Here is a 57,671-nt window from a genome sequence, read left to right as displayed (position 1 = left end):
TGCTATTTGTAGAGCGCTTTAGGGCATCTGGACTAAAATTTAGAACAGTGATTTCTTTGTCAGAGTCGATTAGTTGAAATAAATCGCGATCGCCAGTCAGAATCTTCACTTTATACCCAGCCGCAGTTACTCGCTGTGCTAAGGTTCCCAAAACATCATCAGCCTCAAAACCAGGGGCAGTGAAAAAGGGTAGATTGAAGCCATTCAGCAACTCATGCAGGTTTTCTAAATCGGGAATGAAATCTTCTGGGGTTGAGGGGCGATCGGCTTTATAAGTATCGTCCGCTTCGTGGCGAAAAGTTGCCTCAGCCAAATCAAAAGCGATCGCCATTGCTTGAGGCTGTTGTGTTGCCATTACCTCCAACAGGCACTTCACAAAACCAAAACATATACTGGTAGGAATCCCCGTTTTGGTACGCAGTCCTCCATCTCGCCCTTTGGCGAAAGCAAAGTATGAACGATAAGCCAAGGAGTGTCCATCTACGAGGATGAACGTGGGGCGTGTTGCGGTTGCAGAAGTAAAAGTTTCAGACATAGCCCTATTTTAGCCAGAAGCTTTGTCACATAGTTAGCAATTTCAAAGCTTTGGCTATCTTTATTGTTATTCCTTGATGTCAAGAAGCAGGTAAGCCCGCAGTTAACTGGTATCTTAAATTAAAGAACTTGAGTCAGACAACTGATTTATAGGTAGATAAGCCATCTTCGCAAGCAATCAGATCGTCAAAATAAGAGTGCTGAAATCAGTTATGTATCAATCGATCGAGTAGCAATTTATCGATAAGTTGGCGATCGCGAATGCCATTATCTTTACAATCCGAACCAGATACAGATTGGGAAACGCTCACAATTTACATAGGAGCCACATGAGTACAATCACCACTAAGGATGGTACGCAAATCTATTACAAGGACTGGGGCACAGGACAGCCTATTGTCTTCAGCCACGGCTGGCCACTGAGCGCGGATGCTTGGGAATCGCAGATGTTTTTTCTCGCCTCACACGGCTACCGCTGCATCGCCCACGATCGTCGCGGTCATGGTCGGTCGAGCCAACCGTGGCATGGTAATGACATGGATACCTACGCTGACGATCTGGCGGAGCTTTTCGAGGCGCTGGATATTAAGGATGCGGTGACGATCGGACACTCTACCGGCGGCGGTGAAGTAGCGCGTTTCATTGGACGGCACGGCACCAAGCGCGTTTCCAAGGCAGTGCTGATGGGCGCGGTGCCGCCACTCATGCTCAAGACGGAAGCGAATCCGGGTGGGCTACCCATTGAGGTCTTTGATGGATTTCGGGCGGCGTTGTTGGCTGACCGATCGCAATTCTTCCTAGATGTACCCAGTGGGCCATTCTTTGGCTTCAATCGACCTGGTGCCAAAGTCTCCCAAGGGCTAATCTATTCGTGGTGGATGCAGGGGATGATGGCTGGACATAAAAACACCTATGACTGCATTAAGGCGTTTTCGGAAACAGATTTCACCGAGGATTTGAAGAAGTTTGATGTGCCGACGTTGATTATTCATGGTGATGACGATCAGATCGTGCCGATTGGTGCTTCTGCCCTCCTGTCTGCAAAGCTCGTCAAGAATTCGACTTTGAAGATATATCCTGGGGGAGCGCACGCTCTGGGCGATACGAGCAAGGAACAGATCAACGCCGACCTGCTGGAATTTATCAAATCCTGATGTGGGCAAGGATGTGAGACATCACTGTTAAAAATCTCAATGGGTGCATCTAAAGGCATCGGGGCCGCGATCGCTAAACATCTGGTAGCTGAAGGTGTAAGCGTTGTTGTCAACTACGTAGAAAGCCTTGAAGGAGCCAATCGCGTAGTTGACGAGATTGCCAGCAAGGGCGGCAAGGCGATCGCAGTTCAGGCAAATGTTGCCAATTGAGTGTGAGAGTCTGATGAAAGCAAACTATCTCCAAGGAGTTTTGCATTGATGGAAACAGCAGATGTCATTGTCATCGGCAGTGGTCAAGGAGGCATTCCACTGGCGGCTGATTTTGCCAATGAGGGACGTAAGGTTGTCTTGTTTGAGCGGGATGCTTTAGGTGGCAGTTGCATCAACTATGGCTGCACTCCGTCCAAAGCGTTCTTAGCAGCGGCTCATGCAGCAGGGCGATCGCGTCAGGCTAAGAAGTTAGGCATCCACACAAAAGTAGAGGTGGATTTTCCCGCTGTCATGGAGCGAGTTCGGGGAATCCGCAGCAGCTTTAATCAAGGGATTCGCCAGCGATTGGAGAGTGCGGGTGTGAAAGTCATTTGTGCCGAAGCTGCTTTTGTGGGTGAACGGACGGTCAAAGGTGGGGATGTTACCCTTCAGGCTCCTCTGGTAATCATCAACACGGGTACGTCATCGCTAATTCCTGACATTCCCGGACTTGCAGGAACTCCTTACCTGACCAATCGCAACTTCTTTGACTTGAACACCTTACCACCCCGTTTATTGGCGATCGGAGGCGGCTATATTGGCTTGGAATTGGGACAAGGACTAGCGCGTTTAGGCAGTCAGACCCACTTAATTGTCCGGGGCGATCGCGTCCTCGGACAGGAAGAGTCTGATGTCAGCGAGGTCTTAGCAGAAGCATTAAAGCAGGATGGGATTAAGCTTCATTTTGGAGTTAATGTAAATCACGTTGCCCATGAAAATAATCTGTTTAGGCTGACTCTGAGCAGTGGCGAACAACTCCAAGGAGAAGCGTTGCTGGTTGCGATTGGACGGAAACCGAATACAAGTGCATTAAATACAGCCGCCAGCAAAATTGAGCTAGACGATCGAGGATTTATTAAAATTGACGACCAGTTCCATACCACCTGTTCTGGAGTCTATGCCATCGGGGATGCTGCCAAACAGCCTGCCTTTACGCATGTGTCGTGGGAGGACTATCGCCGCTTAAAAGCAATTTTGTGTGGAGAAAACCGGACACGGAGCGATCGCGTTCTTGGCTATGCGGTCTACACAGAACCCCAGGTGGGGCGAGTGGGTATGACCTTAGAACAGGCTCAGAAACAAGGTATCAACGCGCGTGCTGTCACGTTACCTATGAACCAAATTGCGCGTGCGATCGAGTGGGGGCATGACCTCGGATTTTATCGCATGGCGATCGACAGCGACACAGACAAAATTCTGGGAGCAACCCTGGTGGGCTACGAAACTGCTGAACTGGTGCATGTTTTTTTATCCCTGATAGAAGCAGGAGCCACCTGGCAATTGTTAGAGCGATCGGTTCACATCCATCCCACCTATGGTGAAGCTTTACCCAGTCTGGCACGGTTGCTGCTTGGAGATAATATGCCAGGGTGTCCGAATATGTGAAGAGGTTTTATTGATGCACAACATCAATTGGCATTAATAAGTAGATGCCTTAGCCAGGAAGACATCTTCCTGACTCGGCTACAAAACTGTTCTCTGTTTCCATTGCTCATTTACCCCTGGTACTAATGAGCTTTTTTGTGCTTTTTATACAGCTTAACGTCTACATATTTGCACCTTTAGTACGGAAGCCAAGTAGAACCAACTTTTGGCAGGTATACCAGCCCAATTAAGTACGTGAGTATAAGCATAGTAAACAGATAGTAACTAGATCCCTAACTTATTACCAGAATTCGAGGATCTATCTCCTGAGCCTTTTATGTTTAATTAGGTTGACCTAGCTTACATCTCAGGAACCAACAAAAACTAGCTTAATATTTCGACATCAGATTACCACTATCAAAACTACTTTACCTTAACAAAACTTTATATATACCGTTGAAAAAGTCCATTTGTTGAAGGAATTTAAACATAATAACTTTACATAAAGTTACGTGTATTTATCAAGACTACAAGCAAAGTTTCAGAGTTAGAAATAGGTTAGTAATCCCGTGATGATTCGTTTCAGAAAGGCATCTTTTATCCATGACAACAAAACTATTCAACACTCTAGCTGCTGCCACAACTTTGGCAGGAATTGTTGCAACATCTGGAGCAGCTAATGCAGCTTCTCTTTCCTACAGTAGTTCCACTAATTACGATTTCACAAACATCATTGATGCACCTCTGAGCGTCCAAAAATTTGACTCATCTTTGGGCACACTCAAGGGTGTAACGATAAGTTTTACTGGCGACATACTTGGAAATGCAGGTTTTGAAAACAGGAGTCCAACCCCGACTCAGGTGACAGTAAATCTTGCTAGTCAACTCAACTTAAAATTAAATAATCAGTCTCTGTTTGCACTCAATCCACAAGATATATCGAGTTATCAAGCTGCTAAATATGACGGCATCACTGATTATAGTGGCACCTCTGGAAAGACTATTTCTAATTTAACTGCCACACAATCTGCTACTCAGTCTTTCACCAATACCCAATTCTTGCAGTCTTTCACTGGTAATGGCGACATAGACTTTTTGTTCTCAGCTTTAGCTAACTCAGTAGTTACGGGTTCGGGCAACATGAGATCCTATATTGATACTTATGCCAAAGCAGGTATCAATGTAACTTATGACTACGATGAGGTGAAATCAGTACCTGAGTCTTCTGCCACACTGGGAATTGGTTTAATTGCTGGGCTTTGTTTGTTGTCACAACGCAAAAAAAGCTGGATCAAGATGTTTAATTAATAGACTTTCTTGAATAGGTAGATTTTTTCTATCCTATCTATCAAGCAAACTCTCTAATTTAAATTAAAAAACCCGATTTTTTCGAGAATCGGGTTTTTTATTGTGCCTATTAGGCTGAATTTTTCATAAGATTTAAAAAATTCTATCCTTGGCGATCGCCATAAATAATTATTCATATGAAGTGGTTGATTAGAGAACCTAATTTTTTATCTGACTCCCCACTGGTCGCCAGAGCCTGTTAACCTCTTACTGGAACTTAAAATTTAGAAAATTATGCAGAAAGCATCTACCGATCGTCAGGCTGCTGCAAAAGACATTAAACTACTAGTTTTGGATATAGATGGCACGATCGCTGGACACTCTAACACTATCAGCGAACCTGTAAAGCAAGCAATCTTTGCAGCGCAAGCACTAGGAATTCAAGTAGCGATCGCCACAGGTCGAATGTATCGTTCAGCCTTGCGCTTCCACCAAGATATCGGCTCTACCCTACCATTAATGGCCTATCAAGGAGCCTGGATTCAAGACCCGATCGCTCAAAAAATTCATCGCCATTGGGTTGTTTCCAGAGAAATCGCCCACCAGTTACTCGACTATTTTGAAAAGCCTGAGTTGCGATCGCTTCTATCTGTTCACTTTTACATCAACGATCAACTATACGTCCGTGAGTTAACCAGAGAAACCAAAATTTATGCAGAACGTTCTGGTATTACTGCGATTCCTGTGGGTGATTTGCGTCAAGCCTTAACGAATGAACCGACAAAAATTCTTGCTTTATCTGATGACACTGACGTAATCGATAAGTTATTAGGAAATTTGCGCCGCCAATACACACCCGCTGAACTTTATATGACAACCTCTGTTGCTACCTTTTTTGAAGCAACTAACGCTTCTGTAAATAAGGGAACTGCTGTACGTTACCTAGCCGAAGAATTGCTGGGATTACAATTAGCCAACGTTATGGCGATTGGTGATAACTTCAATGATGTGGAAATGCTGGAGTATGCCGGACTTGGTGTAGCTATGGGCAACGCACCAGCAGGAGTGCAAGCGATCGCTAATTGGGTAGCTCCTAGCGTAGAGGAACATGGGGCAGCAGTAGCAATTGAAAAGTTTTTGCTGTAGTGAAATGAAAGCATTTTTTCAAATCTAACCCATACAAATCAGAAAGGACACCGACGACTGGCCGTGTTTCGTCTCGGTGCCCCTGCTGGTTCGCTCCTCACACAAGAGCTAATGTATCCGAGGTGGTGCATTGAGTCAATAGCTATATAAAAAGTTTTTATTTTTACCTAAGCGACATTACCGATTTATAGCTCCAAAGGCGCAAAAACCCCCAGATTTTCCTCTAGAACAAATTTTAATACTGACTGAGTAGCCATGAGCAATCCGAGTCTAGCTTGGGCTAGCTCTGGTGAAGTAATTTTCACCTCACCCCAAATCCGGCAATTAGACCAAAACTTTTCAAAAGCTTGGCTCAAATTCAGCGCTAGTTTTTCCCATTTCACAGAATCGCTAACATCAGGGCACTCTATGTTGTCTACCACTTGTATTAATTCGCCAATTAAACGGCGCTCATCTGGGTGATTGAGTTGTAGTGTTCCGTCGCAATTAAGCCAAGGTAGAGGGTTAGGAAAAATAACATCCCAAAAAGCTGGACTAGTATTTGGAATCGGTTCTCTAAGTTTAATCAACCCCTCTCGATGAGCCAGCAGCACTAGCGAACAGCAGCGTGCATGAGCATATTCAATAGCAAACAATGAATTGGGCACTGGGCATTGGGGAGCCACTGCGGTCTTGGGGTCTCCCCAAGTGGAGCAAGTGGCGTCATTGGGCATTGGGCATTGGGCATGAGTTATTATCCTTGTTCCTTCATCTCTGTCAATGTTTTTCTTCTCTATGAGACGCTGCGCGTAGCTTGCTTCCCTGTAAGGGTACAATTTTGAATTTTGAATTTTGAATTTTGAATTGATTTCTCCCTGCTCCCCTGCTCCCCAACAACTCCCAACTACGAGACTTTGTAACCAAGTCGCTAAGGCTGAGTGAGTTAATTCAAAATTTATCCGACCTGGGGGAACTATTTGGATGCTAAAAACGTCCTCACAAATCCCTGATAAATCTGAAGCGATCGCACTGGCAAGCTCCATCGCTTTTCGATTCTGAGATTTTGATAGTCGCAGAGACACACTTGAGGTATAGAAAACTCTATTGTCATCTCTATCTTTATATAGAGGAATTTTTTCGTCTTTTATGCATTCACTTTCTGTTTTATAAGTATCAATGCTTATCGATTTTATTAGATAACTATATAATAGCTGTTTGATTGACGTATATTTGCTAACTGGTAATTTATAATGCACGTAATAATATTTAAATAGTCATGTAAGATATATTTGCTACATTTCTGTCATCTGTCTTGCGGTATAAATTTAATTTAGATGAAGAAAAATGAGAAGAGGATAAAATTTGATGAATAATCGATGAATAGTAAGTAAACTTTACTACCACCATTGTACAGTAGGAAGTATAACAAATAGTAGAGAGTAATTTGCTTTCTATTCTTTGGATTGGCTGGCGCTGTTAGGCGTTAAGCCTGCCTCGTCAACACAAAGACACTCCTTGCACCCTTTTATTTACGTCTTTGTCTTCAGCCGAACGCTCTTTGTTACCTATGCAATCTCCATCCTCCTTTTCTGAGGCATCACGGCCTTTTTTGACTTGGCAACGCATTCTTGACTGGGCTCAAGAACACTATCGCTGCCGCACCTTTAGCAAAGATGAGCGCATTCCAGCCCGGCCTGGATTGCTGTATTTGGTGCAAAGGGGTGCGATCCGTATGGTAGGAACCGCCCAAGTTAGTGCGACTGCTAGTCAGCTAACATCTCGACGAATCAACAGAACTCCAGAAGAAGCGTTCTTGGGTTTTGTGGGAGCGGGACAACCATTTGAAATTGTTGCTCAGTCACCATTCACACTCCAGGCTTACGCCCATGTCGATCAAACTGCGGTGCTGTGGATGTACTGGCATGATTTAGACAATTGGCCTCACTTCCGTCGCGAAGTTATGGATGCCTTTAGGTATCAGCACCAGCGTAAGCTGCTGTGGCTGAGTGCCTTGGGACAACGCCGCACAATTGACCGACTCTTAGGATTTCTCACATTGTTAATTGAGGAATATGGAGAGCCAGCAATGAGCGACACCGATCCTGATGTGATTCGCGGTTATTGTCTGCCTTTTCCCCTCACTCATGCCCAAATTGGTAGCGCGATTGGTTCGACTCGTGTCACCGTCACCCGCTTGATGGGTAAGCTGCGTCAACGTGGTTTAATCTTGACTCAAGGGGATAATCTCATTTGCTTGCCAGCAGAATCGATTAATAGAGCTGGTTAAGGTACAGTTCAGAGCGGCGATTTCCGCCACTCTGTCTTGAGTGCGATTCGCTCTTGTCAGCGAATTTTGACAAATCCGGCTTGGGTAATCAGTTGCTGTCCCTGCTCAGTCAGCAGTAAGTTGGCGTAAGCGACACCTGCTTGCTGCTCAGTCTGACCATTCTGTTTGACCACCACAAACAGATTGCGGGTAATCGGGTATTTTCCTGATTGAAATGCCTCAATGTTCAACTTGTTCCGTTTACCAGGACATTCAGACGGGAGGACAGAAGGTTCTTGGTATGGAGCAATGTATTGCCCTTGCGTGCGCCCCAACGGCAAGGCCTTGATTGAGCATTGAGGAATCACCTCTGGGGCAGAAGCGTAGTAGATGCTACCAGGACTATCAGCCAATTTTTGCAAGGCTTGGGTGGTTGTGGAGATAAATTCTACATTGGAGCTGAAAGCTTGACCACCCAAGATGTCTTGGACAAAAAGTTCGACAGTACCGCCATCAGTAATGCGGCGGGAATAGGGCTTGATCGGGATATTGGGGCCGCCCACCTGGCTCCAATTATTGATTTTGCCTGTGTAAATTGACTTTAACTGTTCTACTGTTAGTCCTGGAATATTCAAGTTGGGGTTAACTGCAACCGCTAAACCATCAATTGCCACAGGAATTTGTTTCAAACTGAACCCACGCTGCTGGGCACGCCTTAATTCCGGATCTAGAACTGGTCGGGAGGACTGGGCAAAAGCTAGTTGACCGTCTATCAAGGACTGAATGCCAGTACCAGAACCAGGCGATGCATTGCTGGGTTCTACATAGCGCAGCCGTAACTCTGGGCGCGCGGCTTGAATTGCCGGATCGACTACTAGTCGAATCGGTGCCCAAGATGTACTGCCTCCGTAATTGAATAATCCTGTAGGAACATCCTTTACTGAAGTAAAAGTATTGCTACTAGGTTGTTCCGATCCGGTTTGGGGCGTTTTGGTGCTACCAGAATTAATTGTATTTAGATCGACACCAGATTTTCTAGTAAACCACCAAAAACCGCCAGCTATTAGCCCGACGGTGATTAGGATGGATAATACAAGAATAGTTGTTTCATTTTTTTGGGACATCGTATAATTACCCGCGCATCCATTCAATATAAGTGCTTGACTTGACAAGTGCTTGCTACTTGAGATTGTATTTGGAGGACGGGTGTTTTACTAAAAATGCAGATAAATCCTCACTTCTGACTACTTTATAAATCAAGGTATAATAAATTTCCCCTAGATTATTCGTCTTTTTTCTCAAGACTTGAGTGTTAGTGAGGATAAGTTATTAGTTGATACTAAGATTTTTCCCCATAAAGCTCAATTTCTCATCTTGAGGATTTTACCAGGTTAACAATTGGTTAATTTTTAATTTTTAATTGCTGATTAACGCACTGGTTCAAAGTCATAACCAGTGCGAGAGCGAGAACCAGGAACAATTTTTACAAGTTGTACTGGCGCATTGCGATCGCCTGATGCTAAAAACCGAATTGTACCAGAAGCACCAGTGGCAGAAAAGTCAGAGGATAAGAGCGCTTGTTGGACTCCAGAACGTGTAGGATTGCGTTTTAATGCCTCAATCAGAGCTACAGTGGCATCATAGCTAAGGGCACTTCGCCAACTTACGTCACCGCCCCATAACTGCCGGGATTTTTGAGGAAAATCTGATTTGGGAGCGCCATCAATATGCCAAGGAACTGCCAATACCATCCCCACAGCTTGTTCTCTGCCAATTTCTAAAGTTTTAGCGGTGTAAACATCATCTCCCGCCAGCAGAGTTAACTTTTTCTGGTTAATCTGAATTACTTGCAGCGCTTTATCCAGAGTTTCAGTGTTAGCAGCTAACATCAAGACTTCTGCACCTTGCTTAGTTGCTTGGTCTAGACTTTTAACCGCACTAAAACCCACCTGAGACAAATCAAATTCGCTGGATACTTGTCCACCCTCTAGGGAAACAGATGAGACAAACTCGGACTTTAAAGACTGGCTATAGTTACTCTGAGAATTAAAGAAAACCACTGCATTTTTTTTCTGCAAAGTTCTCACCATGTAGTTGGCTAAAGTTCTAGCAGCCATAAAATCACTAGGAACCGTGCGAAAAACGTAGCGACTAAAGTTAGAAATTTTTACAGATGTACTGGTAGGGGAAATTGCTACAAGTTGTCCTGAAGTATAAATAGTACCTGCGGCTAAGGTAGAATCGCTAGTATTCGGCCCAACTACACCTAATACTTCTGAATTACTGACTAGGTTAGAAGCGATTTGCTTGGCTATTTCTGGATTGTCATCGTCGTTAGCTATCCCTACCCTTAACGGTACTCCCTTGACTCCTCCAGAGGTATTAATTTCATTTTGGGCTTGGGCGATGCCACGCAAAATTTCTAAAGCAGCATTAGGGTCAGTGCCAAATGGTACAGAAGCCATAATGGTGTAGCTCTTGGAAGAACCAATTCGGGCATTGTTCAGAAAAATTAGTGTTTCTGGATCGTTACGGTTGAGTTTTAGGGCATCTGTGAAATTAGCGATCGCTTTATCATAACTTTTAGCTGCGATCGCCTGTACTCCTTCTTTTTTCACAGCAGAAATGTCACCCGGAGTAAAAGATTTTTCTCCAAAACTAATGCGCTCTTGCAAGGATGAATTGTTGCCTGGTTGTTGATTTTGAATGTTGGTATTACCAATTTTGACCCCATTGTTAGTAAACCACCAAAAACCACCGCCAACTATGCCAACTGTCAGCAGCAGAGTCAAAGCTAAAATTTTGGTTTCATTTTTTTGTGACATGAACAAATTTGAATAAAGAAAAAATATTTATTATTTAATTATTTGGTTTTGGCTAAATCTAAGCATTTCTATCATTTAATTCTGACAAATCCAGCTTTTTCGATCAGTTCTTGACCTTGAGGTGTCAGCAGCCAATTTGCATAAGCTTCGCCAGCTTGCTGGTCTGTTTGACCATTCTGTTTAATGATTACAAATAAATTGCGAGTAATTGCATAGTCTCCACTACGAAATGCTTGACTATTCAACTGGTTACGTTTACTGGGACATTCAGATGGAGATACAACAGGTTGTTGGTAAGGAGGCACAAATTGACCGCTGATTCGCCCTAATGGTAGCGACTTAATCGTACATTGAGGTACAATCTCTGGGGCAGAAGCATAATAAATTGCGCCAGGATTCGCCGCTACTTTTCGTACTGCTTCTGTGGTAGTGCCAACATAACTAACATTTGCACCAAAATTCTCTTTATTTAAAACATTTTCGATAAAGAATTCTACTGTACCTCCAGCTTCTTTGCTGCGAGAGTAGACTTTAATTGGTAAATTTGGCCCGCCTACTTGTTGCCAATTAGTACTTTTTCCAGTGAAGATATCTTTAAGTTGGGCGACAGTTAAACCAGGGATATTGAGATTTTGGTTAACTGCGATCGCAATACCATCAATCGCCACTGGAATTTCTTTCAAACTAAATTCTTTTTGTTTGGCTTCGGCATTTTCTTCAGCTTTAACTGAGCGAGAAGATTGAGAAAAAGCTAGTTGATTATCTATCAACATCCTAATACCAGTTCCAGATCCTGCTTGACCTGAAGCAGGTTGAGTATAGCGTAAAGTAAATTGAGGACAAACGCTTTCTAGTACGGAGTCTACGTCTTTACGGATGGGTGCCCAGCTTGTACTACCACCATAGTTGAATATCCCTTCTGGGAGGTTTGGGACGTTACATCTGTTGTTGGCAAACTGGTTTATGGGATTACCTGTGTTACCATTCCCGGAAGTTTTAGGAACAGTTCCAGTTAATTGCGCCCACCGTTCCATAAGAAACCATAGACCACCAAAGATTAAACCAATAGTGATGATAACGGCTAAAAAAAGACTAAGCGTTTCGTTTTTCTGAGACATTTATGTAGCTGTTAGCACCAGAAGTTTTTTAAAGTAAGAGAGATAATAATTTATAAATAAGTCGAAATACGGCTGTAAATGAAATAGCTACTAAGCCTGCTCCAACTGCTAAAATCACCACTGACTGCACGTCAAGACCTCCCCGTAAAAAGGGGACAAAAAAAATAATTGCAAAAGTAATTGTGGGAATAATTAATAAATCAAACTTTTCAATCCACCGCCTGGTTTGGGCAAAAATTAGTATACCTAAAATCAGGGCAGAAGTAGTCAAAGTAACTATTGGTGATTTTACTAGACTGAAGAGAGCGATCGCGATCAATGCACCCTGAAATCCACTAAATGCCGCCCCACCCAATAATTCCAATGTGGAAAATGTTGGTTGAGTTGGCGGACGGCGGGGAACGACGGGATTAGAACCTTTTGACGGTTGTGGCGGAAGTGTTACAGAGGGCGAATTAATTTGTATAGGGGTTAGAGGCTGTGAGTTAAGTGCATCTATGACCTCCTGGGCTGACTGGAAACGCTGATTAGCAGCAGGTAGCAGCATTTTGTCTAATATGTCAGCAAGGCGAGGGCTGACAGTCACTTGCGATCGCCATTTCCACTGGTTGCTATAGGCATCAAATAGTTTAACTGCTTCCTGATTTGTCAACAAGGTAATAAGAGTTACAGCTAATGCGTATAAATCTGTAGATGGGAATACTTGACCCCCAGCCATCTGCTCAGGCGGTGCAAATCCCATCGAATAAATTCCTGTGGAAGAAGCGGCAGAACCCAGTGCAACATTTGTTACTTGCTTAACTGCGCCAAAATCTAGTAAAAAAAGTCTACCATCGCGACGGCGCATGATGTTAGAGGGTTTAATATCTCTGTGGATAATGCCTCTATGATGGACAAACTTTAGTACCTTCAGAATTTCTTGCAGCACCTCCAACACTTGCTGTTCAGAAAATTTGCCTTGTTGAACTAATTCTTCCTCTAAGTTTTGCCCATCAATGTATTCTTGCACCAAGTAAAAAAATTGGTCTTGCTGTCCTGGTTGCAAACTATTAACTATCACTGGAAAGAAGGCAAATAAATCAGGAATTTGCTCGTGATCGTTACCAAGTTGTGCTAAAACTTCTGCCTCTCTCTCAAACATCAACTGTGCTTGTTGCAGTTGATTTAAAGTTAAATTTCCCGATGGTTGAAACTGTTTAACCACGCATTGACGCATTCCTGGTATTCGGCGATCGCGTGCCAAAAATGCTGCTCCAAACCCGCCTCTTCCCAGCAGTTTAGTTGGCACGTATCGACCATCTAGCATCAATGGCATACCACAGGTAGTGCAATACTTTTGCTGGGTTGTTTTCAGTGTCGTAACATCATCTAAATCGGCAAAATAGTTTTGTGGGCGTGGACAACGCAAACGAGTGCAGTAAACTTCCATTTTCGTGATTAGTCATTAGTCATTAGTCATTGGTCATTGGTCATTGGTCATTGGTCATTGGTCATTGGTCATTGGTGAGCCAGCGACGGGTACATAGAGAGTTTTCCCATGAGCTACTGGCTGTCTTCGCAGCGCTAGCGAGGCACGAGCGTCACCCGAAAGGTCATTCGTATTTACAAAGAACAAAGGACAAAGGACAAATGACAAAGGACTAATTACTAGATTTTAGTCTTCACCTAATGAGGTGGGTGTTGCTACCTCCAATGTAGTTAACACTAGACTTTTTTGTGTTAATTTTAACACATCTTGATTCCATCCTGGGTTAGCAAACTGGGGCAAAATTTCTTGACTAAAGGCTTCTGCGGCCTTTGATCTATAGCGATTGGGATTACAAATCAGCCACAGCGTCCGTTTGACGACAACGCCTTCAATGGGAGTACGATGCAAAACGCCCATTTGTAACTCTTTAGCGATCGCACTAGTTGAAACAAAGGCAGCCCCTAGACCAGATTGCACAGCATTTTTAATCGCTTCAATGGAATTTAATTCCATTTCAACTTTAAAACGTCTGGTATCGATTTCACAGCGTGCTAGCACTTGGTCAATTACTTTGCGGATAGTTGATTGGGAATCTAAAGCAATAAATTGTAATTTATATAGGTCTTCTTTCTGGATTTTTTCAAGTTTGGTAAAAGGATGAAAGACAGGTAAAATTAGCGCTAGTTCATCCTCAGCGTAAGGAATCACTTCTAAAGATTCTGACAGTTCACCAGGAATTTCACCACCGATAATTGCCAGATCGACTTGTCCGTTAGCGACACTCCAAGCAGTTCGCCTAGTTGAGTGGACGTGTAATTGCACTGCCACATCTGGATATTTTTGTCGGAACATACCGATCATTCTGGGCAAAAGATAAGTGCCAGTGGTTTGAGAAGCACCGACAATTAAAGTACCACCTTGGAGATTTTGTAAATCCTCGATCGCGCGGCAGGTTTCCTGACAGAGACTGAGGATTTTTTCACCGTAATTTAAGAGTAGATGCCCAGCTTCGGTTAATTGGGCACGTCGTCCTCCACGATCGAATAAGGGGACATCGAGTTGCCGTTCGAGATTTTGGACTTGTAAACTAACGGCAGGCTGGGAGACGTAAAGACTATCAGCGGCACGCTTGAAGCTTCCTTCTTGGGCGATCGCTTTCAGGATACGTAACTGATCTAAAGTGAAAGGAAGGTCAGACATAAGGCTCAACCCACAAACTTTTAAAGGAGCAGATGCACGTAATAAATCCGGTTTGGCAGCAATCAGTTGGACACGATTTGTTGCATATTAAACTTGAAGGATTGACTCGAAAAAGACAGTAGCACAACATCTTGACTAAAGTCCCCTTTTGAATACTTTGTGGTATTGGTTGTACTGAATTCAGTTTTCTTTAAATTACTTCACCTGTGTATATGCTGCTGATTTCTTGGTTGACACCCAGTCATTTTGTCATACTGGGGTTACAAATAGTTTTTGCGATCGCTCACAGTGGAGGCGCTGCTTTACGCCCTTGGGCAGAAAAATATATTGGCCCAAGGTTTTATCGCATTCTCTTTGCATTAGTCAGCCTACCGTTGGCTGTGATATTAATTATTTACTTTTTTGGGCACCGTTATGATGGTTTGCAAATTTGGCAGGTACAAGGGGTGCCAGGAGTGCGAGAATTTGTTTGGCTGCTATCAGCAATCTCGTTTTTGTTTTTATATCCTGCTACCTTCAATCTACTAGAAATTGCTGCTATTCAAAAGCCCCAAGTTCATCTCTACGAAACAGGAATTATTCGGATTACCCGTCATCCCCAGATGGTAGGACAAATAATTTGGTGTGTTGCCCACACTCTCTGGCTGGGTACTACTTTTACCCTTGTGACTTCCATTGGATTGATATTGCATCACGTGTTTGGGGTTTGGCACGGGGATCGCCGCCTGAGCAATCGTTATGGAGAAGCTTTTGAAATTGCCAAACAGCGGACTTCAATTATTCCCTTTAAAGCAATTATCGACGGGCGTCAATCTCTCAAATGGCAGGAATTTCTCCGCCCTGCATATTTGGGAGTTGCCATTTTTATAGCTTTGCTTTGGTGGTCACACCCTCTGTTATTGGAAGCAACGAGTAGTATAGGATGGTAACTTTAGACGATCCCCAGTGTCAGCATAAAATCAGAAAGAGATGGAAATTTCACCTGATCAAGCTGATCAATTGCTCCAAATCAATGTAGGATAAATTCAAATATCTAACAGTGGGGGTGCGTTCAGTCAGCTTGAGATTTTATTATTGGTAGTCGTTGGTCAGTTGCCTTTCTTTGAAAGAAAATGGCAGATTCAATCAAATCCCCAGGCGGTCACGGCAATCAGGAGTTTAACATCCAAAAAAGCCAACGCGACTTCTAAGGTCGCTTTTCTGTCAGAGACACATTAACGCGCTCAATTTTTGCCAATGATTCTGTGTCCTGAAATTTCTGTACTGAAAGCATCGATCGGCAGTTAGTGACTTGCCAATCCTCCACTGAAGCAGTGCTGAGTCCTGAGTTCTGAGTAAAAGCAAGCAACTTAGTATTCATTGCTTGGCAAGTAATCCCAATCCCCGCTTTACTCTAAAAAAAAAGAAACGAGTTCCTCATTCAATCCCCTAACTTTTTGTTATAGACTTCTACTCAGCAACCAGAACTCGGAACTCAGCACTACTCAATTCAGTACTGATAGCTAGTTTGATATAAAACCTTATAATCCAAGAGGCGTCATGGTGTTGTCGGTTAGTGAGCGGACATTTACTCAAGAAGTTTTAGAATCTCCTATTCCTGTTTTAGTTAACTTTGAAGCACCTTGGTGTGGCTTGTGTCGAGTTATCCACCCGCTGTTGTTGCAATTTCAGTCCCAGTGCGGCGATGAAATTAAATTAGTCGGGGTTAACGCCGATCAAAATTTTAAATTGTCTACTACCTATAGGCTAAAATCACTACCCACTTTACTATTGATTGAAAATGGCACTATTCGCCATCGCTTGGAATGCTTTCGCGGCAAAGAAGATTTACGTCTAGCTTTAGAAGAGATTAAAGCCAGCTACAGCAATTACCCCAAAATCTACAAAAGTTCAAAAACAGTGGACTTAGAATGCCGATCGGCCTGATGGATATTGGGTATGGGGCATAGGGCATAGGGCATAGGGCATAGGGCATAGGGCTAATGACCAATGACCAATGACTAATGACCAATGACTAATGACCAATGACCAATGACCAAATCTAAAACCATGCTTAATACCCCACCCAATCAGTCTTGGGTGGGTTATTTTATCCTAAAGGGTGTAGTCACAATTATTAACAGTTTCGACACGCTAATCAAGAATTTTAAAAGTAGGCGTCAGTGATGGAAGTAATCTATCAGTATGCCTGGCTGATTCCGGTGTTCCCTCTTCTTGGGGCAATGCTGGTCGGTCTAGGGTTAATCTCGTTGAATCAGGTGACAAACCGCCTCCGCCAGCTTAACGCTGTGGTGATTATCTCCATGATGGGAGCAGCTATGGGGCTGTCGCTTGCCTTGTTATGGAGTCAAATTCAAGGACACCCGTCTTATATTCGCACCTTTGAGTGGGCGGCGGCAGGTAATTTCCACCTGAGCATGGGCTACACTATTGACCACCTGACAGCCCTAATGCTGGTGATTGTAACAACGGTAGCGTTGTTAGTCATGGTTTACACCGATGGCTACATGGCTCACGATCCCGGTTACGTAAGGTTTTACGCCTATCTCAGTTTGTTTGGCTCTTCAATGTTAGGTCTGGTGGTCAGCCCCAACCTAGTACAGATTTACATATTCTGGGAACTGGTCGGGATGTGTTCTTATTTGCTGGTCGGCTTTTGGTTCGATCGCAAGTCAGCAGCAGATGCCGCACAAAAAGCGTTTGTAACCAACCGCGTGGGCGACTTTGGTCTATTACTCGGCATTTTGGGGCTGTTCTGGGCAACAGGGAGCTTTGATTTTAATATCATGGGCGATCGCCTCGCCCAACTTGTCGAATCAGGTTCTATCAGCAATTTTCTCGCTGTCCTGTTTGCGATTTTAGTTTTCTTAGGCCCAGTTGCAAAATCAGCCCAATTTCCCCTCCACGTCTGGCTACCAGATGCGATGGAAGGCCCCACCCCCATTTCTGCCTTAATTCACGCGGCAACAATGGTGGCGGCTGGTGTTTTCCTGATTGCCCGGATGTACCCAGTATTTGAAGACGTTCCAGCCGCAATGAATGTCATTGCCTTTACTGGGGCGTTTACGGCGTTTTTGGGGGCAACCATTGCCATTACCCAAAACGACATCAAAAAGGGTTTGGCTTACTCCACCATTTCCCAACTTGGTTACATGGTGATGGCAATGGGAATAGGTTCCTACAGTGCTGGACTATTCCACCTGATGACCCACGCCTATTTCAAAGCGATGCTGTTCTTGGGTTCAGGTTCAGTAATTCACGGTATGGAAGGTGTGGTAGGACACGACCCCGCCTTAGCGCAAGATATGCGCTTGATGGGTGGACTGCGGAAGTATATGCCTGTCACAGCAACGACTTTCTTAATTGGTTGCTTGGCAATTTCTGGTATTCCACCCTTTGCTGGTTTCTGGTCAAAAGATGAAATTTTAGGGAAGGCTTTTGAGGCTAACCCACTCCTCTGGTTTATCGGCTGGCTAACTGCCGGGATTACAGCTTTCTATATGTTTAGAATGTATTTCTCGACATTTGAAGGCAAATTCCGGGGTACTGACGAGAAAATCAAGGAAAAACTTAAGAAAGCTGCGGCGACAATTGTCCTGGAATTAGAGTCAGAAGAACCAGTCCCGAATTTTGGGCCTGGGGCGATGAAGAAAGGAGAATTGGCGGCAACTAGTCAGCATCATGATTCCCATGACTCCCACGGGCATCACAGCGACTCTCCCCACGAATCACCGTGGACAATGACGCTGCCGTTGGCACTGTTGGCCGTGCCTTCGATTTTGATTGGTTTGGTGGGAACTCCTTACGCCAATTATTTTGAAGAGTTTATCTTTCCTCCTAGCGAAACTCTCTCCGAAGTTATAGAAAAGGCTTCCGAGTTCAATCCGACGGAATTCTACATCATGGCGGGTGCTTCAGTCGGAATCTCTTTGATTGCGATTACCCTGGCTTCGCTGATGTACTTGCGCCGTAAAATTGACCCGGCTGCGATCGCTGCTAAAATCCAACCACTTTACGAGTTATCCCTCAACAAGTGGTACTTTGATGACATTTACCATCGGGTTTTTGTCCTCGGCTTGCGTCGCGTAGCTAGACAAGTTATGGAAGTTGACTTCCGCGTTGTCGATGGTGCTGTTAACCTCACAGGCTTTTTCACCCTTGTTAGCGGTGAAGGTCTGAAGTACCTAGAAAACGGTCGCGCTCAATTCTATGCCTTGATTGTGTTTGGGGCGGTTTTGGGCTTAGTGATTGTCTTTGGTGTTACCTAATTTTAATCGGGGTGGGCGATCGTCCGCCCCTCAGTTTTTTAAGAGTCTAAATTAGACTCCTTTTTTTTGGCTAATGGTTTAGTAATTTAATATACAGTCTCCTAGAGTACTTAAAAAGCTCCTACTTCAGAAAAAGGTAGCGAATAGGCAAATGATTTTCTCGTCTGTCTCAGAGGTTATGTTAGACCGGAGAGTTTGATTATATCGATATCAACGCTAAGAGTAAAACATTACGATTCTGATTATAAAACTCACAAGCTTTTCCAATTCACTTGAACTGGTTTGTACTGTCGTTTCCATGCCACCAGTACTCAATATTTGTGCAACAGGTTTTCCCGTATTGCGCTGCCAAACTTCTCCCCACTGACCATCATTACAATCAGCGTCACCTGCATTGACAACCATTCGTAATTTCATTGTCAATTTATCTGAAGTAATAATATCAAAATCTACCCAGTAATACTGTCCAATATCATCGAAATACTTTGATGGATGCTCTCTATAAAACCTAGTATAATCTCTAGCATTTTCTCTATGATGATCGGGTATGTTTGGACATTCTAAGTATTTTGCCGTACTACATTTTCCTAGTATTGAAACTGACCGAATTGAAAGGAGCATTTCATCGAATGTATCTGTGCAAGTGTGTTCCTCTCTTAGTTCAGCGAGCGATTCTGCCTCTAGTGGATGTTTATTTTTAACAGGCGACAACTTATTAATGCAAGTAGGCCATTTAACTTGCCTATCTTCTTTACTATACAGAATCCACTTCTTCGTCATAGCAATTGCTTAAGCTCACTCAAAATCCATGATACCTGAAAGTATCGAAGAACAGCTAATAGATTCATTGACAAAGTATAAAACTTTTATAAAAAGCAGAATAGCTGTTAATAATGGATGCAGTTTAGTGTTCTTATTTGTGTTTCTACTTTACCGATGGGTTATTCCAAATATGGAATTTTATTATAAGTGGTAAATCAAATAGCGATCGTGTTATGAAAAAAAGCTCTCATAATCGTCATGGCTACCTATCCAGAACCATGTAACTGTATCACCCTCTAAAACCCCAATTGCTCGATAATTGCGAGTTATTCTGACAGACCAAATATTCTCCTCGTTATTTATACATTTGAAATGCAAAGACGGATGAAAAGGATTTTCTCTCCATAACTGATAAGCTTTTCTCGCACTCTGTCTAACTTGCTTGTCAAGGGACTGATATTTATCCCAAAACGAAGGAAGAGTTGCAGACTTCATAAATTTTCATAGTTCATTGGTTTTGCAAGTCCTTCTGCAATCTCTCTTTTAGCAGATTCGGCAGATGCAATCAGTTGTTGTTGAGTTTTCTTAAATGATTTATTCCATTTCAATTCATCTTGCAAATCTTCCAGGTACTCTCGGAGATGTTCTGCAACTCTTTCTTGCACATCTTCAGATAAAGATTCCATCATCTTAATTACAGTAGCGATCGCTGGAGATGACATAATCGAATTTCCTTTATTAACTTTCGCTGTCTATTTTACTAAGAAAACTCAATCAAATTGTCTACTGTAGTCCCAAAGCTCTGAAACTGGCAAAGTTTGTCCTACTGCTGCTTGTCGTACACACTCTTGCAAATCGGCTAATATTATAATTTTACCAACTTTTTTAGGGTAAATTTGTGACTTAACTGGGAGTATCACAACGCACATCCCGCACCCGCAAATGTCAAAAAAGACTCCCAAGAGGAAAAATAGGGGATTGCCAATTTAATTAAATCAACCTAACGAGGAAGACGAAATCCTCAAAAAGCTGTTACTTAATAACTAGTGACTTTTTGCCAAACATGATTTTGATAGCAGACGAATTGTGATGAATACAGCTAATTTTCCGTGGCTGACGACGATTATTCTGTTGCCGATAGCCGCTTCACTACTGATTCCCATCATCCCGGATAAAGAAGGCAAAACAGTGCGCTGGTACTCCCTCATCGTAGGGCTGATAGATTTTGCACTAATTGTTTATGCTTTTTATACTGGGTATGATTTCTCCAATCCAGATTTGCAGTTGGTCGAGAGTTACGCCTGGGTACCCCAACTAGATTTGAATTGGTCAGTAGGGGCAGATGGCTTATCCATGCCCCTAATTATTTTGACTGGATTCATTACCACGCTGGCGATTTTAGCAGCTTGGCCTGTCACCTTCAAGCCGAAGCTATTTTACTTCTTGATGTTGGCGATGTATGGCGGTCAGATTGCCGTGTTCGCTGTCCAGGATATGCTGTTATTTTTCCTGGTGTGGGAACTGGAACTAGTACCGATATACTTTCTGCTGTCGATTTGGGGAGGCAAAAGGCGGCAATATGCAGCGACCAAATTTATTTTATACACCGCCGGCGGTTCGCTGTTTATTTTGCTATCTGCCCTGACAATGGGATTTTACGGCGATACGGTGACATTTGATATGCGATCGCTCGCCTTAAAAGACTTCGCCCTCAATTTCCAACTTGCCGTCTATGCTGGCTTCCTGATTGCCTACGCCGTCAAGTTGCCGATTATTCCCTTGCACACTTGGCTACCTGATGCCCACGGTGAAGCAACAGCGCCCGTACACATGTTATTAGCAGGTATTCTTTTGAAAATGGGCGGCTACGCCTTAGTTCGGATGAATGCCCAAATGCTCCCCGATGCCCACGCTTATTTTGCACCAGTGTTCGTGGTTTTGGGGGTAGTTAATATCATCTACGCTGCTTTAACATCCTTTGCCCAGCGCAACCTGAAGCGAAAAATTGCCTACTCCTCAATTTCCCATATGGGCTTTGTGATGATTGGTATTGCCTCCTTCACCGATTTGGGATTGAGTGGGGCAGTATTGCAAATGGTTTCTCACGGGTTAATTGGGGCGAGTTTGTTCTTCCTTGTAGGCGCAACCTACGATCGCACTCACACCCTAATGTTGGATGAAATGGGCGGTGTTGCCAAGAGAATGCCGAAGATTTTCGCCATGTTCACTACCTGTTCAATGGCTTCTTTGGCACTGCCAGGAATGAGCGGTTTCGTGGCAGAATTAATGGTATTTGTCGGCTTTGCTACTAGCGATGCTTATAGCTCTACCTTCAAAGTTATCGTGGTGTTCTTGATGGCAGTGGGAGTAATTTTAACTCCGATTTATCTGCTGTCGATGTTGCGAGAAATTTTCTACGGTAAAGAGAACGAGGAATTAGTTTCTCACCAAGCTTTGATAGATGCCGAACCCCGCGAAGTTTTTATCATTGCTTGTTTGTTAATTCCAATTATTGGTATTGGTTTCTATCCAAAATTGCTGACTCAGATGTATGACGCTACAACTGTACAACTGACCGCAAGATTGCGTGATTCCGTGCCGACATTAGCACAGCAAAAAGACGACGCACTAAAGGTTTCTTTGAGTGCGCCTCAAATTGGTAATTAAGTTGCGATCGCTAGTTTAGTTTAAATATTGATTACTTTGAGGGCGGGTTTTGTACCTGCCCTTTTTGTTAATAACTCAAAATTGTTGATTCGGTGAAGTAAAAAATAACCCATCAAACTAAGTTAAAAAATTTTGTATTGGTAAATAATTTTAAGTTGATTGATTTGTTTGCAACCAGTTAAGCAAATCTTCTATAGCAGTAAAATCCAACAAAGCTTCGCCAAGGTTTTCTAACTGATTTAAAGAAAGAGATTGGATGCGCTCTTGCAATTCTGGTGATAGTTCTCCTACTCGTCTTTGTAATAACCTGAAAATAAGTCGTTGTTCACCTTCTTGTTCACCTTCTTGTTTACCTTCTTGTTTTCCGCGCTCGTAGCCGATGCGCTCACCTGTAGTTACATATCTCATAGTCCGCTCCTGCTCAAATTGTTTAAACTCTTCCCAAAACTGATTTTCCAATGCTTTTGGTAATATCATAACCCAATCGATAAATCTATATAGGTTGCGAATATCCTGCTCTCCTAAACCCAAATCATATAGCCTACGAATTAAACTAAACTTCCATATTTTGCGTTGTTCGGGTGATGAGCGCGTCTGCTGCGTTTTCAAATGCGCCATGACGACAGTTGCAAATGGATTATCACTATTTTCTAACTCGTGAAAGCGATTTTCGTAATCCAAAAGTTTAACACTACCAAATTCAAAAATTAAGCTAGTATTGGGATAATTGTAGCTGTAATTGCTTGGTCGCCATTCGCGGTTTGGATCGCAAAGAATAGCAAGGCTTATTGCTGGCCGATCGAAGCGGTCAAATATGCGAAAGTTGTAGGTAAACATCCGCTTAGGAAAGTTATCTTCTTTTTGCCCCTGAATTTCAACATGGATTAATAACCACAGTTCTTCCCCTTGAGTTTGCCAAACTTTGACTAATTGATCGGCATATCTCTTACCCTGTTCAGCTTCACGAGCTATCTGTTGAAATTCTTTATCTAGAAATTCGTAGGGACGTTCCCAATCAATTAATGCAGAAGTTTCTGGAAAAAAGAAATGCATTGCTTGGGGAAAATAAGCTTCTATAATTTCTTTCCAAGGGCTATCAAAATCAGCGCGTAGGGGTAGCCCGTCGTAGACATCGCTCATATTAGTCATATCATTTTTCAAATTATGGATAGACTAGGAGTACTTGCAGTCGCTAGTTTAGAACTGTGCTTAATCGGAATCTCAACCCAAAATTCTGCTCCCTGTCCAGGTTCGGAAATACACCAAATAGCTCCGTTGTGTTTTTCTGTGACTATCTGAGCGCTAATTGCTAATCCTAATCCGGTGCCTTTACCTGCGGCTTTTGTAGTAAAGAAAGGGTCAAATAATCGTTGCTTAACTACTTCGGTCATGCCAGGGCCATTATCTGCAATTTTTACAGCTATCCGATCTAAGTTGCGTAACTCAGTACGAATTACAATCTGGCTGGGTTTAGCTTCTATCTCCTCCAGAGTTCGCTTACTGTTATAACTATCCAGAGCATCAATGGCATTACTGATGAGATTCATAAACACCTGATTTAGTTGTCCGGCATAGCATTCTACTAAGGGAATATCACCATATTCCTTGACTATTTCAATTCCGGCATTTCCAGACGTTTGTTTGAAGCGATTTTGTAAAATCAGTAGTGTGCTATCAATACCTTCATGAATGTTGACAGGCTTCATATCTGCTTCGTCAAGTCGAGAAAAATTCCGCAAGGAAAGAACTATTTCACGAATGCGATTAGCTCCCATTTTCATTGAAACTAATATTTTAGGTAAATCCTCAACCATAAAGTCAAGGTCGATCGCTTCAATATGAGCTTGTACTTCAGGTGTTGAATGAGCATTAGACTGTTGATAAAGTTCTACTAGTTCCAACAAACCCAGTGTATATTCACTTACATGGGTCAAATTGCCGTAGATAAAGTTAACTGGGTTATTGATTTCGTGAGCAACTCCAGCCACTAATTGACCTAAACTCGACATTTTTTCGGTCTGAATCAGTTGGGCTTGGGTTTCTTTGAGATTGTGCAAAACTTGGTTGAGTTGTTCTGCCTGAATAGTGGCAGCAGCAGTAGCAGCGCGGCTTTGATTGTACAATTGGGCTTGGTCAATAGCGATCGCTAACTGGTCAGCCACGCCTCGAATAATTTCTACCTCATCATCACTCCAGGGGCGAAGCTCTCTACTATGTTCGCAGACAATCACACCCAAGTGACCCGACTGAGTTTGAACTGAAACTGTTAGTAGAGACTTAAAGCCCAATGTCACAAGTAAATTCCGACTCTTGAAATCAAGCCATGAATCTGTCGCAATGTCATCAAAGCAAAGCAAATTCCCTTGCATAACAGCCTCACTTATGGCTTCCACATTCTGGATAGGAGAACAGCCTAAAGGTTCTGTTAAATCGGGAGCGCAAGCTTGCTGACTCAGTTCCAAGCTAGTAGATTCATCTTCTTGATGACACCAAAAAAATTGGCATCGATCGATTTGGAGCAGTTCCCGAACTTCAACTACTACTGTACTCAAAATTGTATTTAGATCCAGCGAGTTGCGAATTTGACTAGATAGACGAGTTTTAAGAATTTTCTCCCGTTCAACTAGCTTTCGCAATTCAACTTCAGATTGCCTTAACTCTAGCTGGACAATATTACGATTGACACTAGCTCTTGCTAGTAGCCAAGAACCAATGCCAATTAATCCTACTAACCCAGCATATAGTAGTAGCAATTGATTCAAAAATCGGTTTGATTTGGTTGTCAACGTCTCTGGCGATACCCGCGAGACAATTTTCCAGTGATAGGATTTAGGATCGATTTGATTTTGGCTTGGCGCAAAAGCTTGTCCTGCTCCCGTACTAGACTTTTGCCCTTCGACAAGTGGGTAAACTGTGGTAAAAGTGAACATTCCCTCAGCAGTTTGGAATTGTCCCGATTCTTGTTGAGAAATCTGCTGCCATGCTTGGGGAAAAGCTCTGCCAAAAGTGCAGTTTTTGCAATCGGGAAACATAAATCCCCATTCATCTTCAGGCTTCGCTCCTTTTAACCAGTAGCCATCGGCATTCAGTAGCATTCCCTGGCTGGAGGCGCTAGCGAAAGCTCGATCAAGATTGTCCAGCAGTTTTGCGCCGAAATAATTTAACACCACAATGCCTCGTTTCTGCCCACGGCGATCAAAAACGGGAGTGCCAAAGCGGATCATTGGCTTCAAGGGTTGTTCAACCTGACCTCGTTCGATGTTGAGGTCAAGGGGAGAGACAAATACTTGTCCTTGATTCAGCCGCAAAGTGTCATTAAACCAGTAGCGTTTGGCTTGAACTTGCAATTTTTCTTCGGGGACAATCGCTGGTTCACCCTGGTTAAAGTTGACTCTGACAATTTCTTTACCCGATCGATCCAAAAAGCGAATTTGGTCGTAGAGTTTTTTATATCCAGAAAATAATAAGAATTCTTGAGAAAGTGCCTGTCGTTGCCCATCCACTCCGTCTAAAATTCTTTCTAGCTCGTTTTGTTTAGAGATAACCATCAAATCTGAAACAACCGAGTGAAAGTCTCCACTGATTACTTTAGTTTGTAAATCTACCTTACGGAGTTCATTTGTTTTGAGCAGAACTTGCTCGATTTGTACCTGTTGATAATAGATAGTCCCAATAACAACCCCAACTAAAGCTGACAATGGCAAAAAAACCGTTAGGAAGTTTTTGATTAAAACTCGTGAATGGATCTGTGGTGACATATTTGATACTTGGGTACAACTCAAAAATTGGGCTGAAAATTAGCTAATTTCCAACTACGCCACGTTTTCTGAGTCAAGGTTGAGAGAAGACTTTTTCTCCTGGTAGATATAGGTAATCAGCCCAGCTACCAAATTCACCATGAAATTGCATACTCTGCGACTTCTGGAATGTTCTAGTTGAACAAAGTTTCGCCCTTTTTTGCTATTGTCAGTTAGACACTCTGAGAATCAGTACCGAAAAACCACGAGTTTGATGTAAAGATTTTACACTTATAAGTATTTTGCTACTGAGAAAAGCAACATCAGGTGATGTCTACGCTAAAAATGGTTTTTCTTTATTGTGCTGCGATCGCACATTACACATCAATAGATTACGTACAATCTATCTAGAATCAGATTTGGCAAAACCGCTCATGTTAAACTACAATCCGCTGCATTGTTTGCCATCTTCCGAAGAACTACCCGACTCAGATGATACTGCTGTGGATAATGAACTCCAAAATTTAATTCCCGGCTTGCTAAAAACGATACTAGCTTTGGTTTGGTGCGATCGCTGGGATTGGTTCTTTGGTGTTGATATGGGTATTTATTATCACCCTGACAAACCAGCCATTGTCCCTGATGGGTTTCTCAGCTTAGGAGTTAAACGCTTCGTTGATGAGGATTTACGCCTAAGTTATGTGCTGTGGGAAGAAAAGCAACTGCCAATTTTAGCGCTAGAAGTTGTTTCTCAAATATATCGAGAAGAATATAACATCAAGAAAGAATTTTATGCCAAAGATTTAGGAATTTTGTATTACGTTGTGTATAGTCCCCTGCGGCGTAAAAAGTCGCCTTTGGAAGTGTATTACTTAGTCGATGGGGAATATATCTTAATGTCAGGAAATCCCGTTTGGCTACCAGAAATTGGTTTAGCAATTGGGCGAGAACGAGGAATTTATCAAGGTATAGTGCGGGAATGGCTGTACTGGTATGACAAAGAAGGGCAAAGATTGCTGACACCAGAAGAACGCATTCGGGAAGCGGAAGAACGCACAGCTTTTGAAGAACAGCGACGAGTGGAAGCAGAACAACAGGTGAAAATGTTAATTGAAAGGTTGAATGCGCTAGGTGTCGATCCAGAAACTTTGTTATAGATTCACCAGATTTTGTAATTTTCGCTGCCTTAATGTTAATTAGCTTCCTGGCTAGGGAATTATATATATAAAGCAACTAATAGCTTGACGGTACAAATCGTCATAACTGATTGCTCAATAAATATATTTACCAAAATCTTCATCAAAAATATGGAAGTTAAATTAGGATTTGGAGCAGTCCCAAAACCTCAATATGTCTTTGTCAGCAAAGAATCGGATCACTGCTGGTATATGCTATCCGATGATACAAAACAAATCCCAATTTATGAGAGAGCCTTGACTGGGGTGATAACAGGGATAGAAGTTAATAAAAAAGTCGAAACTTCACATGGAGAAGCAGAAAAAACTGATTTGCATATTCTGGCAGACAAACCTTATGTTATTCGCTCAGGAAGTGAATCTTACTTTTCTAAAAGTTTGTTGCTTTCACTTGATGCCTTGACTTCTGAACAATTGCATCATCCATTGACGATCGCAGTTAGTCCTGGAGAGAGAACAATTGTATTTTGTGCAATTTATAATCCAGTCACTTATCGTTCTATAGGTGTTAGCTGGAATGGACACAGGGAAATTGACTGGCAAGCTTTAGGACAAAAAGTAAGTTTAAAAATTAATTGTATTCAAAATTTACATCAAGATGAAATCCAAATATCTGCTAATACAACGTCATCAGAAATTCATGCAGTTTTGATAGCTCAAAGTGACACATATTTAGCCCAGTTAAATTGGACTCCAGAGCAGGGAAGGGAATATTTACAGCAAAAATATGGTAAACGATCGCGTTTACAACTCACTGATACAGAAATTCTGGATTTCATTGATTATCTGAAGCTACAACTAACCCAAAACTGTCCAACTTAGGTGCTGTTATGTGAACTTAGGATAATTCCGATCGCCCTGTTGCTACACTGAGATGCTAGGTTGGGATAATTGCGATCGCAGAATTAGAGTTAAATAAAAGTACCCGATATTAAAATACTTGCATGAACTCAAGGGTTGATTTGTTGACTCGCATTACTCAAACTCCTGGCCAGTGTGGTGGTCGTCCTTGTATTCGAGGCATGAGGATTCGTGTGAGTGACATTTTAGAAATGTTGGCTGAGAATGTCAGTGTTTCTGAGATTTTAGAGGATTTTCCCGATCTCGAACTCGAAGATATCCAAGCCTGTCTACTGTTTTAATTTTCATCGCCAATCATCTCTACAAGATTGCGAATAATATTCTAGTGTCAGTCCGAGTGCGATCGCTCTGCCACAAGTTTCTAAAAAAGCCTGACAACGCAGGCTTTTTTCATATAGTGTGAGGTTTACAGGGCTTATTATTTCATACATAGCGATCGCCACTACCTACACAGTTACAAATAAAGTTATCAAATATTATCGCTTGCTTCCGGTAGCCAGTTTTCATCTAACACTAACTCTAAAGAATATGGGCACTCTTCTGGAAACACGGATACAACTATCCCCGTTTGCTTGGCTGCTTGACGACGTGCCCTTTGATAGCTTTCCTCAAGTTGCTCTGTAGGATAGCTTTTAAGACTAGGACTATCTTCTATCGCTAACTCAATTTGGGTACGAGAATCGGTGATAGAATCGAGCCAATTATCTGAGCGGCGCTGGGGTTGATATTGCCACTTCAGCAGATGCAAAAGTAAGCGAGTTAGTTGACTGGCAATACTCCGCCGTTCACTTTTGCCCAAGCCTTCAACCTCTTCAATCAGATGTTCTACATCAACCTCATGCCAGTGATGCGATCGCAATAGTTGGGCTGTCTGTTCAATCCACAAGTTAAAATCTGCTTTATAAGTTGCACTCATAGCCGTTATCGATCGGTTGCATAGCTTAGGCAAGCCAAAATATCCTCTTGTGTCAAATAAGGAAAGTCATCAAGCACTTCCTCGTAGGTCATCCCAGAGGCAAGATAAGATAAAACATCGTATACAGTAATTCGCATTCCTCGAATACAAGGCTTACCACCTCGTTTTCCTGGTTCGATTGTAATAATGTTTTGATACTGCACTAAGCTTCAAACCTCAAAAATCTTCATCGTCAACAAAAAATTCCGCATCGTCTTCCAATCGAGAATTACTCTGCCTAATACCAGCAAGTCCCCACAGAGGTTGCAGCAGCGCCATGCCAATTAACCCGACAACGGCACTAAAAGCCAGCACTAAACCCATTGGTATCTGAATCGATTGGAATGTTAAGAATTTTAACGATACGGGTGTAGCATTTTGGACTGAAATAATTGCGATCGCAATTACCCAAACCGCTACAACTAGAGATGTCAAAAAAGGCGCGATTTTCATACTTTGATCTAAATGAGGAGTTAGAAGTTAGGAGTCATATTTTGCTCGAAATTAAAAATGAGGAGCTAAGAATTGTTAATTTACAACTCTTAACTCTTAATTCATAACTCTTAACTTTTAATTCCTAACTCTGACAAATTAAACTGCTACTGCCTCTAGTTTAGCAATGGCACTCTCTAACTCTTGGGCGATTTGGGTGAGTTTTTCGGGAGTGTTGGTTTCTAGGTAGACGCGTACTAGTGGTTCTGTACCGGAAGGACGCAGTAAAACCCAGCTACCTTCTTCTAAATACAGCTTAATACCGTCTTTACGCCCCACTTCCTTGACTTTAATACCAGCTACTTCTGTAGGTGGATTTTTAGTAAAGGAGTCGATGACGGCGGTTTTGTGTGCCTCTGTGAGGTGCAAGTCTAGGCGGTTGTTGTAAAGTGGGCCATCGGCTTCGGCGATCGCTTCTTTAACAAGTTGACTCAGCGGTTTGCCTTCATAAGCGATCGCTTCTGCCACCAGCATATCTGCTAATACCCCGTCTTTTTCGGGAATATGCCCAATAATACTCAAACCACCTGATTCTTCTCCACCAATTAAAACGGCAGTTTCCCGCATTTTTTCGCCGATGTATTTAAAACCAACTGCTGTTTCATAAATTTGCAGCCCATTTTTAGCAGCAAAATTATCCAGCAGGTGGGTTGTAGCCACAGTACGGACTATCGCGCCAGTTTTACCTTTGTTTTTGATTAAATGACGTGCTAAAAGTAGCAGCACAGTATTGGGAGTGAGGACGTTTCCTTGTTCATCAACGATACCAAAGCGATCGCTATCTCCATCTGTTGCCAAACCTAAATCAGCTCGATCTCGAACTACTGCTTCCACTAACTCAACTAATTGTTCTCCTTTGGGTTCAGGCATTCCACCGCCAAATAAAACATCTCTCCAATCGTGGAAACTTTCTAATTGAACGCCACTATGTTGCAAAACTTCATCTAAATAGCCGCGAGAGGTAGAATACAAAGCATCGTACTTTACCTTTAAATTAGCGCTTTTGATCTTTTCTACATCAAGTAGAGTGTAGATAAATTGCAGGTAATCTGGTTTCGGATCGAAAATTGAAATTGAACCTGATGGGTTGCTCCCAGGCAACTCATCCGATGCACCTTCTATATTTGCCACAATAGTATCAGTAATCTCTGGAGTGGCAGGCCCAGCATAATCGGGTATATATTTAATTCCACAGTAAGGTGCTGGATTATGGCTAGCAGTAAACATTAACGCCCCTGCGGAATTTAGGTGACGGGCGTTGTAGGCAATTACTGGTGTGGGGCAATCCCGATCGGTAATTTTTACAGTCCAACCCAAGTCTGCTAATACTTGGGCCGCTGTTTGGGCAAACTGGTCAGCTAAAAAGCGAGTATCGTAGGCAATAAGTACTGGTCTATCTTTTGTATAGGCTGTTTCTAAGTAAGTGGCGATTGCCCTTGTTACTTTTCTCACATTGGGAAAAGTAAAGTCATCGGCAATAATCCCTCGCCATCCATCGGTACCAAATTTTATCTTGCTAGACATTTTTGCCACTTGCTCCGGTACATTATCAGTACTATAAAAGCTTCCCGCAAAGCGTGTGTAGCAGCAAGTATCCTCCGAAGTTCTTTTCTAAGCAAGCCTTAGCTTAAACTTCTCCCCACCGTATTTTCTCTCACTGTTTCTGAGCAATGTCAACCCCCGATCGACCTTTTGCCAGTTATCACCTTTGGTCTCTAGTTGCCCCAGCGACTGGGCAAGAACGCTGGCATTGCCAGATGAGACGGGGGTTTATCAAAGCACGGCAACACGAACCACAAGTCAAAGCCCTTTTAATGCAAGCCACTGCGCCCCAGCGTATTGGCATACTGGCTCAAAAAGGCGTTTATGAGTTTCATCATCACAGGCATCTGTTGAAGCAAGCAGATGGTGTAGAAAGAGTTGCCCAGCTACTTAAATTAGGCAACTCAAGCGTTCAAGTCCAGCAACGCGTACTGCAAATTTTGCAAAAATATCACGATTCGCCGTTGCTTTTGGATAAAGATATTATCCAATTAACACCGGGTGATGAAGGCTTTCCGAAACCGATAGTAGTTGAACAAGAAGATTATTGCTTTCGCTTATACGCGGCTATGGACTGTGTTTTTATTGAGTCTGATAGCACTTTACATATTTTGGATTTCAAAACTGGTAAATCAGCTTTTGACAAACGACAGGCATTAGTTTACTTATTAGCTGCTCGTTATCTTTACCCTGGGCGAGAAGCTGTTGCATCATTTTATAATTTAGAAATATGTAAAAAGTCAGAGTTAATTAGTATTAATAGTAGTGAATTAGAATCCTTAAAATTTGAGTTAGCGAATATTGCCCACAAGCACCAGCACGATTTGCAAAAATATCAGGAAGAAACAACTAATTTTAGTAAAATATTCCCTCCTAATCCTGGTTCTCACTGTCGCTTTTGCCCATTTAACTCTATCTGTGAGTTTGCTGATTTTAAGCAGCATCAATCATATCCATTACCTAGTTTAAGAAGTGTAAGAGTTAATAGCTAATTAGTTTATTTACCTTGATTCCATTTGCAAAAAACTTTAATAAATACTCGTATTTTTACTGGACTGATTTTCTTCTCCTATCAGACAACCTAGATGTCAGATACATCGATTTTTATTTTTGGTTGTAAGGAGTTAGGATTAGTGCGATTAACCACAAATAAATCCGTATTTAGATTAGTAGGAATTTCAACATTTCTTTTACTTATCATTTTTAAAGGGATTTTATCTCAACCTGTTTATGCATTGCTGTCGTCTCTAGACGCTTGTGCTGTTCAACCTGAATGTGCTGCTGCTGGCTCGGAATTAGCTCCTACTGCTAAGGCTACAATTAGCACAACAAAAACTCAAAATGAGCAGGTTCCAAATAAAGCTCAGGAGAGATATTGTTCTTTTTATCCACTTAATTTAGTTTGTGGCCCACAAGGTCAATCTTCAGTTCTTTATAATTACAAATTTCATCAAACAGTACATTACAGAAAGTCTGGTTCTCCTGACAAATTTGTAACTCATCACTTTCGGAGTTGGCGACCTGCGCCAGGGGCAATTAGAAGTTTAGCTCAACCTCCAAGTATTGAATTTGGTGGTGCTTATCCTCCATCTGGTGATTATGTAACCTGGATTCATTTAAATGATGGAGATGGTAATAATCAAACTCGTGGAGTCGTTTATGAATACTCAACTGGCGACACCATGACATGGGATGATTATGCAAATTATTCTAACAATAATATTGAGGGAGAATGGATTAGCGATGTGGTTCGTGCTGATATACTACCAGATAATTCATCTCGTTATGATAGGAAAGATTGACTTCAATAAAAGCGTGATGTGGCTGTTCAATTAATAAATCTTCATCCAATTAGAGGTTGCTGGCATGAATAAGCTTTATACGCTTCTCCAAAAGATTAAAGAAAATCCAGTTATCTACATAGACAAGCCATCAATTACTTGTCTTGATTCATTCTTAACTGGGTATTTAAGTAGTCTAATCACACTCGGATTTACTACAATAGGCTCTTGTGGAATGGAAGGGTTTCAAGAGTGGATACAAGAAAGAGCAAAAACTAATCTGACTCAATCTTGGGCTGGGATAATTCTCTCTTACTCTGAAAGTGAACGAGCTGCTTTTAATAGGTTTTTTGACGAGTTTGAACAGTTCTTAAAGCAGAAAGATGATTCAAAAAGTCAAAATAGTGAAGGCATTTCAAGGCTTATTGAGGATATGAGGTTTCCTCGGTTTGATATTTACAACGAGATTCTAACTAATATAAAGAAAAGACCAGGAATGTATTTAGGAGCTAATTCACCAATTACTATACTAGATATGCGTTTGCGAGGATATAGTCTGGCTCGAAGAGAAGTTGGCGTACCTCCAACAGAGCCAGAAAGGGAATTTGAAGGTTTTCAGTTATGGGTTGAAGAAAAATATGGAATTAACTCAGGTCAGTCATGGGCTAAAATAATTCTTTTCTATTCTGTAGACGAGCATGAGGCACTACAGAAATTTTTTGAATTGTTTGAAGAATACTTGAATAGGAATAAGAGTTTAGAAGTAGACGAAATTTGCGGTTAAACAGAGAGTTTTAAGGTGCGTTAGCCTACGGCATAACACACCCTACTCACTTTCTCGTAGTCTTTCTCGAATTCAAAAGTCCGGTAATTCTTTAAGAATTGTGAACCGGATATGATTAATCGCTAAATCGCCAATGGGGATATCTTCTTTGGTTAGCCGTTCACCTTTGCTTGTCACAGTTTCAAAGGTGATGCCTTTGCCAATTTCAATGTGATACCAGCATAAGCCCATAAAAAATCGCGTTGGATAAGGGCCACCTTCACCGATATCATCAGGATTTGATTCCATTGGCAACCAACCAAAATTGGGGACGTAGAATTCTAGCCAAACATGATTAAAATCAGGTTGTAGCGGTACTCCTACGAAGTCACTATGGGGAGGACATTTATACCTGCCTACGGTGCGGCAGGGAATGCCATTTAAACGGGATAAAGCAAGTAAAACGCCGACATATTCACCACAAGAACCAACACCCCGCTCTAAAACTGTATCTGGCGTGTCAATGTAAGGTTTAATACCGTAGGATAACTCATCATAAACGTAGTTGCGGATGCTGTGCATTTTGCGCAGCACATTGGTTTCAGAACCAATCGCTTCTCTGGCGGCACGGCGAACAATTGTAGTATCCATTGCTAAATCGTCGTCGTCCACTAGGTAGCGTGTTTCTAATTCTGAAGATAATTTAGGTATATTCTCCACATCTCTGGGTGTAATACGATACTTAATGCCGCGAACTTCCAAAAGTGCTTTCCAGCCAAATATATGCCGTTCTCCTGGGGCAAGAGAATCAAATTTAAAGACTGCTACGCGTTGCCCCTGTACTACTTCTTCGGTGAAGGGTATACCAATGGCTTCAACGTGTTTGACCTTTTGACGCTCAGTTTCGGATGGTAAGGCGATGCGCCATTCGACATCGGGTAAATAAACCTCGTCTAAGGGTGCAATTTCCTCAGCATAAGACATTTCAATCAGATAGCCATTAGAGAGGGCGTAACGCTTATCTGGATCGTAATGATAATACAAAGGGTGAATAAAAGTGCGATCGCGGAATGTTAGCTCATGACTCGGATCGGCATTGGGGTTATCCCGGATATAAGGCTCCTCTGAGGCGTAGGCGACGTAAATACTTTCTTTGCCTGTTTCGTCATTTTTATGGAGCGCTATGCCTGTAGGACATTCAAAGGGTGTCAAAACGCTGAATTGCAACTCTCCTGTGGCTCTGTCCATCGCGTAAACTGATTGTTCGGTGCGATCGCAAATCCATAGCATTTCTTGGTTGACTGCCAAATTCTCTATCCCAACTCCAGGGGCATAAAATTTAGTAATCTCTTTTCGGGTTTGGCGGTCAAAAACCAGAATGTAGCCCAGCCTTTGGCAACTTACATAAACTGTTGTTTCCCAAACAGCAACGCCATCAGCTGCATAAGGCAATGTTACAAAATGTTCCAGATCCAAAGCATTCAGCTTGCACAAATAAACACTATTTTCTCGGCTTACCCACAGCGTATCGTCCCACACCGCTAGACCAGTGACATCGGTAAATTCTTCAACTTGATGGGGATTGAGAATTTTGCTGTTGTCAGAGGTGGGATCGATTTCTAGTAGATGCCCTTTAATACTGTCAATGGCAATCAGTCTATCTTTAATGAAAGTAATGCCACACAGGGTAGCAGCAGTAAGCGGCCGAATTGTTCTTTGCCCAAACATCTGGCTAACGGTCAAAGTGGGGAGTGCAAAACTCATAAAACCTTATGGTAAGTGTAAAAAACCCTCACCTTTAGGTAGGGGAGGAAACATGACTCAACGGTTTTAGCGTGGTAACACCAATTGCTTGAGATGGAAAAATCCCAGTCGAGCAATGGTTCCCCCGATTGGGGCGGATGAAGAGTGCTGAGTTAAAAGACTACCCACAATGGGCGTTGCTCGAACCCAAGTACATCAATTAATGGTTCTCGATCGCCACGTTTACAGCGAGGTACTAATAATTATCGGTACAATGTGTTCCGAAAAACTCTTTCGTGAGAAATAATACTATCTGAAAATAGGAGGAATTTACAAATATTAAGAATTACAGATACACTCATACAACTGGGCGATCGCCTTAATGTAACTTTAAAAGATGGAATTCCTGCCATCACTAAATTATGATCGAATTTTGTAACCATTTGCTGTGACCTACACGATGTCTGCTAATTCTCTGCCTGAAGGTGCCGCCGTTTGGCATAGTTTAGAAGTTGATAAAGCGCTAGACCTGCTTGATAGTAATGCAGACAGCGGCTTAACACCCCAAGAAACTCAACAGAGATTGCAAAAATACGGCCCCAACGAACTTGAAGAAACTGCGGGCCGTAGTGCTTGGGAAATTCTGCTGGATCAGTTCAAGAACATTATGTTGTTGATGCTGATTGGCGTGGCTTTGATTTCTGGGTTTTTAGACCTGATGGCTTTGCGATCGGGCAGTTTGAAGCCTGGTGAAGTGCCATTTAAAGATACGATCGCTATCTTAGCAATTGTTATCCTCAATGGCATACTTGGCTACGTCCAAGAAAGCCGCGCTGAAAAAGCCTTGGCAGCCTTGAAAAAAATGACCTCTCCCTTAGTGCGCGTCATCCGTGACACCAGACTGGTGGAGATAGCAGCCAAGGAACTAGTTCCAGGGGATGTCATGCTGCTGGAAGCTGGGATGCAGATAGCCGCAGATGGACGCTTGATCGAACAGTCTAATTTACAAGTGCGTGAGTCGGCATTGACTGGTGAAGCCGAGGCGGTGAATAAACAGGCATCACTAAAATTGCCGGAGGAAACATCATTAGGCGATCGCCTCAATGTCGTGTATCAAGGAACTGAAGTAGTCCAAGGACGTGCCAAGGTTCTGGTGACTAACACCGGCATGACTACAGAACTAGGCAAAATTGCCACCATGTTGCAGGCGGTGGAAAGTGAACCTACGCCTTTACAGCAGCGGATGACTCAACTGGGTAATGTCCTAGTTACAGGTTCTTTAATTCTGGTAGCGATCGTCGTCGTTGGCGGTGTGATCAGGGACGGAGGTTTTAAAAATATTCAAGAACTCTTAGAAGTTTCCTTGAGTATGGCGGTTGCTGTAGTGCCAGAAGGTTTACCAGCTGTAATTACCGTCACCTTGGCACTGGGAACCCAGCGAATGGTGCGCCAAAATGCCTTGATTCGCAAATTGCCAGCAGTGGAAACGTTGGGTTCTGTAACTACCATCTGTTCTGATAAAACTGGCACCCTGACTCAAAATAAAATGGTGGTGCAATCGATTTCCACCAATAACAAAACTTTTCGCGTCACCGGCGAAGGTTATGCTCCCACAGGGGACTTCCAGTTAAACGGTCAAAAAATTTCCTTAGAGGAATCTCCAGAAATTTCCGCGTTATCAGTCGCCTGTGCTATTTGTAATGACTCCGTATTGCAAAAAGAACAAGGTGAATGGGCAATTTTGGGAGATCCGACAGAGGGGGCATTACTCACCCTGGCGGGAAAAGCGGGAATTGAAAAAGACCAGTGGAACAGTAAGTTACCTCGCGTAGCGGAGTTTCCCTTTTCCTCAGAACGAAAACGGATGAGCGCGATCGCTCAGGTGGAGAGAGTCGCCACAGGTGAAGCATTTTCGAGAGGTGTTGACCCAGCGATCGCCGGTTTTCTCCAATCGGAACCTTATTTAATGTTTACCAAAGGTTCTCCAGAATTAATCTTGGCACGTTGCACTCAGATTCATTTGGGTAATGACACGGGTACTGTAACCGAAGCACAACGCCAGAAAATTTTGGCAGAAAATGACCTGATGGCGAGTAAAGGTCTCCGGGTGCTAGGTTTTGCCTACAAACCCCTGGTGGAGATTCCCCCAGAAGGTTCAGACGAAACATCCGAGCAAGGCTTAGTATGGCTGGGATTGGTGGGAATGCTAGATGCGCCACGCCCAGAAGTCAGAGCAGCCGTGCAAGAGTGTCGAGAAGCAGGTATTCGCCCAGTGATGATTACTGGCGACCACCAATTAACAGCACGAGCGATCGCCACCGATTTAGGAATTGCCCAAGAAGGCGATAGGGTACTTACAGGTCAAGAATTGCAACGGATGACTGACCAGGAATTAGAGCAAAACGTTGACTTGGTAAGCATCTATGCCAGAGTTTCCCCTGAACACAAACTGCGAATTGTCCAAGCACTGCAACGCCGGGGTCGATTTGTAGCGATGACAGGTGATGGTGTCAACGATGCCCCAGCCCTCAAACAAGCCGACATCGGTATTGCAATGGGTATTACTGGCACTGATGTCAGTAAAGAAGCGAGTGACATGGTATTACTTGATGACAACTTCGCTACCATTGTCAGCGCCACCAAGGAAGGTAGAGTTGTTTATACCAACATCCGCCGCTTTATTAAATACATCTTGGGCAGTAACATTGGTGAAGTTCTCACAATTGCAGCCGCCCCCTTAATCGGCTTGGGAGGCGTTCCCCTAACTCCCTTACAAATTTTGTGGATGAACTTGGTGACAGATGGTTTGCCAGCCTTAGCATTAGCTGTGGAACCTCCAGAACCGGATGTGATGCAACGTCCGCCTTTTAGTCCCCGTGAAAGCATTTTCGCTAGGGGATTGGGTTCTTATATGATTCGCATTGGCATCATCTTTGCCATTATCAGCATTGCCTTAATGTGGTGGGCTTATCAACATAGTCATGCCCCAGGCTATCAAGGCGATCGCGATACTTGGAAAACAATGGTATTTACCAGCTTGTGTATTGCCCAAATGGGTCATGCGATCGCCATTCGCTCTAACAACCGACTGACCATTGAGATGAATCCCTTCTCAAATATCTTTGTACTAGCGGCTGTTATCGTCACCACGATTTTGCAGTTGATGCTAGTTTATGTCCCACCCCTGCGAGATTTCTTTGGTACTCACTACCTGAATATGCAGGAATTGGGGGTTTGTATTGGCTTCAGCGCCTTAATGTTCGTGTGGATTGAAGCGGAGAAGATATTTTTGCGGATTATGGGCAAGAAGGCCGTTTGAAAAAGAAATTTTAGATTTTAGATTTTAGATTTTAGATTTATCTTCAATCCAAAATCTAAAATTTAAAATCCAAAATTGAACTTATGTACCTAAAAACTCTAAACCTCCGACAATTTCGCAATTATCAAGACCAAAAGGTTGAGTTTACTGCTGCCAAAACAATTTTGGTAGGTAATAACGCTCAGGGAAAGTCGAATTTGTTGGAGGCGGTGGAGTTGCTAGCGACATTGCGATCGCACCGAATCACCCGCGATCGCGATTTAGTTCAAGAAGGAGAAGCCATAGCCCAAATTGATGCCATCCTTGAGCGACAAACAGGTGTTAGTGACCTGACCTTGACCTTGCGCCGCAATGGTCGCCGTAGCGTTGCTCTCAATGGTGAATCTATCCGCCGTCAAATGGATTTTCTTGGCGTTCTCAATGCAGTCCAATTTTCCAGCTTGGATTTAGACTTAGTACGCGGCGGCCCGGAAGGTCGCCGCAACTGGTTAGATACACTATTAATTCAACTCGAACCAGTTTATGCTCACATTTTGCAGCAGTATAACCATGTGTTACGCCAGCGCAATGCCTTTTTAAAACGCCATGTAGAGACGTTGGATGCAACGTCTTTACAATCAGAACTAGCGCTGTGGGATGCACAATTAGCTACTACAGGAACTAGGGTAATTAGACGACGCGATCGCGCTATCCAAAGATTAGCCCCCATTGCTACCACCTGGCACAGCAGTATCAGCGGCAGTACAGAAGTTCTCCAAATCAAGTACGTGCCAAATATTCCTTTAGAGGATAACCAGCCAGAAGAAGTGCAGCAAGCTTTTTTAGCAAAAATTCAGCAGCGAGCCGTTGCTGAAATGCACCAAGGTACGACTCTTGTCGGCCCCCATCGAGATGAAATAGAATTAACGATTAACCAAACACCCGCTCGTCAATACGGTTCCCAAGGTCAGCAACGAACGCTGGTTTTAGCTTTAAAATTAGCCGAATTACAATTAATTGAAGAAGTCGTCAAAGAGCCACCATTACTATTACTAGATGATGTTCTTGCCGAACTAGATTTATCCCGCCAAAATCAATTGCTTGATGCCATTCAAGACCGTTTTCAAACCTTGATTACTACTACTCATTTGGGTTCCTTTGATTCCCAATGGTTGAAATCTTCACAAATCCTTCTTGTGAAGGCAGGAGCAATAATGCAACATCAATAATTCTAAAAATCATATTTATAGTAATTTGTAATTCGTATGATTATCTGGTATTCCCTTATTCATATTTTCAGATAAAGGTAAATTAGGAAGCTCAATAACTCTATATTTCTTAAGCATATTTTTTATTAAAAATAATAGATAGCTAATTATTGATTTCGTTTTTCAAACCTTTTAAAAACGTTGAGAACTAAAAAAGTCAGCATAGCGCCGATTAATCCTAACTGCCACAAACCACAGCCAGCAGTAATTCCCAATGCAGAAGAAACCCAAATAGCCGCTGCTGAGGTGAGTCCGTGAATTTCAAGTTGCTGTGACTCTTGGGAAGATTGACGCACAATTTCTCCAGCACCGAGAAATCCTACACCAGCTGCAATCCCTTGAATCACACGGCTAAGTGCATCAGGACTAGATTGCAGTCCTCCTGTTTGCATGATTATTAAAGTAAATAAGGCTGAACCTAAACTCACCAGTATATGAGTTCTTAAACCAGCTGGTTTGCGTCTAATTTGACGTTCTAAGCCGATGATTGCTCCAATAAGCAATGCTATACATAGCCGGAAGCTGATATTCAGCCAATCATCAGTTGCAAGGTAGTAAGTGTTTGACAATGTTTAGTCTGATATGGAGAATTTTATATTCTAAGTTAAATTGTAATATTTTTCTAAAAAAGTCCAAAACTATTCTAATGTTTTATTAATGGAGTTTAATCCAATGGGTATAGTGCAATAACCTATCTCATATTTGGATTCTATCAATTCAGTAATGGTTTTGAAACTGAGAATTAATATTTTCCATTATTAGGATTATTTTTCAATAAGATATTGTTCTGGTCAATGAATGGAGATTTGCATTATTAGATTGTGGCAACGATCGTAATTTGGGCAAACTAGATGAATTTTAAGTTTATTAAATAGTTTTTTGGCTATTTAAAATGACTTAGCTAGAGAATTATACCTTAAATTGTTAGATTAACCCATACACTCAACAATTAAATATGATAAGGGTATGTATAAGTAGAGCAAATCAGCTATACAGCGTATTTCAAATTACTGAAGTACACAACGATTCGTCTCAAAGCCAGCTATCAAGCCTGTTTTACTTCTAACTCCTTAATTCTGAATTCTCCTCTATCCTGCTTCAAAACCCGTAACTTTGTAATTTATCCAAAAGAAAACTGCTGTAAGTCCTGAGTACTTTTTATTCAGAAGTCAGTGGATTAACCTGATAACATACCAAAAAGAAATGGCTGTGGCTACAAATAGACAACTAACAAATTGAGTGAATAAACTCTACTGGCTAGATCAAATTAAACTACAAGACCGTGCCAAAGTAGGTGACAAAGCCTTTTACTTGAGCAAAATTATCCAGCGTGGCTATCCGGTGATGCCTGGTTTTGTGGTTTCGGCAGAAATTTTGCGGCAATTTCTCGAAAATCTCAATAGTTCAGAATCATTAATAGCTGACTTACCCCATTCTTCGCTACACCTGGATGTCACTAATTGGCGGCAACTTCAGCAGGTTGCTAGTCGCTTGCGCCAAGAAATTCTGACTGCGACTGTAACCCAGGAGTGGGTGAGTACAATTTTTCAAGCCGCTAGAGAATGGCAAACTAGCTGTTTAATTCTTCGACCTTCTTTGACAGTATCAACTGCTACTCCAGGAATCAACAATATATCGGGTTTACTGGAGTCAGTATTTTGCCAGTGCGAACCAGAAGCGATCGCTTTGGCTCTAAAACGAACCTGGAGTCAAATATTTCGGGCCCGGAGTCTATTATATTGGCAGCACTCAGGAATTAATCTGCAACAAATTAATCTCGCAGTTTTGGTGCAACCTGTTGAAAATGCGATCGCCAGTGGCTCGCTCACAACCAATGCCTCTGGATGGGAAATTGAAGCTACTTTGGGATTAGGAATTGCGATCGCTCTTGGCGAAATACAGCCAGATATTTACTACATTCAACCAGAAACTGGGGCTGTACTTGAGCAACAACTGGGCAATAAAATGCTGGCTTATGGTGTTGATGATGCAGCATCTAAAATTTTTTTGCGGCTCGTGCCGAACTCAGGGTTAACACCAGATCGCACCTGTCTGATTACTTATTTAATTCCACAAGCCCAACAAAAACAGTACTCTTTACAAGAAGAATACTTACAACAAATAATTACTCTGGGAACTCAACTGGTAAGTGAACTAGGTAAAACTTTTACCATTAAATGGACTCTCGCTGGGCAAACTACATCTGGTAAGCTCTACATCACACAAGTTAATCCTTCGCAATCTATGATTCCCCACTCACACTTGATTCGGGGACTAGGAGCAGCCGGAGGACGGGTTGTAGCCACTGCCCTAGTAATTACTAATCCGCAACAGAAACCCGAACAACTACCGAAGGGAGTAATTTTAGTAGTACCAACGATTACACCTGATTGGTTGCCATTATTGCAACAAGTTGGTGGTATTATCACTGAACAAGGGGGATTAACCAGTCACGCGGCAATTCTAGCTAGAGAATTAGGTATCACAGCAGTAGTAAACGCAACATCTGCCACAACTTTAATCCAAACTGGCGAACGATTGCTGCTTGATGGCGACAGAGGAGAAGTTTATCGCATCAAAGCAGACTCAAAGGAAGAGATGGACAAAGGAAGAGAAGAAAATCTTCTTACCTCCGATCGCCCCAACTCGAAAGCGCTTCATTCTGCTGTTACGTCTCATCTACCTATGATTGCTACCCAATTGCTGGTTAACTTGAGTCAGTCCGCTTTAATAGAACAAGTGCAAAACCTGCCTGTGGATGGAGTGGGATTGTTACGTTCCGAATTGATGGTACTAAATATATTGGACGGGCAACATCCCAATAGTTGGATTTTAAGCGGGCGTCAGGCAGAATTGTTAGAGCTATGGTCTGAGCAGATTATGCAATTTGCTCGTGCCTTTGCCCCAAGACCAGTTTTTTATCGTTCTTTAGATTGGCGATCGCAAGATTTACCATCATTGAGTGATAGTTTAGAATCTTCGCCACAATCGATGTTAGGTGAACGCGGCACCTTTAGCTATTTACGAAATCCCGCAGTCTTTGACCTAGAATTGAAAGCTTTGGCAAGCGTACAACAAGCTGGTTACACCAATGTAAACCTGCTGTTGCCTTTTGTGCGGACTGTAGAAGAATTTATTTTTTGCCGTCGCAAAGTTGAGCAAGCTTTTTTAACCGAAGTGGCGCAGTTTCAATTGTGGATGATGGCAGAAGTGCCAAGTGTCTTGTTTTTATTACCAGAATATGTAAAAGCAGGTGTGGCCGGAATTTCTATTGGTACAAATGACTTGACCCAATTATTGCTAGGAGTGGATCGAGAACAAGGACAGCTAGCAAAAGTATTTAATGAACGTCATCCAGCAGTTATGAGTGCGATCGCTCAACTGATCCAAATGGCTCAAAGTGCTGGTATCCCTTGTTCAATCTGCGGTCAAGCACCAGCCCTCTATCCAGAAATCATCGATAAGTTAGTGGAATGGGGTATTACTTCCATTTCCGTTGAACCGGAAGCAGTCGAGCGAACATATCAAGCGATCGCTCGTGCTGAACAACGTCTAATTTTAGCAGCAGCACGCCGAAAACTTAATTAATTAGGAGTTAGGAGTTAGGAATTAATTGCTCACTGCTAATTTATTTGATGTAGGCAGTTTCGCGCAAAAACTTTCGTAAATCGGCAAAGAATTTGGTGCGATCGCTTTTTTTATAAGCTTGTTGCACTTGCTTCCAACCATCCTGTCCTTGACCCAGCAGATATTTATCTGCCAGATAAGCTGCTAAAAAGCCCTTGCCATCATCGCCTTGTTGCTGTGCCTGGATATAAGTTTGCCATAGCTCTGAGGCATGATTGAAGATTAATTTGGGATAGCTACGAGTCACATCGACCATTTTACCTTGGCGATAACGCCAAATTTGCAGAGGGTAGGCAGAAGCAGCATAAGCTGTAAAAGCATAGGCAAAGCGATCGTCTCGACTGTCAAACTCTGGTAATCCATCTTTGTCTAAATCTTTGAGTTGATAGCCACCATTGCCCCATTCATGACGAATCTTAATATACTTTTGAGATTTGCTGTCGTAACGATAAATCAATGAATAAGTACAACAGTGCGCTCCACCTGTAAAGAAATCGGCAATTATTTCTGGTTCTTTGTTACCGTCCAAGTCTCGCACTGGTAAGTTGTTTTCTTGTCCAGATATATTCCCCACAGGTCTGTCATATTCATCTTCTTGCGGCAGTTTTTGATCCAAAACAGTTTTACCCGCCCGGATAATTTTCAACCGGATATTTTTATACTGATATTCCTCTGGTTTTTCGTAAGATATTTCTGCCCGCACATTGCCTGATTGCCCAGTTATTGTTTCTGCTATTGCCGTCTGGGTAAATATAGCCGTTGCACTTAAAACAGCTAAACCGATTAGAGATTGACTGATAAAGGAGCGAATAGTAATCATCGTTGGTGTTGTATATAGCACATTCAACTTTATACAACACCATCAAAATGTCAATATCGGTAAATTGCCGCAACGGCTGTGCTATACGGAATCTCTTCAAAGGGAACAGCGTAAACCGTGCCGCCATTTAATAAGGTATGAGCAGCAACAAAATCCAACAAATCCTCATCACCAGCTTCTTTTTCTGGGTGCAAATAAACCGTTTCTGAGGTTGGATCGAATAAACCCCACTGTTGCTGACCAACTGCAACTAGTAATGAATCCACGCGTTGGTAATAAGCCGCTGAGATAACTTCTTGGAGGTTGTTAGATGCTTTACCAGTATCACCACCAAACAGTTCGTGAAATTGCTCCAAAACTGCTTGCTGTGACTTTTGGAAATCAGCCTCGACAATCGGCCAAGCTTGGTCATGTAACTCTTGGGCGCTGAGAATTTCTGGATTCCCGGTGATAGCTTCATCCATCAAATGCTGGTAAGTATTTGCCTGTCTATATACAGGCAAGAGATATTCTACCCCAGCCAGCACCAAAGGCGCTTTTTGCAATTTCAGTTTCTCGTATAATGCGCGATCGACAATTTGAAAGAATTGGAGGATGTCTTCTTGGCGTCTATCCCTGTCAGGGCTTCCCTGTCCGTGAAACGTACCTGGTTGCGAAAAAGTATTGGAGGTTCCCCCTTTTGATGTTGCGATGCGAAACTGACCTTCTTTAGCAGTATCGTCTCTTTGCAGAGCTTCATCTACACTTTTAGGGAGATTTTCTACTTCTACCTCTTTGACACTGTAGCGTGTTCCTTCAAAGAACCTAACATCTTGTTGGCTCAAAGCCAGGATATAGAAGCGACCATTGCCATTTAAAATTGGCAGCAGTGGCTTGATGTGAAAGCGGTCTGTAACTACGACCAACTCTTGAAAATCAATTGGTAGGGGATAATAACGAAAAATATTTTCAGAAATAAAAATCGCCAGCCCTTGCTCTCCCATTTGCTCCCAGAACTCTTGGGTATCAATTTCCTGGGATTTTTCCAACAATGCGATCGCTTCTTCCTGTTCCAAACCCGCATCAATTAAACGAGCCTCTGCTTCCCTGACCAAATTTTTAAAGCGAATTGGGTCTTGTCGCACTTCTGGCCCGGCTGGGTGCGTTGGCATATAAATTGAAACACAATTTCCTTTTGGCTGTTCTATTAATGTCTTGATTTCCTCTTTCGAGATTAATTGCATATTATATCCCTCCTATCAACATGACTAGATACATCAGACCAGACCATCAATATTTAACGATCTGATACGACGTTATTCTCAGGTGATGGCGTTGAAGTTCAACCATTTGTTTCTGAGTTTATTTCACCTCAAGGAGGGTTTTATTGCATCTTTCTTTTGATAGGCAATATTCTTTAAGGGAATTACTAATTAAAATCCCAAAATTAAAAGCCAAAATTGCCACATAGATCAAATGTTTGGCGTATTAGAGTTTGTGCGTCCTGAGTTTATCCCTATTCTACTATTTGATTGGCTAAGACCTAAAGTTACTCGTTTCATAATCCAGTACAAACCTGCAAGTACCACAAAGGTGATAGCAATAATCACCAGGGGTTGTTTTCCCAGAATTTCTTCTACTCCTTTGGTAAGTACGGCATCGGGTTGAGTAATAAAATCCCAACTGTTGAAACGCAAAAATCGCCCCCAATAAACACCAACAGCACAGAGAAAATGTGTAATTGTCTCAACGCGCCAAATCCATTGACTCTTACCAATACGATGTAAGTAGTGACCCCAATTAATTAACGATATTACATAAGCTTCAAATCCACTTAAAATTACTAGCAAATACAGAGGAATAAGTACTAAAGTAATCATCCACACCGATTGAATCGTGCGAATATCATCTATCAAGTGAATTACATCGGTCAACAAATATGGTGCATTTGGTAAGAAAGCATAGAAAACTAAGAATCCTAGCCACCAAAGCCAAGTGCCGCCGCGCCTCATGCGAAATAGCCAGACACTCAAAGCCAAAGGTATAAAAGCCAGAAATAAATTCCAAGTCATCCAACTCATATTAATTCGCAAGACCTGCACAACTCTGGCTATCAATTCTTCTTTCATAGGTGCTTACTCGGAAGATGTTTGATTGATGTAGATTTACTTTGTAGTGTTAGTGTTAACCTTATCGATTAAGTTTTTGTAGCCTCCAAAAAAATTAATTTTCTCCAACATCAGACAATATTTTTGTGTTAGTTAGAGGTAAATGCATACTGATATATGTCCAAAACTTAGAGTTTTTGTGTATTTTATGCTGGAGGATGAAATTTATCAATCAATCGGCTTAAGTCTACTAGTATAGCCAGAAAATCATCAGGGTAAAAGATACCACCGAAAGGTAGTCTGAGCAACAAAAACGCCGCGAATATATGATGGTGGGCTTTTTTAATTGCAATGTATGCCTCTGTGCTAACTATTATATTGATTTCATTTTGCCCTGCTAGAGTTCCAGAAGCATTCAGAATTTTTGTCAAGTTAGCCTTTGGTTAGGGGCGGACGAGACGCCCACCCCACAAGAAGTAGTTGGATATTTTTTATTGAAAAGTCCCTAACTAACGCAGTAGCACTCGACTACGAGGGCCGATCGCTTGTTTTGGTAAAGTGGGCATTGTACAACTCTTAGCAGAATCTTGCGAACAAGCGGCTTGAACAAGGGTTGCAGGGTTGACAACTACTTGATTGACCTCTAGGGAATTACTGTTACTCAATTCCATATTAGGTGTAGTAGAAATTGATGGTGAATTCGACCCAGATGTGTACGTTGTAGGTGTCGAGGAAGCGCCACTATCAACTATTGGTGTAACAGTAAATGTGTTACCGCCATCAACCATTGGCGAAACAGTGAATGTGTTTCCACCATTAACTACAGGTGTAGGAGCGATCGCACTACCATCACTAACTATAGGTGTAGGGGCGATCGCACTTCCATCGATTACTGATGGAGGAATGGGTGTACTACCACCACTAATTACTGGCGGGGGAGTGGGTGTGCTACCACTGCTAATTACTGGTGGGGGAGTGGGTGTGCTACCACTACCAGTAGTTGGTGTAGGAGTTATGAGAGTTGCAGTTGCAGGTACTTTGATTTGTATTCTTGCCAGAGGTGCGTTAGTCATTTCCAAAGATGTCACCTTTGGCGAACCTGGGAGATCGGATTTGAAATCAAAGACTGTGGGGGTGGCGCTACCATTGCGATCGCTATATCGGACTCCATATCCACTCACTTCAAAAGTGCCCTGATACTGGTTTCCAGTGTTTGGATCGGTGACAGTACCAGTGTATAAGGCTTTTGTGAGATTAAATTCATCCTGAACTACTCCTTGAAATGTGGTTCCTGCCAATTGTCCTTGGTATTTATAGGGTGTCAACTCACCGCCAGAGAGAATCGGCGAAGTGAGAACGCCATTAAAGGAGACAATCGGAATGCCTTTAAAGTCAACAAAATAATGCAGACTACCATCAGAGCGTGTTTGTACCTGCACATAGTCTGACTTGTATATAGGAACATAATTAGGATTGTTCTTAGTACCTAAGTTCCGCGAGTAAGTTCCCGTGTCGTCTGTATCAATGCGAGTAGTGCTTTGATTGAAATTGGGATTATTTCTGGGAAGTTGGATAGTACCCGATAATGTGCCAGTGCTTTGAATTGTGATTTGAGCAGAAGCATTTGTTCCACTTAAACCGATGAAGACTGCGGCTAAACTGCTGCTGCTAACAAGAAAACAACCCAAATGAACTGATGAATTTAATTTCATGAAAAACTTGCTCCTTTAATCACGTATCAAATAAAACACGCACGAGTTTTCCTTGCTCTCATCAGGTAATGAAAGCATCTAATACTGAAACAATTAGTGGCAAAATAGCGTATTTTATTACATTTACATCAGTACAAAATTAAAACCGGAAACTTGCTCTTAATGTCCCAACGATTAATGCATCGTTAGCGGCATTGTGATCGGGATTGAAAATAACGAATAAGCCTGGAGTCAAGGCGATATTGTCGCTCAGTTGGGCGCGGTAAAAAACTTCTACGTGAATTGATGTGTCACTACGTCCACCTGCTGTCCCCCCATCAGAAAAGTTGGGAAAATTGAAGCCGTCGGGTAAAGTACTGGAAGTAATTTTGGGTGGTTGTCCAACGAGAACGCCCCCTAAATTCCCAGGACGCAACAAATTAGGAAAAGCCGCGAACACCATCCAGTTAGTAGTTTCTACACTTCCAGAAAGGTTAGATGGCTTGGAAGAAGTAAAGCCGCCCCAACCGCCCAAATGCAAGTTAGGGTTAATTCGCCAAGCAACGGTAGCACCAATTGCTTGAGTATCGAAAGCTGTAGGATTTGCAAAAGGTGAAATCAGTTGCGAATCGCCAATACCACCTCCCAATAAGCCATCTGGGGAGTGGGAATAAAGATAATGTACGCCGACATCGATGTTATTTGTGGGTGCTAAACTTAACTGAGCGCCAGCAGTATATCTACCACCAAATAGTCCGCCCTGCTTGGTGTCGCCAGGAAAATTGGGTATTTCGGCACTATAAACGCCTTGCAAACTAATGCGATCGCTAATCTGCCAGTCAAAGCCTATACCACCACTGCCGTTACCAATACTTAAAATCGGGTTCCGCTGACCAAATAGAGAAATTGCACCATCGCTAGAACCTTCTAAAGGGCTAATACCGCGAAAGGTGTTGATTGGATTGACTCCCGCCGTACCGACGACAATTCCCAAGTTATGCGAGGCGAGAAATCGATAAGATAAGTCACTAACAACTAGATTGTTGTCTGTATTTGACTCGAAACCCAACCGCCCCATATTGGTAGATAACAACGATGCATTAGAACCCAAATTACCCGCAGACAACCCTGTTAACAGCAAATCTCGCCCTGTAAATGAAGTTGCTAAGGTTAGTTGGGCGCTACTTGTGAAAGTCAGATTGGTTTTTCCCTGGCGTTCAGGTACTCCATCTCTCGGAAACAAATCGACATCGGGGCTATTGGTTCCCTGGACGCTAAAAATTGCTTGACCAAATAACCTAGTAGTTGTGGAAAAACGATTTCCTTGTAATTCACTAGTCTGCTTTTCCACAACCTCGATACGCTGCTGTAATTGCTGCAACTCTGCTTTGAATTCGCCTTGCAATCTTTGCAGCAAGATTAAATCTTCATTATTAACAGTATTTATTTTATTGTTAGCGTAGGCGTAGCCCGCACTTCGGCTGCGCTCAGTGACCACCGCAGGCATCGCATCGTTAATCTTCTCCAAACAAGCATTTAAACCAGCCGCAAATTCATAACGGCTGATACTGCGATTTCCCAGATAAGTCCCATCCGGGTATCCCGCAATGCAGCCATAGCGTTCTACTAAAGACTGCAAAGCACCAAAAGCCCAGTCGGAGGGTTGCACGTCTTGGAGTTGCGATACTGAGGTAACTTGAGACATTGGGTTGTCTGAGTCTGGAGGATGAGAAGATGGGGAAAATTCTTCTGTACTTACCTGGTTCTGTACAACTTCTGTTACAGGTTGAGTATCTTTTAATTTAGGTAAGTTAGGTGAACTGATAAGTTGAATTTTGTCTCTACTTTTTCTAAGTATATTCTCGTACTTATTTTTTATTGCTGACGAGGTGGTTATATCTGGTTGCACGAATTCAGGTGGTGTAATTTCAGCAGGTGAGACAACTTGAGATAAATTATCCTGTGTTGACTGCTGCACCGGGTTTTCTGGCAGAATTACGGACTTTTCTGGTAAATTTACCGCAGATATTGGCACTGTTGTCAGCACACTCGCCATCAGTAGACTCATATCACTCCTGGTATTTCATTTGACTTGCACCAATACTTCTTTTGACAGATAAAGTTGGTGTATATCAGGAAATTTTTTGGAAAAAAAGTGATAAAAGTTACCCTGTATCGGAGTGTCAAGGGAAAGCAGGGGAGTAGAGGGGCAGAGGAGCAAGAGAGTAGGAGGAAATTCAAAAATGCCCAATGCCCAATGCCCAATGCCCAATGCCCAATGCCCAATGCCCCAGATAGATTATTCTGGCTCGCTACAATACTTATTCATCTGATTCACTAATGTATCTGACTGTTTGCCAAGAGTTGTAGCTGTTGTCAGTGCTGAATCAATTTCGGCTCTAGCCTTTTGGATTTTTTCTCTGCCAGATTCTGAGGCTTGTGCTGTCTTGGTTGCACCAAGCGCTTTACCTGCTTTGGCGATCGCTTGACTAAGATTTTGAAAAATTTTCACAAAACTGCTTTGAAATTCTTTCAGCTTCGGATCTGTTAGCTTCAGTTCTCCAATGGATTTAGTTACAAAGTCTAAATCTTTAGATAGCTGTATGCTAGTTATCACTTGCGTTCCTTTATTTTTATCAATTAGAGAAGTTCCAGCATTCACAACTCGAATTAGTCGCTGACACTGAGAAACTTTATTGTCACTGCAACTAGCAACTAACAAAGCAATACTTAGGCTCACAGGAGCAAGAACAGTATATTTACGTAAAACAGACATTAACACCCCAACAGCAATAAAACCCACAATATAGTATCCAATATTACGGGTAAATGAGAGGATTGGGCAGAGGGGCAAGGAGGAAAAACTTACTGTAATTTCTCGCCTGCTCCCCTGCCCAATGCCCAATGCCCAATGCCCAATGCCCAAATCACCAATCTATCGGCAAACCCAACTGGTCTAAAGTAGCACCATCTTGTAACAGTGCTTGAATATCGCTGTCTATTTGAATACGACCACCAGACAGTACCAAAGCGCGTTGAGTGACTCTGCCTAACCAATTTAGATCGTGGGAAGCAATTAAAATCGCTTGCACAGGTAACTTTAATAATACTTGCCCCAAATGACGACGCCATGCTGGATCGAGACCGTTAGTTGGCTCATCCAAAATTAGAATTGTTGGTTCTAGGGCTAAAATTGAGGCCAGGGCGGCTAGGCGCCTTTGTCCACCAGAAAGTTCGTGGGCGGAACGATTAGCGTAGGCTTCTAGACCAAAATCAGTTAATAACTGCCTAGCGCGATCGCTAGCCTCTGCTGCTTTGATTCCATAGTTACGTGGCCCAAAGGTAATATCTTCTAAGATAGTCGGCATAAATAGTTGGTCGTTGGCATCTTGGAAGCTAAAGCCTATTTGACGACGCACTTGGGGTAAAGTTTGCGGTTCTACAGGAATGCCATTAATGGTAATTTTTCCTGTTTGCGGTTGTTTTAAGCCGATTAAGTTCTCCAACAAGGTACTTTTTCCAGAACCTGTTGCTCCCATCAATGCAACGCGATCGCCTTTGTTCAAGGTAAAAGATATTTCCTGTAATACTGGCTCCTGATGGGAATATGCATACACCAGGTTCTTAACCTCGACTACGGCTGCATGGGGATTATCGGTTGATAATTGAGGATTAGAAGTTAATGATTTCAAAATTTACAAACTCAATATGTAAGGGAGTAGAGACGCGATTAATCGCGTTTTAGTGAGAGACGCGATTAGTCGCGTCTGTACTAGCGAGTGGGTTAAATCTTGTAAGAAGTTAGAGTTACACTAGCAGCGATCGCCCAAGCTAGTAATAAGGCAAAACGTTCTTTTGGTCTAAGGGTAGAATCTATGGGTAATTGTCCGTTGTAACCACGAGCTACCATTGCCGCATAGACTCGCTCGGCTCTATCTAAACTACGGAGATACAAAGCTCCAATCATGGCTGCACTGGCATAGCGCAACCATCCCGTAGTTCCATTCAAACCGCGTAGTTGAGCGCTGCGCCGCATCCGCGTTACTTCTGAGAGCAAAATTTCCATATATTGCCCAGCTAATAACAAGTTTTCCTTTAAAGGTGCTGGTACTGGTAAGCTTTTCAGGGCAATGCCGAAACTGTGGGGCGGTAAGGTTAACAAAAAACTATTCATCGTCACCAGACAAACCAGCGAACGAACTAGCAAAAAACTGGCTCGTTCCCATCCCAAGGGCAATGCTAGCAATGACAAAAAAATCAATTCTGTGCCGAGTAATCCTCCCAATTGGCGAATTGGTACGCGCAAGAAGCAAGCCCATAAAAGTGCGATCGCGCCATATACACTTAGTCCATACCAGGCATGATGCTTTAATAAAGCTGCTCCCACCACGATCGCTAGAGACAGTTGTAAGCGTAGCGGTAAGGAAAGTTTAAGCATTATTCGGTTTCACTACCTTGGCAATTCCAAAGGCAACAGCAAAGCAAACCGCAGCTCCCACCAGCCCAGCGATACTAGTGCCTATTGTCCCCAAACCCTCAATTCCATAGTCAGCTAAGGGAGTCGGCACAATTATCCGTACTTTACTGGCTAAGTGGATGAAGCCTGTATTTTCGGCAACTTTCTCCAAACCATCGGGCCATGCTGAGGCAAAGAGTGACAGCACTCCCGCAATCAAAAAAATGGTGACAATAGGCACTGACCAGCCACGAAACTCGTGCTGTTCGCCTGGTAACAAATCTGGTCTGGCTCTGGCCAGATAAGTCAGCACACCCCCGGTAATCAGTCCTTCGCCAATGCCAATCAAAATATGCACGCCAGTCATGGCTGGTAAAACTATCGCTACCGGTGCAGTTCCAGAGAGGGCTAATTCAATGGCACAAGCGATCGCAGCTACCACTACACTCACACCAGCGGCGATCCCAGCAGCCAAGGGTAAGCGCCCTTTAGACCCCCCAAACAGCCGTTGCAAGGTTTCGGTTAAAACCCAGCCAACCCAAACCCCAACTACTGCCATGTTAAAAATGTTTGCTCCCAAGGCTGTAATGCCACCATCAGCAAATAACACGGCTTGAATAATTAAAACTGTGGCAAGACACAACGTTCCAGCCCAAGGACTGCCCAAAACGATCGCAGCTAAGGTTCCCCCTAACAAGTGACCACTAGTACCTCCTGCTACTGGAAAATTGATCATCTGGGCAGCAAAAATAAAGGCGGTGGTTAATCCCAATATCGGGGCACGACGAATACCAAAAGCCTCTTGCGATCGCCCGAAGGCAACAAACAACGCTGCCACACTCGCTAAACCAGTAGCCCCAGCCACTGGAATAGAAACAAATCCATCAGGAATATGCATGATCTACCCTGTATTTTTAGAGGTTCATTTATTCAAAACAAGCAATAAAACTACGCCATCATTTTAATAACAAACAAAATTTTTCTCTTTTTTGCAATGCCCTACCGGGGGATTTTATAATGTTACTTTTGACATATTTTCAATCGAGTCTCTACTAAATACTATACTTATTTAGTAACATATTAATTTTTGTTAAACTGATTTTTTATATTGCTAAACGTTGACAAAATGGGACTGTACTTATTTCATTTCATTTTGTCGATCAAATTACTCCGAAAAAGAGATCGTAAATAAAATTTAACTACCTCTTACCTTATGGAGTAGTTCGTTTTTTCAAAAATCAAACAGAAATTTATAGCTATTCTTACATTTAAGAAATAGCTCTAACTATTTCTCCAAAATATGTTTTGATTTTTTGGTTTTGTAGTGTTTAATTAATTCCTTATTGCATCAAAAAATAAGTTTTTATGGGTGGAACGACCTTATGTAATCAACATTTGCACTTTATTTTTACCTTGATGTAAAAACAATAATGTATAAGCACATTAACCAAATTTCCGATACTCCATACTAAATTAATATTCCCTGTAGTCTCATTAAAAAATTATAAAGATATGCTGAATAAACTGTATATTTGCTGACTTAGTTTACTTAAAAGTACATTAGGCTTTGCTAAAAATACGTAATTCTTCGTATAATATCATAAAAATAAGGGGTAAGATGTAAAATTTAGATGAATTTAGGAAAATACTAGAAATCAAAGTGCGGAAATTACTAAACTTTCAGGGCAACTAACTGTAACAAAAGGATTCCTCAACTTTTGAGTAACTAGGTTCAATCAATAAAGTCACCAGATGTTTGATTCTATTTTCCACGGACTTTACACACCCTCGTTTTGCAATTTGGAATATGAAAACAAACTCATCAAACTCGTTGTTAACAGTATCAACTGGCCCGCTAAAGATTTCAGAGTTGCCCCCCAACCCCGTGGATACAGATGATAATTCTATTTATCTTTCTCTAGTAATTCCTACTTATAAAGAGCGTGACAACATCAAAAATGTAGTCAGCATATTGAGTCAATTACTGGATGAATCTATTGCAGGAAAGTATGAACTAATAGTGGTAGATGATGATAGCCCAGACCGAACCTGGGAGATAGCGCAATCTTTAACGAAAGAATACCCCCAGTTGCGAGTGATGCGACGCCAACAGGAACGGGGGCTATCCTCAGCAGTGATTCGTGGATGGCAAGCAGCGACAGGTAGTGTGTTAGGAGTGATTGATGGAGATTTGCAGCATCCACCAGAGGTACTAATACAACTGTTGGGTAATATTGAGCAAGGAGCAGATTTGGCAGTAGCTAGCCGTCATGTAGAAGGAGGCGGTGTTAGTAGCTGGAGTGTTGTTAGGCGTTTCTTGTCTCGTGGCGCTCAGTTGTTAGGCTTGGTAATTTTACCGGGGGTATTGGGCAGAGTTTCTGACCCGATGAGTGGTTATTTTATGGTGCGTCGGAGTGCGATCGCAGGTGTAACACTCAATCCAGTTGGATATAAAATTCTCCTAGAAGTAATTGGCCGGGGAAAAGTAGACCAAGTTGCCGAAGTTGGGTATGTATTTTGCGAACGCAAAGAGGGCGAGAGTAAGGTGACATGGAAGCAATATATAGATTACATCCACCATTTAGTGCGATTGCGGCTTTCCACAGGTAAAGTAGGACGATTGCAAAGAAAAGTCAATTTTCCCATCGGTCGATTTGTCCGTTTTGGGTTTGTTGGCTTTAGTGGTGTGTTTGTGGATTTAACGGTGTTTCACTTGCTGCGTACTGTAATTCATTTAGGTTTAACCCGCAGTACGATTCTTTCGGCCGGAGTGGCAATCGTAAATAATTTCCTATGGAATGATATATGGACTTTTAGTGATATTTCTCAGAGGCAACGTGCTTCGCATCAGCGTTTCAAGCGATTCTTGAAGTTCAGTGCGGTCTGTTTGGCAGGAGTTATATTACAAGCTTTAATAATTAACTTTCTCTATAATATCTTGGAAATAAATCAGTATTTAGCTAAGTTGATCGCGATCGCAGTTGCTACCATTTGGAATTTCTGGGTTAATTTGAAACTTAGCTGGCGCGTCACAGACGTGAAATAATCACAACGAGGGATTTGAGCTTTAGATTTTTGTTTTTAGATTTTAGAACGAACGAACTTAAATCTCAAACGTCAAATCTACAAATCCATGACTGTGAGGCCCAGCAATGAGAGTTCTTTTCCAAGGTGCATTTTATTTTTACAAACAAATTATCTCGTTGCTACCTGCATCTGCTATACATTTCCTGCCTCTGGCAGATAAAAACTCTGGCTCACAACGCAAGCATTGGCATAATTGGCATCGCCTTCCTCCTTTCTGGGTTCATCTCTTGGCGATCTTAATATGGTTGATTGTCGGCATCAGCTTGCGCCTAATCAACTTGACTGCAAAGCCTCCTTGGACTGATGAGTTTGCCACCTTGGTGTTTAGCTTGGGGAATACTTTTATATCAGTTCCCCTCGATCGAGCGATCGCACCTGATATCCTATTACAACCACTGCAAGTAAACCCAGCTGCAACGATTGGTGATGTCATTCATAACTTAGCCACACAAGATAATCATCCACCACTGTATTTTGTGCTGGCTTACCTGTGGATGAAGTTATTTAACAGCGATGGAGGATTAATATCGCTGTTTGGTGCGCGATTGCTACCAGCTATATTCGGTGCTGCCTCCATTCCGTGTGTTTACGTATTAGGTAGAGTAGCGTTTCGTTCGTCATTAGTGGGGCATTTGACTGCTGCGATGATGGCAGTATCACCTTATGGCGTATTTTTAGCACAAGAAGCGCGTCATTACACTTTGGCAATCTTATGGGTAATTGGTTCCCTCACCTGCTTAGTAATTGCCACACGTCATATTCAAAACCGCACACCTTTACCTATATGGGTAGCACTTTTCTGGATAGTAACTAATACTTTAGGTATTGCTACTCATTATTTTTTCAGCCTTACCCTTTGCACAGAAGTCGTAGTTTTGATTTTTCTGGCTTGGCTTCAATTGCAAAATAGCAGCAAATTTTCTCTTTTCTTCTCTCCTAGCTGGCGGCGCATCTATGCCGTTGTCATCGGTACTTGTGTAGCGGGTTTAATTTGGATACCAACCTTGTTAGAGAATGAAAATCGTGGTGCTTTGACCGAGTGGATTCGAGGTTCGCGCGTTGGACTAGATTGGTTAAGCCCAATTTTTCAAGCTTTAGGAACATTGATTGCCATGATTTCCCTATTACCAGTTGAATCTTCTCAAGCTTTGATTGTGATTCCTTCTGGAATAGTGATGCTGACTTTCTTTATTTGGGCAGTACCAATTTTGCTGCATGGGATTAAAATTCAACTACAGCACCCAGAAAGCCGGATGATGATTCAAGTACTTGCTGGAGTCGTTATCAGTGCGATCGCAATATTCTTTATCTTTACGTACTTTTTGGGTATTGACCTCACCAGAGGTGCTAGATATAACTTTGTTTACTTTCCCGCGATCGTGGTTTTACTAGGTGCAAGTCTCGCAGTTTGTTGGCATCCTCCCCATATGGAAACAGAGCCAGGGGAAAATGGGATAACAAGCATAGGTAAATGGGGAATAAACGGGAAAAAAGCCGTAATGTTAATTTGGTTAATGGGATTTTTCAGTGCAGTTACAGTAGTTTGCAATCTCGGCTATCAAAAATATTATCGTCCTGACCTGTTTGTGCAACTAATTCAACAAACATCCCCAACACCAGTACTGATTGCCACCACCCACAAAACTTATGTACACACTGGGGAAATGATGGGAGTCGCGAGGGAGATTAAACGTGCAAATTCACTCCAAAATCCCCTGTTTCTCCTTGCTCATCAAGATCGAGATCCGAATGCTTCCACCATTGCTCTGGAAAATACTTTAAAAAAATTACCACGACCTTTTGACTTGTGGCTGGTAAACTTTCACGCACCCGTAGCAGAAACCGTGAAAACATGTGTTATATCTGATACTCAATCTTTGCCACCCGTAGACGGCTACGAATATGAACTTTATCATTGCCAATAAGCTGGGGACTGGGGACTGGGGACTGGGGACTGGGGACTGGGGACTGGGGACTGG

At 42.5% G+C, this 57,671-nt stretch carries 49 protein-coding genes (1 of these 49 running past the window's edge); 21 read left to right on the top strand and 28 right to left on the bottom strand.

The genetic code is table 11. The annotated features are described in order from the left end of the window. A protein-coding gene (polA, locus tag RMZ42_RS07010; RefSeq protein WP_322670728.1) for a DNA polymerase I crosses the window boundary here: on the bottom strand, positions 1–535 show its start. 2,411 nt of this gene lie to the left of the window's left edge; the window shows 535 of its 2,946 coding nt (coding positions 1–535); the start codon lies at positions 533–535; its stop codon lies off the left edge, out of view. 328 nt (positions 536–863) lie between these two features. Between polA and RMZ42_RS07005 the strand changes: the two genes are divergently transcribed. The 5 genes from RMZ42_RS07005 (at position 864) to RMZ42_RS06985 (ending at position 5,735) form a co-directional block, all read left to right on the top strand. Further along, positions 864–1,688 carry an alpha/beta hydrolase gene (locus RMZ42_RS07005; RefSeq protein ID WP_322670727.1) on the top strand — a complete coding sequence of 275 codons (825 nt, stop codon included), beginning with the start codon at positions 864–866 and terminating at the stop codon, positions 1,686–1,688. 39 nt (positions 1,689–1,727) lie between these two features. Beyond that, a complete protein-coding gene (locus RMZ42_RS07000) occupies positions 1,728–1,898 on the top strand; it encodes an SDR family NAD(P)-dependent oxidoreductase (protein ID WP_322670726.1) in 171 nt (56 codons plus the stop codon). A 48-nt stretch (positions 1,899–1,946) separates the two neighbouring features. Beyond that, positions 1,947–3,323, top strand: a complete 1,377-nt coding sequence (locus RMZ42_RS06995; protein ID WP_322670725.1) for a dihydrolipoyl dehydrogenase family protein — start codon at positions 1,947–1,949, stop codon at positions 3,321–3,323. A 582-nt stretch (positions 3,324–3,905) separates the two neighbouring features. Further along, positions 3,906–4,610, top strand: a complete 705-nt coding sequence (locus RMZ42_RS06990; protein WP_322670724.1) for a choice-of-anchor E domain-containing protein — start codon at positions 3,906–3,908, stop codon at positions 4,608–4,610. A gap of 273 nt (positions 4,611–4,883) precedes the next feature. After that, on the top strand, positions 4,884–5,735 hold the full coding sequence (locus tag RMZ42_RS06985) for a Cof-type HAD-IIB family hydrolase (protein WP_322670723.1): 852 nt from the start codon (positions 4,884–4,886) through the stop codon (positions 5,733–5,735). 185 nt (positions 5,736–5,920) lie between these two features. Here the strand turns inward: RMZ42_RS06985 and RMZ42_RS06980 are convergent, their stop codons facing one another. Beyond that, positions 5,921–6,757, bottom strand: a complete 837-nt coding sequence (locus tag RMZ42_RS06980; protein ID WP_322670722.1) for a DALR anticodon-binding domain-containing protein — start codon at positions 6,755–6,757, stop codon at positions 5,921–5,923. Positions 6,758–7,281: 524 nt separating this feature from the next. Between RMZ42_RS06980 and RMZ42_RS06975 the strand changes: the two genes are divergently transcribed. Further along, on the top strand, positions 7,282–8,001 hold the full coding sequence (locus RMZ42_RS06975) for a Crp/Fnr family transcriptional regulator (protein WP_012412419.1): 720 nt from the start codon (positions 7,282–7,284) through the stop codon (positions 7,999–8,001). 56 nt (positions 8,002–8,057) lie between these two features. On the opposite strand, the gene RMZ42_RS06970 is transcribed toward RMZ42_RS06975, so the two are convergent. The 5 genes from RMZ42_RS06970 to RMZ42_RS06950 all read right to left on the bottom strand — a co-directional run bounded on the left by RMZ42_RS06970 (position 8,058) and on the right by RMZ42_RS06950 (position 14,591). Then, positions 8,058–9,104, bottom strand: coding sequence for a PstS family phosphate ABC transporter substrate-binding protein (locus RMZ42_RS06970; RefSeq protein ID WP_322670721.1), 1,047 nt, complete (start codon positions 9,102–9,104; stop codon positions 8,058–8,060). Between the two features lie 303 nt (positions 9,105–9,407). Continuing rightward, on the bottom strand, positions 9,408–10,805 hold the full coding sequence (locus RMZ42_RS06965) for an ABC transporter substrate-binding protein (protein ID WP_322670720.1): 1,398 nt from the start codon (positions 10,803–10,805) through the stop codon (positions 9,408–9,410). 71 nt (positions 10,806–10,876) lie between these two features. After that, entirely contained in the window at positions 10,877–11,923 is a 1,047-nt protein-coding gene (locus RMZ42_RS06960; protein ID WP_322670719.1) for a PstS family phosphate ABC transporter substrate-binding protein, read from the bottom strand. 28 nt (positions 11,924–11,951) lie between these two features. Beyond that, the gene (locus tag RMZ42_RS06955) at positions 11,952–13,352 is read right to left on the bottom strand and encodes a protein kinase domain-containing protein (protein WP_322670718.1); all 1,401 of its coding nucleotides are present in this window, start codon (positions 13,350–13,352) and stop codon (positions 11,952–11,954) included. A 225-nt stretch (positions 13,353–13,577) separates the two neighbouring features. Then, the gene (locus RMZ42_RS06950; RefSeq protein WP_322670717.1) at positions 13,578–14,591 is read right to left on the bottom strand and encodes a LysR family transcriptional regulator; all 1,014 of its coding nucleotides are present in this window, start codon (positions 14,589–14,591) and stop codon (positions 13,578–13,580) included. A 212-nt stretch (positions 14,592–14,803) separates the two neighbouring features. On the opposite strand from RMZ42_RS06950, the gene RMZ42_RS06945 reads away from it, so the two are divergent. The 3 genes from RMZ42_RS06945 (at position 14,804) to RMZ42_RS06935 (ending at position 18,859) form a co-directional block, all read left to right on the top strand. Next, the gene (locus RMZ42_RS06945) at positions 14,804–15,520 is read left to right on the top strand and encodes an NnrU family protein (protein ID WP_322670716.1); all 717 of its coding nucleotides are present in this window, start codon (positions 14,804–14,806) and stop codon (positions 15,518–15,520) included. Positions 15,521–16,130: 610 nt separating this feature from the next. Continuing rightward, positions 16,131–16,517 carry a thioredoxin family protein gene (locus RMZ42_RS06940; RefSeq protein WP_322670715.1) on the top strand — a complete coding sequence of 129 codons (387 nt, stop codon included), beginning with the start codon at positions 16,131–16,133 and terminating at the stop codon, positions 16,515–16,517. Positions 16,518–16,756: 239 nt separating this feature from the next. Beyond that, a complete protein-coding gene (locus RMZ42_RS06935; RefSeq protein ID WP_322670840.1) occupies positions 16,757–18,859 on the top strand; it encodes an NAD(P)H-quinone oxidoreductase subunit 5 in 2,103 nt (700 codons plus the stop codon). Between the two features lie 216 nt (positions 18,860–19,075). Here the strand turns inward: RMZ42_RS06935 and RMZ42_RS06930 are convergent, their stop codons facing one another. Both RMZ42_RS06930 and RMZ42_RS06920 read right to left on the bottom strand, forming a co-directional pair. Next, complete coding sequence (locus RMZ42_RS06930) at positions 19,076–19,639, bottom strand: hypothetical protein (protein ID WP_322670714.1); 564 nt, start codon at positions 19,637–19,639, stop codon at positions 19,076–19,078. A 473-nt stretch (positions 19,640–20,112) separates the two neighbouring features. Continuing rightward, positions 20,113–20,343 carry a hypothetical protein gene (locus RMZ42_RS06920; protein ID WP_322670712.1) on the bottom strand — a complete coding sequence of 77 codons (231 nt, stop codon included), beginning with the start codon at positions 20,341–20,343 and terminating at the stop codon, positions 20,113–20,115. A 367-nt stretch (positions 20,344–20,710) separates the two neighbouring features. On the opposite strand from RMZ42_RS06920, the gene RMZ42_RS06915 reads away from it, so the two are divergent. Then, positions 20,711–22,288 (top strand): NAD(P)H-quinone oxidoreductase subunit 4, encoded by a 1,578-nt coding sequence (locus RMZ42_RS06915; protein WP_322670711.1) that lies wholly within the window; start codon positions 20,711–20,713, stop codon positions 22,286–22,288. 150 nt (positions 22,289–22,438) lie between these two features. Here the strand turns inward: RMZ42_RS06915 and RMZ42_RS06910 are convergent, their stop codons facing one another. Beyond that, positions 22,439–23,437 (bottom strand): Rpn family recombination-promoting nuclease/putative transposase, encoded by a 999-nt coding sequence (locus tag RMZ42_RS06910; RefSeq protein WP_416211799.1) that lies wholly within the window; start codon positions 23,435–23,437, stop codon positions 22,439–22,441. 8 nt (positions 23,438–23,445) lie between these two features. Further along, on the bottom strand, positions 23,446–26,046 hold the full coding sequence (locus RMZ42_RS06905; protein WP_322670710.1) for an ATP-binding protein: 2,601 nt from the start codon (positions 26,044–26,046) through the stop codon (positions 23,446–23,448). 413 nt (positions 26,047–26,459) lie between these two features. Between RMZ42_RS06905 and RMZ42_RS06900 the strand changes: the two genes are divergently transcribed. The 3 genes from RMZ42_RS06900 to RMZ42_RS06890 all read left to right on the top strand — a co-directional run bounded on the left by RMZ42_RS06900 (position 26,460) and on the right by RMZ42_RS06890 (position 28,363). After that, positions 26,460–27,182, top strand: coding sequence for a Uma2 family endonuclease (locus tag RMZ42_RS06900; RefSeq protein WP_322670838.1), 723 nt, complete (start codon positions 26,460–26,462; stop codon positions 27,180–27,182). Between the two features lie 150 nt (positions 27,183–27,332). Further along, the gene (locus RMZ42_RS06895) at positions 27,333–28,043 is read left to right on the top strand and encodes a hypothetical protein (protein WP_322670709.1); all 711 of its coding nucleotides are present in this window, start codon (positions 27,333–27,335) and stop codon (positions 28,041–28,043) included. Positions 28,044–28,165: 122 nt separating this feature from the next. Further along, a complete protein-coding gene (locus tag RMZ42_RS06890; protein ID WP_193950322.1) occupies positions 28,166–28,363 on the top strand; it encodes a DUF433 domain-containing protein in 198 nt (65 codons plus the stop codon). Positions 28,364–28,366: 3 nt separating this feature from the next. Here the strand turns inward: RMZ42_RS06890 and RMZ42_RS06885 are convergent, their stop codons facing one another. From RMZ42_RS06885 to RMZ42_RS06865, 5 genes are all read right to left on the bottom strand, one after another. Next, on the bottom strand, positions 28,367–28,513 hold the full coding sequence (locus RMZ42_RS06885; RefSeq protein WP_322670708.1) for a hypothetical protein: 147 nt from the start codon (positions 28,511–28,513) through the stop codon (positions 28,367–28,369). Positions 28,514–28,551: 38 nt separating this feature from the next. Continuing rightward, positions 28,552–28,998: a DUF29 domain-containing protein gene (locus RMZ42_RS06880; RefSeq protein WP_322670707.1), complete on the bottom strand. Its 447-nt coding sequence runs from the start codon at positions 28,996–28,998 to the stop codon at positions 28,552–28,554. 5 nt (positions 28,999–29,003) lie between these two features. After that, complete coding sequence (locus tag RMZ42_RS06875) at positions 29,004–29,201, bottom strand: DUF433 domain-containing protein (protein WP_322670706.1); 198 nt, start codon at positions 29,199–29,201, stop codon at positions 29,004–29,006. Positions 29,202–29,214: 13 nt separating this feature from the next. Beyond that, positions 29,215–29,490, bottom strand: a complete 276-nt coding sequence (locus tag RMZ42_RS06870; protein WP_322670705.1) for a LapA family protein — start codon at positions 29,488–29,490, stop codon at positions 29,215–29,217. 138 nt (positions 29,491–29,628) lie between these two features. Then, entirely contained in the window at positions 29,629–31,053 is a 1,425-nt protein-coding gene (locus RMZ42_RS06865) for a phosphoglucomutase/phosphomannomutase family protein (RefSeq protein ID WP_322670704.1), read from the bottom strand. A 146-nt stretch (positions 31,054–31,199) separates the two neighbouring features. Between RMZ42_RS06865 and RMZ42_RS06860 the strand changes: the two genes are divergently transcribed. The 3 genes from RMZ42_RS06860 to RMZ42_RS06850 all read left to right on the top strand — a co-directional run bounded on the left by RMZ42_RS06860 (position 31,200) and on the right by RMZ42_RS06850 (position 33,636). Continuing rightward, positions 31,200–32,063 carry a PD-(D/E)XK nuclease family protein gene (locus RMZ42_RS06860; protein ID WP_322670703.1) on the top strand — a complete coding sequence of 288 codons (864 nt, stop codon included), beginning with the start codon at positions 31,200–31,202 and terminating at the stop codon, positions 32,061–32,063. A gap of 93 nt (positions 32,064–32,156) precedes the next feature. Beyond that, entirely contained in the window at positions 32,157–32,873 is a 717-nt protein-coding gene (locus RMZ42_RS06855) for a hypothetical protein (RefSeq protein ID WP_322670702.1), read from the top strand. Between the two features lie 64 nt (positions 32,874–32,937). Further along, positions 32,938–33,636 carry a hypothetical protein gene (locus tag RMZ42_RS06850; RefSeq protein WP_322670701.1) on the top strand — a complete coding sequence of 233 codons (699 nt, stop codon included), beginning with the start codon at positions 32,938–32,940 and terminating at the stop codon, positions 33,634–33,636. A 72-nt stretch (positions 33,637–33,708) separates the two neighbouring features. On the opposite strand, the gene RMZ42_RS06845 is transcribed toward RMZ42_RS06850, so the two are convergent. Next, complete coding sequence (locus RMZ42_RS06845) at positions 33,709–35,379, bottom strand: transglutaminase family protein (RefSeq protein ID WP_322670700.1); 1,671 nt, start codon at positions 35,377–35,379, stop codon at positions 33,709–33,711. Positions 35,380–35,818: 439 nt separating this feature from the next. Between RMZ42_RS06845 and RMZ42_RS06840 the strand changes: the two genes are divergently transcribed. Both RMZ42_RS06840 and recF read left to right on the top strand, forming a co-directional pair. Beyond that, a complete protein-coding gene (locus RMZ42_RS06840) occupies positions 35,819–38,677 on the top strand; it encodes a cation-translocating P-type ATPase (protein ID WP_322670699.1) in 2,859 nt (952 codons plus the stop codon). 83 nt (positions 38,678–38,760) lie between these two features. After that, positions 38,761–39,885, top strand: coding sequence for a DNA replication/repair protein RecF (recF, locus tag RMZ42_RS06835; protein ID WP_322670698.1), 1,125 nt, complete (start codon positions 38,761–38,763; stop codon positions 39,883–39,885). Positions 39,886–40,031: 146 nt separating this feature from the next. Here the strand turns inward: recF and RMZ42_RS06830 are convergent, their stop codons facing one another. Next, on the bottom strand, positions 40,032–40,493 hold the full coding sequence (locus RMZ42_RS06830) for an MgtC/SapB family protein (protein ID WP_322670697.1): 462 nt from the start codon (positions 40,491–40,493) through the stop codon (positions 40,032–40,034). 670 nt (positions 40,494–41,163) lie between these two features. On the opposite strand from RMZ42_RS06830, the gene RMZ42_RS06825 reads away from it, so the two are divergent. Beyond that, on the top strand, positions 41,164–43,512 hold the full coding sequence (locus RMZ42_RS06825; RefSeq protein WP_322670696.1) for a putative PEP-binding protein: 2,349 nt from the start codon (positions 41,164–41,166) through the stop codon (positions 43,510–43,512). Positions 43,513–43,552: 40 nt separating this feature from the next. On the opposite strand, the gene RMZ42_RS06820 is transcribed toward RMZ42_RS06825, so the two are convergent. From RMZ42_RS06820 to RMZ42_RS06775, 10 genes are all read right to left on the bottom strand, one after another. Further along, entirely contained in the window at positions 43,553–44,371 is an 819-nt protein-coding gene (locus RMZ42_RS06820) for a hypothetical protein (RefSeq protein WP_322670695.1), read from the bottom strand. 50 nt (positions 44,372–44,421) lie between these two features. Further along, positions 44,422–45,594: a hypothetical protein gene (locus tag RMZ42_RS06815; RefSeq protein WP_322670694.1), complete on the bottom strand. Its 1,173-nt coding sequence runs from the start codon at positions 45,592–45,594 to the stop codon at positions 44,422–44,424. A gap of 228 nt (positions 45,595–45,822) precedes the next feature. Continuing rightward, complete coding sequence (locus tag RMZ42_RS06810; protein WP_322670693.1) at positions 45,823–46,479, bottom strand: DUF1361 domain-containing protein; 657 nt, start codon at positions 46,477–46,479, stop codon at positions 45,823–45,825. A gap of 185 nt (positions 46,480–46,664) precedes the next feature. Further along, a complete protein-coding gene (locus RMZ42_RS06805; RefSeq protein ID WP_322670692.1) occupies positions 46,665–46,889 on the bottom strand; it encodes a hypothetical protein in 225 nt (74 codons plus the stop codon). Between the two features lie 78 nt (positions 46,890–46,967). Continuing rightward, positions 46,968–48,170, bottom strand: a complete 1,203-nt coding sequence (locus RMZ42_RS06800) for a hypothetical protein (RefSeq protein ID WP_322670691.1) — start codon at positions 48,168–48,170, stop codon at positions 46,968–46,970. Between the two features lie 139 nt (positions 48,171–48,309). After that, positions 48,310–50,217: an iron uptake porin gene (locus tag RMZ42_RS06795; protein WP_322670690.1), complete on the bottom strand. Its 1,908-nt coding sequence runs from the start codon at positions 50,215–50,217 to the stop codon at positions 48,310–48,312. Between the two features lie 231 nt (positions 50,218–50,448). After that, the gene (locus RMZ42_RS06790; RefSeq protein ID WP_322670689.1) at positions 50,449–50,925 is read right to left on the bottom strand and encodes a hypothetical protein; all 477 of its coding nucleotides are present in this window, start codon (positions 50,923–50,925) and stop codon (positions 50,449–50,451) included. A gap of 151 nt (positions 50,926–51,076) precedes the next feature. Continuing rightward, entirely contained in the window at positions 51,077–51,841 is a 765-nt protein-coding gene (locus RMZ42_RS06785; protein WP_322670688.1) for an ABC transporter ATP-binding protein, read from the bottom strand. Positions 51,842–51,933: 92 nt separating this feature from the next. Further along, complete coding sequence (locus tag RMZ42_RS06780; protein WP_322670687.1) at positions 51,934–52,587, bottom strand: energy-coupling factor transporter transmembrane protein EcfT; 654 nt, start codon at positions 52,585–52,587, stop codon at positions 51,934–51,936. Beyond that, positions 52,580–53,503, bottom strand: a complete 924-nt coding sequence (locus RMZ42_RS06775) for an energy-coupling factor ABC transporter permease (protein ID WP_322670686.1) — start codon at positions 53,501–53,503, stop codon at positions 52,580–52,582. Before RMZ42_RS06775 ends, RMZ42_RS06780 begins: the two co-directional genes overlap by 8 nt. 909 nt (positions 53,504–54,412) lie before the next feature. Here RMZ42_RS06775 and RMZ42_RS06770 point away from each other — a divergent pair. Then, a complete protein-coding gene (locus RMZ42_RS06770) occupies positions 54,413–55,651 on the top strand; it encodes a glycosyltransferase (RefSeq protein WP_322670685.1) in 1,239 nt (412 codons plus the stop codon). A 106-nt stretch (positions 55,652–55,757) separates the two neighbouring features. Continuing rightward, complete coding sequence (locus tag RMZ42_RS06765) at positions 55,758–57,617, top strand: glycosyltransferase (RefSeq protein ID WP_322670684.1); 1,860 nt, start codon at positions 55,758–55,760, stop codon at positions 57,615–57,617. Positions 57,618–57,671 lie beyond the last annotated feature (54 nt).

This window comes from Nostoc sp. DedQUE05 (genome assembly GCF_034530955.1).
In the GTDB taxonomy this organism is placed as follows: Bacteria; Cyanobacteriota; Cyanobacteriia; order Cyanobacteriales; family Nostocaceae; genus Nostoc.
The sequence above is the reverse complement of the archived record's forward strand: the minus strand, read 5'-3'. Positions and strand labels throughout refer to the sequence as shown.

What these genes read in the sequence shown, in the direction of transcription:
- RMZ42_RS07005 (WP_322670727.1), top strand. Translation starts at nt 864, where the DNA reads ATGAGTACAATCACCACTAAGGATGGTACGCAAATCTATTACAAGGAC.
- RMZ42_RS07000 (WP_322670726.1), top strand. Translation starts at nt 1,728, where the DNA reads ATGGGTGCATCTAAAGGCATCGGGGCCGCGATCGCTAAACATCTGGTA.
- RMZ42_RS06995 (WP_322670725.1), top strand. Translation starts at nt 1,947, where the DNA reads ATGGAAACAGCAGATGTCATTGTCATCGGCAGTGGTCAAGGAGGCATT.
- RMZ42_RS06990 (WP_322670724.1), top strand. Translation starts at nt 3,906, where the DNA reads ATGACAACAAAACTATTCAACACTCTAGCTGCTGCCACAACTTTGGCA.
- RMZ42_RS06985 (WP_322670723.1), top strand. Translation starts at nt 4,884, where the DNA reads ATGCAGAAAGCATCTACCGATCGTCAGGCTGCTGCAAAAGACATTAAA.
- RMZ42_RS06980 (WP_322670722.1), bottom strand. Translation starts at nt 6,757, where the DNA reads ATGGAGCTTGCCAGTGCGATCGCTTCAGATTTATCAGGGATTTGTGAG.
- RMZ42_RS06975 (WP_012412419.1), top strand. Translation starts at nt 7,282, where the DNA reads ATGCAATCTCCATCCTCCTTTTCTGAGGCATCACGGCCTTTTTTGACT.
- RMZ42_RS06970 (WP_322670721.1), bottom strand. Translation starts at nt 9,104, where the DNA reads ATGTCCCAAAAAAATGAAACAACTATTCTTGTATTATCCATCCTAATC.
- RMZ42_RS06965 (WP_322670720.1), bottom strand. Translation starts at nt 10,805, where the DNA reads ATGTCACAAAAAAATGAAACCAAAATTTTAGCTTTGACTCTGCTGCTG.
- RMZ42_RS06960 (WP_322670719.1), bottom strand. Translation starts at nt 11,923, where the DNA reads ATGTCTCAGAAAAACGAAACGCTTAGTCTTTTTTTAGCCGTTATCATC.
- RMZ42_RS06955 (WP_322670718.1), bottom strand. Translation starts at nt 13,352, where the DNA reads ATGGAAGTTTACTGCACTCGTTTGCGTTGTCCACGCCCACAAAACTAT.
- RMZ42_RS06950 (WP_322670717.1), bottom strand. Translation starts at nt 14,591, where the DNA reads ATGTCTGACCTTCCTTTCACTTTAGATCAGTTACGTATCCTGAAAGCG.
- RMZ42_RS06945 (WP_322670716.1), top strand. Translation starts at nt 14,804, where the DNA reads ATGCTGCTGATTTCTTGGTTGACACCCAGTCATTTTGTCATACTGGGG.
- RMZ42_RS06940 (WP_322670715.1), top strand. Translation starts at nt 16,131, where the DNA reads ATGGTGTTGTCGGTTAGTGAGCGGACATTTACTCAAGAAGTTTTAGAA.
- RMZ42_RS06935 (WP_322670840.1), top strand. Translation starts at nt 16,757, where the DNA reads ATGGAAGTAATCTATCAGTATGCCTGGCTGATTCCGGTGTTCCCTCTT.
- RMZ42_RS06930 (WP_322670714.1), bottom strand. Translation starts at nt 19,639, where the DNA reads ATGACGAAGAAGTGGATTCTGTATAGTAAAGAAGATAGGCAAGTTAAA.
- RMZ42_RS06920 (WP_322670712.1), bottom strand. Translation starts at nt 20,343, where the DNA reads ATGTCATCTCCAGCGATCGCTACTGTAATTAAGATGATGGAATCTTTA.
- RMZ42_RS06915 (WP_322670711.1), top strand. Translation starts at nt 20,711, where the DNA reads ATGAATACAGCTAATTTTCCGTGGCTGACGACGATTATTCTGTTGCCG.
- RMZ42_RS06910 (WP_416211799.1), bottom strand. Translation starts at nt 23,437, where the DNA reads ATGACTAATATGAGCGATGTCTACGACGGGCTACCCCTACGCGCTGAT.
- RMZ42_RS06905 (WP_322670710.1), bottom strand. Translation starts at nt 26,046, where the DNA reads ATGTCACCACAGATCCATTCACGAGTTTTAATCAAAAACTTCCTAACG.
- RMZ42_RS06900 (WP_322670838.1), top strand. Translation starts at nt 26,460, where the DNA reads ATGTTAAACTACAATCCGCTGCATTGTTTGCCATCTTCCGAAGAACTA.
- RMZ42_RS06895 (WP_322670709.1), top strand. Translation starts at nt 27,333, where the DNA reads ATGGAAGTTAAATTAGGATTTGGAGCAGTCCCAAAACCTCAATATGTC.
- RMZ42_RS06890 (WP_193950322.1), top strand. Translation starts at nt 28,166, where the DNA reads ATGAACTCAAGGGTTGATTTGTTGACTCGCATTACTCAAACTCCTGGC.
- RMZ42_RS06885 (WP_322670708.1), bottom strand. Translation starts at nt 28,513, where the DNA reads ATGTATGAAATAATAAGCCCTGTAAACCTCACACTATATGAAAAAAGC.
- RMZ42_RS06880 (WP_322670707.1), bottom strand. Translation starts at nt 28,998, where the DNA reads ATGAGTGCAACTTATAAAGCAGATTTTAACTTGTGGATTGAACAGACA.
- RMZ42_RS06870 (WP_322670705.1), bottom strand. Translation starts at nt 29,490, where the DNA reads ATGAAAATCGCGCCTTTTTTGACATCTCTAGTTGTAGCGGTTTGGGTA.
- RMZ42_RS06865 (WP_322670704.1), bottom strand. Translation starts at nt 31,053, where the DNA reads ATGTCTAGCAAGATAAAATTTGGTACCGATGGATGGCGAGGGATTATT.
- RMZ42_RS06860 (WP_322670703.1), top strand. Translation starts at nt 31,200, where the DNA reads ATGTCAACCCCCGATCGACCTTTTGCCAGTTATCACCTTTGGTCTCTA.
- RMZ42_RS06855 (WP_322670702.1), top strand. Translation starts at nt 32,157, where the DNA reads ATGTCAGATACATCGATTTTTATTTTTGGTTGTAAGGAGTTAGGATTA.
- RMZ42_RS06850 (WP_322670701.1), top strand. Translation starts at nt 32,938, where the DNA reads ATGAATAAGCTTTATACGCTTCTCCAAAAGATTAAAGAAAATCCAGTT.
- RMZ42_RS06845 (WP_322670700.1), bottom strand. Translation starts at nt 35,379, where the DNA reads ATGAGTTTTGCACTCCCCACTTTGACCGTTAGCCAGATGTTTGGGCAA.
- RMZ42_RS06840 (WP_322670699.1), top strand. Translation starts at nt 35,819, where the DNA reads ATGTCTGCTAATTCTCTGCCTGAAGGTGCCGCCGTTTGGCATAGTTTA.
- recF (WP_322670698.1), top strand. Translation starts at nt 38,761, where the DNA reads ATGTACCTAAAAACTCTAAACCTCCGACAATTTCGCAATTATCAAGAC.
- RMZ42_RS06820 (WP_322670695.1), bottom strand. Translation starts at nt 44,371, where the DNA reads ATGATTACTATTCGCTCCTTTATCAGTCAATCTCTAATCGGTTTAGCT.
- RMZ42_RS06815 (WP_322670694.1), bottom strand. Translation starts at nt 45,594, where the DNA reads ATGCAATTAATCTCGAAAGAGGAAATCAAGACATTAATAGAACAGCCA.
- RMZ42_RS06810 (WP_322670693.1), bottom strand. Translation starts at nt 46,479, where the DNA reads ATGAAAGAAGAATTGATAGCCAGAGTTGTGCAGGTCTTGCGAATTAAT.
- RMZ42_RS06800 (WP_322670691.1), bottom strand. Translation starts at nt 48,170, where the DNA reads ATGAAATTAAATTCATCAGTTCATTTGGGTTGTTTTCTTGTTAGCAGC.
- RMZ42_RS06795 (WP_322670690.1), bottom strand. Translation starts at nt 50,217, where the DNA reads ATGAGTCTACTGATGGCGAGTGTGCTGACAACAGTGCCAATATCTGCG.
- RMZ42_RS06790 (WP_322670689.1), bottom strand. Translation starts at nt 50,925, where the DNA reads ATGTCTGTTTTACGTAAATATACTGTTCTTGCTCCTGTGAGCCTAAGT.
- RMZ42_RS06780 (WP_322670687.1), bottom strand. Translation starts at nt 52,587, where the DNA reads ATGCTTAAACTTTCCTTACCGCTACGCTTACAACTGTCTCTAGCGATC.
- RMZ42_RS06775 (WP_322670686.1), bottom strand. Translation starts at nt 53,503, where the DNA reads ATGCATATTCCTGATGGATTTGTTTCTATTCCAGTGGCTGGGGCTACT.
- RMZ42_RS06770 (WP_322670685.1), top strand. Translation starts at nt 54,413, where the DNA reads ATGAAAACAAACTCATCAAACTCGTTGTTAACAGTATCAACTGGCCCG.
- RMZ42_RS06765 (WP_322670684.1), top strand. Translation starts at nt 55,758, where the DNA reads ATGAGAGTTCTTTTCCAAGGTGCATTTTATTTTTACAAACAAATTATC.